The following is a 55368-nucleotide window of genomic DNA, read 5'->3' on the forward strand; positions in this document are numbered from 1 at the left end:
GGTGCCGGGCGCACCGGGCACAGGGCGATGACAGCGGGCCGAGCCGCGGTCGTCGTCCCACACTGGGAGGGGAAGAGGAACGGAGGCTCCCATGCGCTCACCCATGCCGACCTCGATCAGCACCCTCCCCGTGACGTACCGCAACCGGCTCCTGGAACTCGCCGAGAAGGTCAACCACCCCGAGGAGACAAGGCTGTTCACCGAAGGAGGGCGCGCGGACAAGTTCTGGATCGTGCGGTCCGGCGCCGTCTCCCTGCAGATCCGCGTCCCCGGCCGGCGCCCGGCGGACATCGACGACCTCGGCACCGGCGACCTCGTGGGCTGGTCCTGGCTCTACCCGCCGTTCCGCTGGCAGCTCGACGCGGTGGCCACCACTCCGGTACGGACGTACGAGTTCGACGCGCGGAACGTCCGCATGCTCATGGACGCCGACCTGGCCTTCGGCTGCGCCGTCGCGAACTGGGTCGGCCAGATCCTCGCCGGCCGCCTGCAGGCGACCCGCGTACGGCTGCTCGACCTGTACGCGCCGCACGGCAGCGGAAGCGCGGTCTGACGATGCGTACGCCGGACGGACCGGGCACCCGGGAGACGGGCGGGACGACCGTGGACCGCCCGCAGCGGTTCACCGTCAGCGACGTCATGTCGCACACCGCGGTCGCCGTCGGCCGTGACGCCTCGTACCGGGAGGCCGTCGAGCTGATGCAGCAGTGGAACGTCGGGGCGCTGCCCGTGCTCGAAGGGGAAGGGCGGGTCGTGGGCGTCGTGACCGAGGCGGACCTGCTGCCGAAGGAGGAGTTCCGGCAGGAGGACCCGCGCCTGCCGGAGCAGCTCCGCGAAGCGGTGAAGGCGGCCGCCGTGCTCGTCGAGGACCTCATGTCGAGCCCCGCCGTCACGATCCGCCCGCAGGCGCCCCTGCCGGAGGCGGCCCGCACGATGGCCCGCAACGCGGTCAAGCAGCTGCCGGTCGTGAACGACGTCGGCCTCCTGGAGGGGATCGTGAGCCGGAGCGACCTCCTCAAGGTGTTCCTCCGCCCCGACCAGGAGATCGAGGCGGAGGTCCACCGTGCCCTCGACGAACTCCGCCTCCCGCGCCGCATCGACGTCACGGTCCGCGACGGCATAGCGATCCTCCGCGGCCCCCTGCGCGACCGCTCCCTCGTCCCCCTCGTCGCGAGGGTGCTCCGCACGGTCGAGGGCGTGGTGGACGTACGGATGGAGCTGGGGGAGGGGTGAAGTCCGGTGCCCCACCGGGGCTCGGCGGGGCCTCGTAGGATGTGCCGTTCTGGGCGGACGCGAGGGGTCCGGGAGTGCGGCGGTGAGGAGGCCGGGGGTTGTTGGGGGTTGTCGCCGAAGGGCCGGGGCGGCTCGCGGACGTGTTGCGTCTGCGGGAGTCGGGAAGGCACGAGGCGCCCGGGCCGGGTGAGGTGGTCGTGCGGATGCTGGCCGCCACCGTGAACCCGTCCGACGCGGTGACCGTCTCCGGGGCGTACGGGTCGCGGACCACGTTCCCGATGGTCCCCGGGTTCGAGGGCGTCGGCGTGGTCGACGCCGCCGGGCCGGGAGTGCCGGCTGCTGCGGTCGGGCGGCGGGTGCTGCCGCTCGGGTCGGCGGGCGCCTGGCAGCAGTACAAGCGGCTCGACCACTCCTGGTGCGTGCCCGTGCCGGACGACCTGCCCGACGACGTCGCCTGCTTCGCGTACGTCAACCCGCTCACCGCCCACCTGATGGTCGACCGGTACTGCCGGCCCGGCGTGCGCACCGTCGTGATCACGGCGGCCACCTCGACCATCGCCGGGCACCTCGCCGAACTGCTCGCCGAGCGGGGCCTCGCGCCGGTCGGCGTCGTACGGGGAACGCCGGGGCGGGACGTGGCCGATCCGGCGCTGTGGCAGGCAATCGTGCGCACCGACACCCCGGGCTGGCGGGACGAGCTGCGGGCGTTCGGCGGGGCGCGGGGCGTCGACCTCGTCTTCGACTGCGTCGGCGGCCCGGTCGGCGGCGACGTGCTCGAACTCACCGGCGAGGACGGCGTGTTCGTGCACTACGGGCTGCTGTCCGGCACCCCGCTGCCCGCCGACGGCCCGCTCAGCAGAGTCGAGCTGTTCCGGCTGCGCGACATCGTCCAGCGGGACGGCGGACACCACGGCCGCCATCTGCCCGAGCTGTTCGCGCCCGTCTTCGAGCGGCTGCGGCGAGGTCGGCTGCGTACACCCGTGGAGACCAGCCTCGGACTCACCGAACTCGTCGACCACCTCAAGGGACCGCGGGCCGGCCACCCCGGGAAGCTGCTCATCGACCCGCAGCGGTGACCGCCCAGCTCCCTCAGCCGATCCGTTGGGCGAGGGCGACGATGATGCCCGCCGGGCCGCGCAGGTTGCACAGCCGGTAGACGTTCTCGTACTCCGCGACCTCGCCGAGGAGTTCGGCGCCGTGGCGGCGGAGGCGGGCGATCGTGTCGTCGATGTCGTCGACGGCGAACATGACGCGGTGCAGGCCGAGCGTGTGCGGCGGCGGGGCGAGCGGCACGGCCGTGATCGCCTCGGGGTGGTGGAACGTCGTCAGCTCCAGCTTTCCGTGCCCGTCCGGGGTGCGCATCATCGCGATGGCGCTGCGGACCCCGTCGAGGCCGAGCATCCGGTCCGGCACGACCCCTTCGAGCTCCGCCTCGCCCTCCAACTCCAGGCCGAGCTCGGTGAAGAAGGCCACGGCGGCCTCCAGGTCGTCGACGACGATGCCCACGTTGTCCATCCGCTGCACAGCCACAGGGGCCCCTTCCTCGTACGTTGCGTACCATGCTCCGTCCTTTGGACGACGTCAGCCCGCCGTCAGCCCTCCGCCCCCGGCAGTCGCCCCACCTCCGCGGGCCCGTCGGGGAACATCGACGCCAACTGCCGGTCCTGCACCCGCGCTCCGTGGCGTTCCAGGCGTCGGCGGCCGCCCGGCAGCAGTCCGAGGATCCGGTACCGCACCGTGTTCTCCGCGAGGGACAGCAGCAAAGCCCACGGCAGCCGGCTCCGCAACCCCAGCTCCCGCATGCCCGCGCGGCCCACGAAGACGGTGAGGAGGCTCGCCTGCCGGGCCCGCTCGTACCGCTGCCGGAGCCGCTGCACGGCCGGGCCGCGGTGCCCGAAGTCCCGTTCCGCCTGGGCGTCCAGGGTCTGCCGGGCCAGGTCGCGGCCGGCCTGCGTCTGCCCGGCCGCCGCGAGCAGGATGTGGTGGTTGAGGCGGTGCCGCGTGTTCTCGTCGTCCGTCAGCCACTCCGGCGCGACGCCCATCAGCCACCCCACGTACCGCCACAGATGCATCAGGTCGTCCCGCTGCCCGCGCGTCAGGCGCACGCCGAGGCCGAGGCAGCCGACGATCACCGTCGCGTCGAACAGGCCGAGCGTGCCCGCCTGGTCGGCCTGGTTGACGGGGTGGCCCCAGCGTGCCGTGTCCCAGCGGGGCGCGAAGCGGGCGTTCACCAGGGCGTGCATGGCCCGTACGTGCACCGTGAGCCGCCAGCCCTCCGCGCCGGGCCACAGGCCGCCGGGGCGGGTCACGGCGTTGGCCCACTTCGTCGTCTCGCCGAGGCGCCGCAGCGTCGAACCGCCGGTCAACCCGCCCGTGAGCACGAGGAGTTCGGGCGGCCCGCCGAACCGGTAGCCGCCGATCAGGGACAGCAGCGTCAGCACGTCGCCCGCGTTGCGGCCCAGATAGCGGTAGGCCGCCGCGCCCCGCTCGACGCGTGCCCGGTCCACCCACTCCGGCACGGTCAGGGCGGGCGCGAGGAAGTCCCGCAGCGCGGGCGGCAGGTCCGCGGGCACGTCCGGGGCCGCGGCCAGCGCCCCGGCGAGCTGCCCGTGCGTGACGCGCCCCGGGGCGCCGGGCGGCAGCCGCAGCGCCTCGGCGAGCGCGGCGCCCGCCTCGTCGCGTTCCATCAGCGCGCCGCCCACCCGCTCCATCAGCGCCTCGTCGACGTCCTTGTCGATGTCGGCGAACAGGAACAGCCCCCGCGCGATCCGGCGACCGCGCGCCTCCGCCTCCCGGAAGCGACGGGGAAAGCCGTGCGCGGTACCGGGGATGCCGTGTGCGGCACGGGGAGTGCCGTGTGCGGTACGGACGGGTTGTGGCCCGGAGCCGAGGGGTGTCGTGGGGTCCGTCATACGTTCCGTTGTAACGCGAATCCCGCCTCGCATACCATTCGCGTCATGCGGAAGGAGCCCCGGCAGGACCGGTCCCGCAGAATGGTCGAACGCATCGTCGCCGCAGGCGAGTCGGTGCTCTCCCGCGACGGGTACGCACGCTTCGCGACCACCCGCGTGGCCGACGCGGCGGGCATCAGCCCGGGCTCGCTCTACCAGTACTTCAGCAACAAGGACGAGCTGATCGCCGTACTGATGGAACGCTTCTGGGCGCGGACCGGCGACCGTGTGACGGCCTGCCTCGCCGACCACATCGCCGACCCGCCCGAGCGGCTGATCCCGCACACCGTGGAGGCGCTGCTCTCCGCGATGGAGCGGGACTCGCAACTGCTTCGCGTTGTCGTCGAGGAGGTCCCGCCCCGCTACAGCGAGGCCCACCTCCACGCCCTGCGCCGCCGCATCCAGGACCTCGCCTCCGCCTACCTCGCCGGCCGTGCCGGACCGGCCGGGCGCAGCGGCGCCGTCCGCTCGTGGGTGCTGGTCGCCGCGATGGAGGCGCTCGCCGTCCGCTGGGTCCTCGAACGGCCCGCTATACCAAGGGAGTTGCTGGTCGAGGAGCTGACGCTGCTGGCGAGCGGGTACGTGACGGGCGCCCCGGCGAGAGCCTGACCTGCCCGCGCGCCCGGGACCGCCTGCGCGCCCGCGGCACCGGCACCGGTTCCGTGCCGGGAACGACCGTGTTGGTGAGGGAGCCGAGCCCCTCGACGGTGAGCGTCACCGTGTCGCCGGACCGCAGCGGTGGCAGGGCGCTGCCGCGGCCCCAGAGCTCGGCGAGACAGCCGCCGCCGCACGTGCCGGAGCCGAGGACATCGCCGGGGACGACCCGGGTGCCGCGCGAGGCGTACGCGGTCAGCTCCTCGAAGGTCCAACTCGTGCGGGACAGAAGGTCGTTGCCGGTCACCTCGCCGGTCACCAGGCACGGGCCGAGGCTGGTGGCCGTGTCCTTGCCCTTGCAGGGGCCGAGCCCGGCCCACACTTCGACGGCTGGCGCGGCAGCGCGTCAACAGGGCCTCCGGCACGCCGAGTTGAGGGCGGACGGCCCTGCTATCGTGCGCCGAATGTCATCGATCAAGCAGTTCCAAGTCACCTTCGACTGCGCCGACCCCGGGCGCCTCGCCGCCTTCTGGTGCGAGGTCCTCGGATACGTGCTGCCGCCGGTCCCGGAGGGCTTCGCCACCTGGGAGGAGTACCACGGCTCACTTCCGCCCGAGAAGAAGGTGCAGTACTTCGCGTGCAGCGACCCGTCCGGTGTGGGGCCGCGGCTGCTCTTCCAGCGGGTGCCCGAGGGCAAGGTCGTCAAGAACCGGGTGCACCTCTGCGTACGGGCCGGCACCGGCCTCGTCGGCGACGAACGCCTCGCCACGCTGCAGGCCGAGTGCGACCGCCTGACCGCACTCGGCGCCGCACACCAGCGGACCCTGTACGCGGACGAGGAGAACGAGTCGTGCATCGTCATGCAGGACATCGAGGGCAACGAGTTCTGCCTCGACTGACCCGACCGGACGGCCTCCGCGGGACCGGGACTCAGTCCTCCGCCACGACCCGCACGCTCGCGACCTTCGTGTCCACCGCGTCCGGCACGACCATCCCCGCGTCCACACCCGTCCGCAGATAGCGCAGCACGTCCTTGTTGAGGCGCTCGCCGGGCAGCGCGGTGGGGATGCCCGGCGGGTACGGGGTGAGCATCTCCGCGGCGATCCGGCCGGACGCCTCCTCCGACGGCACCTGCTCGGTCCGCCCGAAGAACGCGTCCCGCGGCAGCAGCACCTGTTCCAGGCGCAGCCGGTCCGGGTCCGGGACCTCGACCCGCCCGGCCGGCCGCAGCTCGTCCGCGTGCGCCGCGACGTCGCGCAGAGCCGTGAGCAGGACGCGGGCGGTGTGCTCGTCATCGGCGTGCGTGAGCTGGGCGTTGAGCCGGCGGTGGTCGGCCAGGTGCAGGTTGACCTGGTGGTGCTCGCGGATCCAGTCGGTCGCGCGGTAGCCCGTCGTACCCAGCTCCGACACGTCGACGATGATCTGCAGCGGGTCCAGGTCGGCGGCCAGGCCCGGGCCGCAGAAGTCCTCCCGGCCGTGCACCCGCATCCCGTCGATCGCGTCGATCTCGGCCCGTACGGACGCGGCCAGCGCCAGCGCGTCGTCGTACAGCTCGCCGCCCCGCTCGACCATCTGGCGCCGCCAGCCGTCCATCGCGGCGTACAGGAGCACGGACGGGCTGGTCGTGCCGAGCAGGTCCTCGCGGTTCCGCAGCACCTCGGGCGCGAGAAGGTCGCCCTGGAGGTGGAACACCGAGCCCTGCTCCAGGCCCGAGCCCATCTTGTGCACCGACGTCACGCAGACGTCCGCGCCCGCGTCCATCGCCCACGTCGGCAGCGCGGGGTGGAACGGCAGGTGCGCGCCCCACGCCTCGTCGACGATCAGCGGCCTGCCGCGCTCGTGGCAGACCTCGGCGATCGCGGCCAGATCGGCGCAAGCCCCGTACGGCGTGGGCGAGGTGACGAGCGCGCCGCGCGCGTCCGGATGCGCGGCGAACGCCTCCGCGAACGCCGCCGCGGCGGGCGGATGCGCCAGGTGCAGCCGGGCGTCCCACTGCGGGTCGACCCACACGGGCCGGATGCCCGACAGGATCAGGCCGGACACCACCGACTTGTGCACGTCCCGGCCGACGAGCAGCTTCTCGTACGGTCCGGCGACCGCCAGCATCGCCGACTTCACCGACAGGGAGCTGCCGCACGTCGAGAAGAACGTGTGCTCGGCGCCGACCGCGTCCGCCATCAGGGCCTGCGCCTCGTCGAGCACGCCGTGCCCGGACCTCCGGTCGTCGAGGCCGCTGATCGCCAGCACGTCCGAACGGAACACGGCCTCCCCGAGCACGTCCCGCACCCGCGGATCGGCGCCCCGCCCCTGCTTGTGGCCGGGCGGCGTGAAGGGCGTCTGCCCCTCGGCGTGGTAGGCCGCCAGAGCTTCCAGTACGGGCGCTTTCGACTGATCCATGCGGTCCGATTGCCCTCGCCCCGGCACGGAGAAACGGCACGGCGGGCCGGGCGGGTGAACGCGGGCGCCGCCCCGCGCGCGCCTGCCGCTCATCGGCCCAGGCCGCGCCCCGCCCCGAGCTGCTCACTGCCCGTCCGGCTCGTAGTCCACGTACGGCTCGCAGGCCTCGCCGTCGTCGTCGCGGTCGAGATGCGGCGCGTATCCGGGCTCGCCCTGCTGGAGCGGCGCGACCCCGTCGGCCCGTGCTGCGTCGCAGTCCGGGTAGTACGGGGACGACGCACCCGGCGCCGGTTCCGTGCCCGGCGTCTCACGCACGTCGGCGCCGACGATCACCCCGCCCCGCACCTCGTACGTCCCCTCGAACACCTTCACCGAGCCGTCCGTCTGCGTGGCCACCAGCCGGACCGACACGGTCGGCCCGGCCACGCCGAGGATCCGGACGTCGTCGTGGGCGGTGGTGGCGAAGCCGTCGACGAACACCCGGAACGACCCGGCGAGGTTCCTGCCGCCGAGGTCCCAGGCACGCCGGTACTCCTGCGCGTTGATCGCGGCGAAGTACGCGCGCACGACACCCGCCGCGTCGGCCGTCGGCGCGGGCGCGGGCGCGGAAGGCGGCGGGGGAGCGGGGCGCTCGGGCGTCGAGGGCGCGGGGGCGGTCGGCTTCGGCACGGTCGGCTTCGGCGAGGCGGGCCGGGGCGTGGAGGGCTGCGCCTCGGGCGAGGCCGGCGCGGTCGTGACGGTCCGGGTCACGGTGGGCGGTGCGCCGCCCCCCCGACCCGTCGCCCCCGCAGCCGGAGAGGACGAGCACTCCACCGACCGCCCCGGCCGCCAGCAGGGCCGGGACCCCCGTGCGAACAGTACGGCGACTCACGGGTACCACCTCGAGACCTGGCACTTCTCCTCTCAGGTTGCGCCGGGGCCGAGCACCCGTCCAATCAGCAAGGAATCCCCGGGTTTCCGGAGCGGGCGCGGAGCGGGGGTGCGCGGAGCGGATGTGCGGGCTGCGGATGTACGCGATGCGTGGCTTGCGGAAAATTATGGTGTTCCGATGAGGTTCCTTCCCTGGTGGGCCGTCGTCTCGTCCGCGTGTGCCCCGTTGTTCCTGGTCGGCGGGTGGGCCGTGGCGGCGGTGCTCGAGGGGCCCGGGTACGACCCGGCCACGGAGACCATCAGCGTGCTCGCGGCCGACGGGGCCGCCGGGCGCGGGGTGTTGACCGTCGCCCTCGTCGCGCTGGGGGTGTGCCATGTGGTGACCGCGTACGGGCTGCGGCTCGCGGCGACGCCCGGGCGGGTGGCCCTCGGCTGCGGTGGGCTCGCGGTGATCGGGATGGCGCTCGCGCCGGTGCCGCGGAGCGGGGGCTCGCTGACGCACGGCTGGGTCGTGGGCGTCGGCTTCGCGCTCATGGCGGTGTGGCCCGTACTCGCCGCGAGCGCGAGCGCGAGCGCGAACACGGACGCGAGCGCGCGGGGGCGGGCCGTGCCGTGGGCGCTGCGCCTTTCGGTGTCGCTCGTGGTGTGCCTGTCGATGGGCGCCGGAGCGCTCTGGTTCCTCGGCGAGCTGCACCGGCACGGGGCCGACGGCGTGGCCGAACGCGTCCTCACCGCCGTGCAGACCGTCTGGCCGCTCGTGGTCGTGCTCTCCTGCCTGCGCCGCGAGCCGCCCGCCCGGCCGCGACGTTGGACCGGCCCGCGCGACGCCTCGCGGGACGACGCCTCGCGGGACGACGTCACCTGAATGGCACGTCGAAGGGACAGCCCCCGGGGCAGGACCTTCACTGAGAACATGTCCCGCCTCGACCCGGCGCCCCACCGGCGCCTCCGCCGCGCCGCTGCCCTCTCCCTGGCGGCCGCCCTCGCCGGAGCCGGCTGCTCGGGCCCCACCGACACCTCCACGGCCGCCCTCGCCGAACGGCCCGCCGCCGAGCCCACGCCGCTGCCGACCGTCCCGCCCGCCCAGCCGCCCCCGCGCCTCACGCGCGCGAAGGTCGACGCGGCCGTGGACAAGCTCGACGGGGTCGTACGGGACGCGATGCGCAGGACCGGCGTGCCCGGCGTCGCCGTCGGCGTGGTCCACGACGGGGAGGTGCTGTACGAGAAGGGGTTCGGCGTGCGGAAGGCCGGGGCGAAGGGCGAGGTCGGAGCCGACACCGTGTTCCAGCTCGCCTCGGTGTCCAAGCCGCTCGCGTCGACCGTCGTCGCGGGGGCCGTCGGGGACAAGACCGTCGCCTGGGACGACCCGGTCGTCAAGCACAGCCCGGGCTTCGCGCTCAAGGACCGCTGGGTCACCGAACACGTCACGCTCGCCGACCTGTTCGCGCACCGCAGCGGCCTGCCCGACCACGCCGGGGACCTCCTGGAGGACCTCGGCTACGACCGCTCGTACATCCTGGAACGCCTCCGCTACGAGCCGCTCTCGCCGTTCCGCGCCAGCTACGCGTACACCAACTTCGGGCTCACCGAAGCCGCCGTCGCCGTCGCGCGGGCGGCGGGCACGAGCTGGGAGAAGCTCTCCGCGGACCAGGTGTACCGGCCGCTCGGCATGGACGACACCAGCTCCTCGTTCGCCGACTACGAGAAGGCGGAGAACAAGGCCGTCGGGCATGTGAGGAACGGCGACACATGGCAGGCCCGGTACGTGCGGGACGCCGACGCCCAGAGCCCGGCCGGCGGGGCGAGCTCCACCGTCCGCGACATGACGAAGTGGCTCCGACTCCAGCTGGACAACGGCAAGTTCGACGGCGAGCAGGTCGTCGACGGCGCCGCCCTCGACGAGACGCACCTCCCGCACATCGTCTCCGAGCCGCCGCACGCCCCGGCCGGCCGCACCGGCTTCTACGGGCTCGGCTGGAACGTCGGCTACGACGACCAGGGCAGGCTCAAGCTCAGCCACTCCGGCGCGTTCGCCCTCGGCGCGGCCACCAACGTCACGCTGCTGCCCTCCGAGAAGCTCGGCATCGTCGTCCTCACCAACGGCTCACCCGTCGGCGTGCCCGAGGCGGTCGCCGGCACGTTCCTCGACACGGCGCAGACGGGCGGCCCCACCGTCGACTGGCTGAAGTTCATCGGCCCCCTCCTCCGACAGGCCGCCGAGGGCGAACGCTCCGAGACCGACTACGCCAAGCCCCCGGCCGAACCCGCCCCCGCACGGAAGTCCGACGCGTACACCGGCACGTACGAGAACGACTACTACGGCCCGATGACGGTCACCGCCAAGGGCGACGACCTGGTGATGCAACTCGGCCCGAAGAAACAGCGGTTCCCCCTCCGCCACTACGACGGCGACACGTTCAGCTACGCGACGACGGGCGAGAACGCGGTGGGCCGCTCCGGCGTGACCTTCGACGTGACGACGGAGGGCCGCGCGGCCGAGGTCGAGGTGGAAAACCTGAACATGAACGGGCTGGGGACGTTCACCAGGAAGTGAGCCCGGCCGTCACGTCCCGCTGCCCGCCCTCGGGGTTCTGCGGGCGCGCAGGGCCAGGGTGATCAGGGCCGCGTCCGTGGGGCGGCGGGGGTCGCGGCCGGTGAGGGTGTGGAAGCGGGTGAAGCGGTGCTGGATCGTGTTGCGGTGGCAGTAGAGGGCCTCGGCGGTCTCCGCGATGGAGCCGCTGCCCTCCAGATGTGTCCGTACCGTCTCCAGGAGGCGGTCGGCCTCCGCGCGTGAGACGGCCGGGTCGTCGAGGCCGCCGAGGACGTCGTCGGCGAGGTCGTGCGCGAAGTCGCCCGCGCGGTGCGCCAGTACGTCGAGCCAGCAGTCCTCCAGGAGCCGGGGCGCGTCCGCGTCCGGCGGCAGCACCTGGGCCGTCGCCACCGCGAGCCCTGTCGACCGCGGCACCCCGGCCAGCCCCGCCACCGGGGGAGCGATCCCCGAGGGTGATCCGGCGAGCAGCTCCCCCACCCGCTCGGGCGTGGTCTGCCGGCCCAGCTGTACGACGAGCACCGCGTCCCCGCCCACCATCTGCTGCTGCACCGGCGCCCCCGCCGCCCGCAGCGCCACCGCCGCCTGGTGCAGCCCCGGGCCCGCCGCCGCGGAGGACGCCGCGCACAGGAACCGGCCGTCCGCCGCGAACCCGAGGGCGAGCCCTGCGTCCCGTACGACCGTAGGGTTGCGGCCCTCGCTCTCCAGCAGGCGCGCGAACCACATGCGCCGCTCGTCCGCCTCGCGCCGCCCCATCTCCAGGACCGTGCGCTGATACGCCGTCATGATCCCTGTGACATGGCCCTCGACGGCTTCCCACACGTGGTAGGCGGAGCCCACGAGTTCGGTCATGTCGCCCGGGTCGGCCCGCTTCACGAGCGCCGCCCACACCACGCGGAAGTCGAGCCGCGCGGCGTCCAGGAGCGAGTCCAGCGGGACGCCCTGCAGTGCGCGGTCCTCGCCGACTCTGCGGGACACGTCGGCGATGTGCGGCGGCACCGGCAACTGCGCGACGGTGCGAAGCAGCAGCTCGAAGGCCTGCCACGCCGAGTCGCGGAACTGCGTGTCCGGCACCCGGTCCGCGTACGAGCTGCGCACCGGGCGGACCATGTCGAGCCAGTCCCCGATGAGCCCGTCGATGTTGTCCAGGCACTGGCCCGCGAGCTCCGCGATCCGGGCCGAGGGGGCGGGCAGTGTGGGGTCCTGGCCCCGGGCACTGTGCATGTGCCCAATTCTGGGCGCCGCACGGGCGATGTTTCAACGTTGGCTTCGCAGCCTCGGCCGCCCAAGCTGAGGCAGTCCCGCGGCCGTACGCCCGGGTCCCGCCGACCAGGAGGGCTGCTCGACCGTGCACGTGACCCCTCGCGAACAGGAACGGCTGCAGCTGTTCACCGTGGCCGAACTCGCGCGCCGCCGCCGCGCCCGCGGCCGCCGCCTCAACGCCCCCGAGGCCATCGCGCTGATCTGCGACGAGATCCTGGAGGCCGCCTGGGACGGGCTGAGTCTCGACGACGTGATCGAGGCGGCGGGCCGGGTCCTCACCACGGACGACGTGATGGAGGGGGTCGCCGGGATCGTGACGACCGTGCAGGTCGAGGCGCTGTTCCCGAGCGGCACGGCGCTGGTCGCGGTGGACCGACCCATCGGTCCGCCCCCGTCCGCCGAACCGCCCACGTCGCCGCCGCCCGGCGCCGTCCGCACCGCCGACGCCCCCGTCCCCATCAACGTGGGCCGCCCCCGTACCACCCTCACCGTCCGCAACACCGGCGACACCGTCGTCTACGTCTCCTCGCACTACCCGCTGCACGAGGCCAACCGCGCCCTCGACCTCGACCGGGAGGCCGCGCGCGGGCTGCGGCTCGACATCCCCGCCGGGACGGCCCTCGCGTTCGAGCCCGGCGAGGAACGCGACGTCGTCCTCGTCCCCGCCGACCGCAGGACCACCGGCACGGACCGCCCGGCCCACCCGACCCAGGAGCGCGCATGACCAGCGTCGACCGCCGCACGTACCAAGCGCTGTACGGGCCCACCACCGGGGACCGGATCCGGCTCGGCGACACCTGCCTGTGGGTGGAGGTCGAGGCCGACGACGGCACGCCGGGCGACGAACTCCTCGGCGGCTGCGGCAAGACGGTGCGCGACGGGCTGCTCGCCTCGCCCCGCTCGGACCGCGACTCGGCGCTCGACATGGTGGTCGCCGGGGTCGTCCTCATGGACCCGGCGCTGGGCGTGCGCAAGACCGACATCGGCGTCAAGGACGGGCGGATCGTCGCCGTCGGCGGGGTCGGCAACCCGGACGTGATGGACGTGTCGTACGCCATCGACTCGCACACCTCGGTCGTGCCGGGGGAGGGGCTGATCGCGACGCCCGGCGTGGTCGACAGCCATGTCCACCTGTCCTCGCCGGAGGTCGCCCCGGCCGCGCTGTCCGCCGGGGTCACCACCCTCGTCGGGATGGGCCTCGGCGGGGTATGGGAGATCGGCTGCAACCCCGCGCACAATCTGCACACCCTGATGAGCGCCTGGCAGGGCACGCCCCTCAACATCGCGTTCCTGGCCCGGGGTTCGTCGAGTTCGCGGGCGCTGCTCGACGAGATCACCTTCGCCGGGGCGGGCGGCTTCAAGATCCACGAGGACTTCGGGGCGACCCCGCGGATCATCGACACCTGCCTCGACACCGCCGAACAGGCCGATCTGCCGGTCGCGTTGCACACCGACTCGATGAACGAGTCCGGCTACCTCCGCGACACCGTCGGCGCCACGCGCGGCCGTACCGTGCACGCGTACCACGTCGAGGGCGGCGGCGGGCACCCCGACCTTCTGGAGATCCTCTCCGAGCCGCACATCCTGCCGTCGTCGACGACGCCCACGATCCCGTACACCCCGAACACGGTCGGCGAGCTGTTCCCGATGACGATGACCGTGCACCGGCAGAACCACCACTCCGCGTCCGACGTGGCGATCTCGCGCGGCCGGATCCGCGGGCACGCCATCGCCGCCGAGAACGCCCTGCACGACCTCGGCGCGATCTCCATCGTCAACTCCGACTCCATGGGCATGGGCCGCATCGCGGAGACGGTACGCAGGACCTGGCAGCTCGCCCACGTACAGGCCCTGGCGAACGGCGGCGGGGGAGTCGAACGGCCGGAGAACGCACGGGTGTTGCGCTACCTCGCCAAGATCACCCTCAACCCGGCGGTCGCCCATGGCCTCGCCCACGAGGTCGGCACCGTGCAGGCCGGGCGGATGGCGGACCTGGTGCTGTGGGATCCCAAGTGGTTCGGCAGCAAGCCCGAGCTGGTCATCAAGTCCGGATTCGTGGCCTGGGGCAACACCGGCTCCGGCTCCGGCTCCACCCGCCTCACGCAGCCGCGCCGCTACCGCCCGTACTACGGTGCGCTCGGCGCCGCGCCCGCACGGCTCGCCAAGGTGTTCGTCGCCGCGGCCGCCCTGCACGACCGGGCCGCCCGCGCCGCCCTCCCGCAAGGCCTCGACTACGCCCCGATCCAGGGGAGTCGGGGCCTGAACCGCGCGGACATGCTGCACAACACCGCCACCCCGCAGGTGGTCGTGCCCCGCGAACCCGCACCCGTCCTCGTCGACGGCGTGCCGACCGGAACCCCGCCCGCCACCGAGCTGCCGCTCGCGCAACTGCACCACTTCGCCTGAATCCGCTGAAACCGCTGAGACCGCTGAGACCGCTGAAGCCGCTGAAACCGCTGGGGCCGCTGAGGCCGCACCACTTCGCCTGAGGCGCCCGATCCTCCCGGCCCGACCTGCCCGAAAGCACCCGACCCGCCTGAGGGGCCCGCCGCCATGCGACTCGACCTGCTCGTCCGCAACGCCCGCATCCGCACCCTCGACCCCGAACGGCCCGCTGCATCAACTCTCGGTGTACTCAACGGAGTTGTCGTCGGCCTCGACGACGACGTGGCCGGGCTGCCCGCGCGCCGGGTCCTCGACGCGGGCGGCGCCGCCGTCCTGCCCGGCTTCAACGACGCCCACTGCCACACCGCCTGGTTCGGTCTGACGCTCACCCAGCTCGACGTGTCCGCGGCCCGCACCCTCGACGACGTGTACGCCGCCGTCGCCGCGCACGCCGATCAACTCGCCCCCGACGCCTGGGTGTTGGGCGCCGGACTCGACCACACCAAGCTCGGCGGACGGTTCCCGCACCGGGACGCCCTCGACCGGGCTGCGGGCGGCCGGCCCGTCTGGCTGAAGCACACCTCCGGGCACGCCTGCGTCGTCAACACCCCTGTCCTGCGCGCCGCCGGCGCCCTCGACGACGGGTTCCCCGACCCGGAGGGCGGCCACGTCTCCCGCGACCCGGACGGCCGCCCCGACGGACTGCTCGAAGAGACCGCGCAACGCCTCGTACAACAACAGGTCCTGCCGTACCCGGTGGAGACCGTCGCCGACGCCGTCGACGCGGCGACCCGGCACTACCTCACCGAAGGCGTCACCAGCTTCACCGAGGCCGGGATCGGCGGCGGCTGGATCGGCCACACCCCCGTCGAGCTCGGCGCCTACCAACTCGCCCGCGACACCGGCAGGTTGCACACCCGCGCCCAGCTCATGGCCGCCTCCGACACCCTCCACCCGCTCACCGCCCACGCCGACGACCCCGTCACCCTCGGCCTCGACCTCGGCATGCGCACCGGCTTCGGCGACGACCGCCTCTCCCTCGGCCCGGTCAAGATCTTCCTCGACGGGTCCCTGCTCGGTCGTACGGCGGCGATGACCGAGCCGTTCTGCGGATGTCCGCGACACGTCTCGGGCACAGCGCGGCCCACCGGCTACTTCCAGGGCGACGCCGACGCCATGACCGACCTGGTCGTCGGCGCCCACCGCTCCGGCTGGACCGTCGCCGCGCACGCCATCGGCGACCGTGCCGTGGACCTCGCGCTCGACGCGTTCGCCCGCGCCCACAAGGAACTCCCGCGCCCCGGCGTGCACCACCGCATCGAGCACGCCGGCATCGTCCGCCCCGACCAGCTGGCCCGCTTCGCCGCACTCGGCGTCGTACCCGTGCCGCAGCACAACTTCCTGCACACCTTCGGCGACGCCATGGCCGAACGGCTCGGCCCCGAGCGCACCACCTGGTCGTACCGCATGCGGTCCTTCCTCGACCTCGGGCTGCCCGTGCCCGGCAGCTCCGACCGGCCCGTCGCACCCGGCGCGCCCCTCCCGGCGATCCAGTCGATGGTGACGCGGCTGACCGAGACCGGGGCGCCGTACGGGCCGGACGAGAGCGTCCCCGTCCTCGCCGCGCTGCGCGCCTGGACCGAGGGCTCGGCCCGCGCCACCGGCTTCGGCGACCGCAAGGGCCGGCTCGCGCCCGGACTCCTCGCCGACCTCACGGTCCTGGACGGCGACCCCGTCCACACCGCACCCGACCGCATCGGCGCGATCCGCGTCCTCGCCACCGTCGTCGGCGGCCGTCCCGCCCACGACCCGCACGGCCTCGCCCGCGACGCCTGACCCCCGACTGCCGCCCCCCGCCCGTCCCCTCCCCAGGAGTTCGCGTGAGCACACCCGCCAAGCCGGACCTGAAGGACATCAGAAGACTCCTCACCGCGGCCTTCAGCGGCACCGCCCTGGAGTGGTACGACTACTTCCTCTACGGCACCGCCGCCGCCCTCGTGTTCAACAAGCTGTTCTTCCCCGAACTCGACCCGGCCGTCGGCACCATCGCCTCGTTCATCACGTTCGCCGTCGGCTTCGTCGCCCGCCCCATCGGCGCCGCCGTCTTCGGCCACATCGGCGACCGCTACGGCCGCAAGGTCTCCCTCATCATCACCGTCGTCATGATGGGCGCCACCACCGGCTGCATCGGCCTGCTGCCGACGTACGACACCATCGGCATCTGGGCGCCCGCGCTGCTCTCCGCGCTCCGCTTCCTGCAGGGCGTCTCCGTCGGCGGCGAATGGTCGGGGGCGATGCTGCTCACCCTGGAGCACACCCCGAAGGAGAAGCACGGAAGCTACTCGGCCGTGCCCCAACTCGGCTCACCCGTCGGCACGTTGCTCTCCTCCGGCGCCTTCGCCCTCGTCGGCATGCTCCCCGACGACGCCTTCTACGCCTGGGGCTGGCGCGTGCCGTTCCTCGTCGCCTTCCCGCTCCTCCTCGTCGCCCTCTACCTGCGCTTCCACATCGAGGAGTCCCCGGTCTTCCGCAAGATGCTCGCGGACGCCGAACGCGAAGGGCCCACCCCGGTCCCGCTCGTCGAGGCGTTCCGCCGCACCTGGGGCCGCATGATCATCGGCATCGGCGCCGCCCTCCTCGGCGTCGGCGGCTTCTTCCTGATGACCACCTTCGTCATCTCGTACGGCACCGACCGACTCGGCATCGACAAGCAGACGATGCTGAATGCGACCGTCATCGGCGCCGCCGTCGAGATCGTCGTCCTCGTCCTCGCCGGACGCCTCGCCGACCGGATCGGCGCCTGGCGGGTCTGCGCCCTCGGCGCCGCCGCCACCATGGCCGTCGCCTTCCCCGCGTTCTGGCTCGTCGACACGAAGGAGACCGGCCTCGTCTACCTCGGCGTCTCCCTCGGCATCGGCGCCCTGTCCATCCCGTACGCCCCGATCGGCGCCGTCGTCTCCGGGATGTTCCCGGACGAGTTCCGCTACAGCGCCGTCGCCATGTCGTACAACCTCGCCGGCGTACTCTCCGGCTTCGTGCCGCTCCTCGCGGCCACGCTCACCGGCGCCGCCGGCGGCGCGTCCTGGGGCGCAGCGCTGCTGCTCATCGCCATCGCCGCCTCCACCGTCGCCGGCTCCACCGCCGCGGGCAGCGTCCTGCGCCGCCGCGACACCGCACTCACCCGCCCGTCCGACACCGTCGAGGTCCCCGCATGAACCCGCCCCACCCTGCCCGCACAGGCGGACAGGTCCTGATCGACCAGCTCGTCGCGCACGGCGTCGACACCGTCTACGGCGTGCCCGGCGAGAGCTACCTCGCCGCGCTCGACGCCCTGCACGACGCCTCCGTACGCATGGTGGTGTGCCGCCACGAAGGGGGCGCCGCCTACATGGCGGAGGCGCACGGCAAGCTCACCGGGCGCCCCGGGATCTGCTTCACCACCCGGGGCCCCGGCGCCACCAACGCCCTGGTCGCCCTGCACACCGCCCACCAGGACGCGACCCCCCTCGTCCTGTTCATCGGCCTCGTCCCGCGCGCCCACACCGACCGGCACGCCTTCCAGGAGCTCGACCTGCGCGGCACGTTCGGCGCCACCGCCAAACTCGTCGAGACGATCGACGACGCCGCCCGCATCCCCGAGCACGTCGCCCGCGCCTTCGCCACCGCGGAGGCCGGACGGCCCGGCCCGGTCGTCCTCGGACTGCCCGAGGACATGCTCACCGACGTCGTACACGTCCCCGACCTGCGCCCAGCACCGCCCGCCGAAGGCGCCGTCTCCGCACCCGAACTCGCCCTCCTCGCCCAGCTGTTGGACACCGCCGAGCGGCCCCTCGTGCTGCTCGGCGGCAGCCGCTGGACCGCCGAGGCCCGCGCCGACGTCCGCGCCTGGGCCGAGGCCTGGCGCCTCCCCGTCGCCACCGACTTCCGCTGCCAGGACCTCATTGGCCACGACTCCCCGTCGTACGTCGGCGCCCTCGGCTACGGCCGCTCCGACCACCTCGCCCACCGCCTGCGCACCGCCGACCTGGTCATCGCCGTCGGCGCCGCCCCCAGCGACGTGCCCACCGACGGCTTCACCCTCCTGCCCGCCGACGGCGACGGCCCCCGGCTCGTCACCGCCCTGCCCGAACCGCTCCCGCCGGGCGCCCTCTACCGCCCGACCCTCGCCCTGCTCGCCGCCCCAGCCGCCGTCGGCCGCGCCGTCCGTACGCTGCGCCCCGCCGACACCCCGCCCTGGTCGGTCCGCACCAAGGAGGACCGGCACGCCCACCTCGCCTTCCGCGCCCCGCAGCACGACCCCGACCCCCTCGACCTCGGCGCCGTCTTCGCGGCCCTCGACGCCCGCCTCCCGGCCGACCGCGTCGTCACCTTCGGCGCCGGCAACCACGCCGTCTGGGCGCAGCGCTTCCTCGCCCTCGACGACGGGGCCCGCCAACTCGCCCCGCGCAACGGCTCGATGGGCTACGGCATCCCCGCCGCCGTCGCCGCGTCCCTCGCCCACCCCGACCGCACCGTCGTGTCGATCGCCGGGGACGGCTGCTTCCTCATGAACGGCCAGGAACTCGCCACCGCCGTCGCCGAAGGCGCCGCCCCGCTGATCCTCGTCCTCGACAACGGCCAGTACGGCACCATCCGCCAGCACCAGGAGCAGACCTACCCCGGCCGGGTCAGCGGCACCGCCCTCGGCAACCCGGACTTCGCCGCGTACGCCCGCGCGTTCGGCGCCCACGGCGAAACGGTCACCGCCACCGAGGAGTTCGAGCCCGCCCTGGAACGCGCCCTCACCTGCGGCCGCGCCGCCCTGATCGCCCTGCGCGTACCACAGGAACGGCTCGCGCCCGGGATCACGGTGACGGGGCTGCGCACAGCCCACGGCAAGGAGACCAGCCATGTCTGACCTGCACCTGCACAACATCGTCGACGGCCGGCCCGCCCCGGCCCCCGCCGCGGACCGCATGGAGCTGACAGACCCGGCCACCGAGGAGGTGTACGGCACCGCCCCGCGCTCGACCTCCGCCCAGGTCGACACGGCCGTCGCCGCCGCCCGCCGCGCCCTCCCCGGCTGGCGCCGGACCACTCCCGCCCGCCGAGCCGAGGCACTCCTCACCCTCGCCGACCTCGTGGTGACGCACGCCGACCGGCTCCTCGACGCCGAGATCCGCAGCACCGGCAAGCCCCGCGAGACCACCCGTACGCTTGAAATCCTGCGCGGCGCCGATCAGTTGAGGTTCTTCGCGGGCGCGGCACGGGTCCTCGAAGGGGTCGCGGCGGGGGAGTACGCGGAGGGCCACACGTCGTACGTACGGCGGGAGCCCGTCGGCGTCGTCGCGCAGGTCACGCCGTGGAACTACCCGTTCATGATGGCCGTGTGGAAGCTGGGGCCCGCGCTCGCGGCCGGGAACACGGTGGTGCTCAAGCCGGCCGACACCACGCCCTGGTCGACGGTGCTGCTCGCCGAACTCTCGCAACAGGCGTTCCCGCCGGGCGTCGTCAACGTCGTCTGCGGCGACCGCGACACGGGCCGCGCCCTCGTCGCCCACCCGGACGTCGACATGGTCGCCCTCACCGGCAGTACGCGCGCCGGCTCCGAGGTGATGGCCGAGGCGGCGCGCGACGTGAAGAACGTCCACCTGGAGCTGGGCGGCAAGGCCCCCGCACTCGTCTTCGCCGACGCGGACCTCGCACGGACCGCGCCCGCCCTTGCCGCCGCGGCGTTCTTCAACGCGGGCCAGGACTGCACGGCGCTCACCCGCGTCCTGGTCCAACGGGACGTCCACGACGAGCTGTTGGAGCTGTTGGTGAAGGCGGCCGAGGGCACGCGGACCGGCGGGCCCGCCGAACAGGGCGTGTTCTACGGCCCGTTGAACAGCGCGGCCCACGCCGGCCGGGTCGCTGACGTGTTGGCCGGGCTGCCCGCCCACGCCCGCGTCGAGACCGGCGGGCGCCGCCTCGCACGGCCCGGCTGGTTCTTCCCGCCGACGGTCGTCTCCGGCGTACGGCAGGACGACGACCTGGTCCAGCGGGAGATCTTCGGCCCGGTGGTCACCGTCCAGCCCTACGACACCGAGGACGAGGCCGTCGCCCTCGCCAACGGGGTCGACTTCGGCCTGGCGTCCAGCGTCTGGACGACCGACCTCGGCCGCGCGATGCGCCTCAGCGCCGACCTCGACTTCGGCTGCGTCTGGCTCAACTGCCACCAGGTGCTGCCCGCGGAGATGCCGCACGGGGGGTACGGGCAGTCCGGCACGGGGCGGGATCTGAGCCGGTACGGGGTGGACGACTACACGCGGGTCAAGCATGTGATGGCGGCGCACGGGGTGGTGGGGTAGGGGAGGGGCGACCCCTCCCCGCGCCCTGCGCCCCTCGGCTGCTGTCCCCGCCCGTTCCCGGAGCTCTGCGGACAGCTCTGGGGGCTTCGCCCCGTGCCCCGGCTGTCTTTCGGCTGTCGCGCCGTCGTGGCTGCTCGCGCAGTTCCCCGCGCCCCTGGGTCGGGGCTTCGCCCCGTGCCTCGGCTGTGTTTCGGCTGTCGCGCCGTCGTGGTTGCTCGCGCAGTTCCCCGCGCCCCTGTCGGGGCTCGGGGATTCCCCCCCGCCTCGCTGTGGGCAGGCGTTTCGCAGGGCGGAACGGGTGGGCACAGCGCCCACGTGCCGGGTGCCGTCTCATCGGGGCCGGGGGCCGGGGGCCGGGGGCCGGGGGCCGGTGCCTGGGTGGCGGTGCTAGTGTCCCGGGCCATGTCAGCCTCCACGCCCTCCGGAAACCCCCGACCGCCCGCCGCCGCGCCCCGTCGCACCACGGGGCGGGGCGTCGGCGGTGTCGTCCTGCTGCTCGTCGCGGCGGGGCTGCTGTACACCGGGGTCTCCGCGGTCGCCGATCCGTCCGCCGCCCTCGTCGGCACCTCGAACAGCGCGCGCAGCGCGGACACCGAGGCCGAGGCGCAGATCGGCGGGCTGCTGATGTGCGGCTTCGGGATCTCGGTGCTGTGCTTCGGCATCGGCCTGCTGAAGAAGAAGGCCGACAACGCCGACGGCCCGCGGCCCGGCGCCTGACCTAACTCGTCGGCGCCGCAGGCGTCCTGGCCGACGGCAGCGTGGCCGCCGAACCCGGCGTCTCCGCGGGCGGACTCGGCGCATCCGGTTGCTCCTGGGGCGGCGACGGCGCCGGGGTGTCCGGCGGCGGCGACTCGGGGGCCTCGCTCGTCGGAGGCTCGGACGGCGATGCCGGCGGTGTCTCCGTCGTGGGCGAATCCGTGGGCGAATCCGTGGGCGGGGTGGGGGAGTCCGACGTCGGCGGCGTGGTCGGCTCGTCCGAGTCCCCGTCCGAGTCGCCCTTGTCCCGCTTGAACCAGTCGCCGTTCTCCGGGTCGATCAGCACGAACTCGTTCACGACCTTCGGCGCCTCCTGCACGACGACCACCTTCGACGGCTGGTACGTCGGCCACCGCTCCCCGGTCTCCTTCGGCGTGGTCTTCACCGCGACCGGCGGCAGCAGCGGATTGCCGCACGCGCACCGCACCCGGGGCACGCCGCGCGAGTCGACGAGCACGGCGGTCCCGGACTGCAGCACCGCCTGGTAGCGGGTCGCCTTGCCGTCCGCGAAGCCGTGGTTGGTGACCCGGGTGTCGGCCCGCAGCTGTACGGGCGTCAACGACCGCAGGTAGGACGGGAGTTCACCCGCCTTGACGCCCTGCACTCCCGCGAACGCCTCCGCCTTCGCCGGTTCGCCCCCCAGGAACTTGATCTGCTTCTCCACGTCACAGCTCGCCGCCGACCGGCTGCCCCCGTACAGCCCAGGCGTCGCCCCGGAGTACGTGGCCCGGCCGCCCGTGTCCTCGGTCTCGCTCGGCGTGGGCGTGGGCGTGGCGGTCGGCGTGGGCGACTCGGCGGGCTTGCGCGCCGTCGACCCGGTGAACGGCGCCTCGCCCCGGGACGCGGCCGGTTCGAGGAAGATCTCCCCGGAGGCCGTGCCGCCGCCGCCCGCGCCGCCGTCCGGACGCGTGAGGTACACGACCAGCGCGACCGCCGCGACGATCACCGCGGTGATCGTCGCCACGCGCGGCGCCGACCGCCACCACGCCTTGCCGTTCCCGCCGTTGCCGCCCCCGCTGCTGCCGCCTTCGCCGTGCTCGCCCTCGCCGCCGCCTTCGTCTCCGCCCCTGCCTTCGCCTCCGCCTTCGCTCCCGCCTCCGTCACCGGAACCTCCGCCGCCAGAGCCGCCCCCGCCGCCCTCGCCGCCGGAATCCCCGCCCCCGGAACCGTCGTCCGCTCCTCCGCCCGGCGGAGGCGGCCCGGTGTCGACGACCTGCGTCGGCTCGTGCCCGGGACCCGAGGGCGTACTCGTCGTGGGCTGGGTGGACGGGTCCGAGGGGGGCTCCGGGGGCCGGCCGGAGAGCGGGCCCGAGGGCGGACCGGTCGGGCTGCTGTCAGGGGGTGGCTGGGAGGTCACGGGACACCTCGATCCGCATGGGCCGAAGGCCATGGGGCGGTCGGCACGGTTCGCCGCGTGTCCGGCGGCGCCGCCCGGACCGCCCGGCACCCGAACCCTGCCGATGGATACCTACTCCTGCCATTCTCTGCCCGGCGCCGCCCCCCGCCGCAAGCCGGGGAGACCCGCGCCCGCAAGGCGCCCCCGCGCCCCCGTACGTACCGTGGACTGAGGGGCAGCAGCGAGGGGGAGGGGGAGCCGCTAGGAGGCAGCGTGAGGCGGATGCGGGAAGCGCTCGCCGCCGCGGGCGCCGGCATCGCGACGATGATCGTGGTCGCCGCGCTCGGACTCTGGGCGGCAGGAGCCGCGGACCTGCCCGACGGGGCCTTCGTACGCGTCGTCGCCGCCGTCGTCGTCATCGCCGCGGGCGGCTCCGTCGAACTCTCCGGCGGCACCGGCGACCTCGCGCAGGCGGACGCCGCCGTCGACGTCGTGCCCCTCTCCGTCACCCTGGCCGGCGCTCTCGTCATCGCCGTGGTCTTCCTGCGGCCGCTGCGGCACCGCGCCGTCGCCACCACCGGTGAACTCCTCGGCCGCATGGCCGCCACGGCGGGCTGCTGGCTGGTGTTCCTGCTGGTCCTCGGCCTGATCGCGCGCCACACGTTCCGCCTGCCGACCGGCGGCGACGACGTCACCGAGGGCATCGGAGGGGACCTCGGCCCGAGCCCGGCTGTCGGGTTCCGCGCCGACCTGCCCGCGACCCTCGGCGTAGGGCTCGTCTGGTTTCTCGCCCTGCTCACCCTCGCGTTCGCCGTGTCCCGCAAGGCCCCGCTGCCGTCGTCGCTGCTGCCGTTCCAGCGCTCGGTGCGCCCGCCCGCCCACGCGATGCTGACGGTCCTCCTCGCGTACGTGGCCATCGGCCTCGTCGTCGGCGTGATCGTGCTGTTCACCCGCGGCCACCCCGCACAGACCCTCGCCGTCCTGCTGCTCGGCCTGCCCAACCTGGCCTGGACGGCGCTGGGCGTCGGCACCGGCGGCGCCTGGGAGGGGCACGTCGACCGGCCCATCGGACTGCCCATGCCCGGCGTCCTCGACCAGGTCCTGCGCACCCGCGGCGGCGACCGCACGCTCGACCTGAACGCGGTCGCCGAGTACGACGGGCGCGCCTGGCTGCTCGTCGCCGTGGCCGCCGTCGTCCTGATCGCGGCCGCTTTCCGCGCGGCCGTCCACTCACCGGCCCGCCTCCCGGCCTGGCGCAACGCCCTCGAACTGGCCGCTGCCCTCGCCCTCACCCTGTGCGTCGTCGGCCTGCTCACCCGGATCTCCGCCCGCTTCGGGCTGTCCCTCATGGGCATCGGCGACCTCGGCGACAGCTTCGGCGGCGAGGTCACCCTCGAACCGCACCTCCTGCGCCTCGTCGCGGCGGGCGCCGCGTGGGGTCTCGTCACCGGCTTCCTCGGCAGCCTCCTCGCCCGCCGGGCCCGGCATCCCGGAGACGTACGGGAGTCACGGGCCGCACGACGCGGAGGCCGAACCGCACAACGCGGCGGCTGAACCGCGCGGCGGTTCCAGGGGGTTTCCGCGCGGCGGTTCCAGGGGTTTTCCGCGTGGCGGTTCAAGGGGTTTGCGGGGGTTCCCCGCCGCGGAAGACCGGCGCGGCCCATCTCGGCGGCGGTGGCGGGGTCGCGTACCGGCCGGAGTCCGACACCGGCGCCGCGGCCCGTGCCCGCACGGGTGCGTCGGCCGCCGCCACCTGCTCCTCGGACGCGGCCTCCGCGCCCGCGGACCGTCCGGCCGCCCGCAGCGCGGTCACGAACTCCAGGCAGGTGTCGTACCGCTCGTCCGGCGTCTTCGCCAGCGCCCGCGCGAGCACCGGGTCGACGGCCGGCGGCAGGTCGGGCCGGAGCTCCGTGAGGGGCGGGGGCCGGTCGTGCTGGTGGGCCCAGAGCAGCGCGAGGTCCTCGTCGCGGCGGAACGGCGGGGCGCCCGTGAGCATCTCGAAGACGACGCACGCCAGGCTGTACACGTCGCACCGCCCGTCCACCGGCTTGCCCGCGATCTGCTCCGGCGCCACGTAGTCGAGCGTGCCGACGAACTGCCCGACCGTCGTGAACCCGGTGAGCGACAGGGACTTCTTCGTCAGGCCGAAGTCGGTGAGGTACAGATGCTCCGGGTGGTCGCTGTCCGTGCCCTCCGTCACCAGGATGTTGCCGGGCTTGACGTCCCGGTGCACCAGGTCGTGGGCGTGCGCGGCGTCCAGGGCCGAGGCCACCTGCAGCGCCATCCGGCAGGTCGGCGCCAGCGCAAGCGGCCCTTCCTGGTCGAGGAGCGCCCGCAGGTCCCGGCCCTTGACGTGCCGCATCGCGATGTACAGCACGCCCTCGGCCTCGCCCGCCTCGAAGACCGGCACGATGTGCGGATGGTCGATGGACGCCGCGACCCGCGACTCGTGCGCGAAGCGCTGCCGGAACGTGTCGTTGCGCGCCAGCTCGGGCGCGAGCAGCTTCACCGCGACGGTACGGCCGAGCCGCAGGTCCCGCGCCCGGTACACCACCGCCATCCCGCCCCGCCCCAGCTCGTCCTCCAGCAGATATCCGGCGAGGGTCCGGCCGCGCAGCCCGGTGGTGTCGGCGGCGGGCGGTACGCCCCGGTCCTCGCTCACCGTTCAGCCGCCCCGTCGTACGACTCCGCGTCGCCGGGGCCGCCATCGCCGGGACCGCTCCCGCCGGGGCCGCCTCCGCCGGGGCCGCCGTCGTCGCCTTCCGCACGGTCCGCGTCGGCCCGGCCCTGGTCGGTGGGGCCGCGGCCCACGGCGTACGGCTCCAGGGTGAAGCCGTCGCAGTAGAGCCAGCGCTCGTGCCGCGCGTCGTACAGCCAGGTCGCGTTGCCGTCGACGATCACGCCGACGCGCAGGCCGCGGGTCTGCTCGGCGAACTCCGCGCCGTCGATCCGGCCCGAGGTCAGCTCCTCGACCAGCCGCCGGTACCGGCTCACCTGGTCCTCGACCGTGCCGAGCAGCGGCCGCGGGTCGGCGGTGCGGGCGGCGGGCTGTCCCGCGGCCGGCGGGCCGTGCGGGACGGGCAGCAGCAGCCGCCCGTCGACCCACGCCGACCAGCCGTTGGAGCACAGGGCGCACGCCCAGTCGCCGCGCCGCTCCACGACCTGCACGGGAAGCAGCGGGTCGAGCGGCGCTGTCGGCCGGGTGGCGTCGGGGGACGACCAGGTCGGCAGCCCGTCCGGTGGGACGACATGCGTGGGAAGGAAGTCGGCGACGGTCACGGACGCCTCCTCGGCAACTCCGAACGGCACGAGTAAGGGACGGGCGGCGGGACGGGCGAGGGCGACGGCCCGTGCGCGAGCACTACTTGCGCATGATCTCGGGCTCGCGCCGCCGCAGCAGCTTGGCCACGAGGAAGGCGAGGACGAGCGAAAGCACGACCATCATCCCCATGTCGAGCAGCCACACCGGCGCCTCGTGCCGGAACAGCGGATCGTCGGTGATGTCCTGCGGCACGATCCGGTGCAGGTCGATCGTGCCCGCCATCGCCCCGAGCGCCCACCGCGACGGCACCAGCCACGCCAACTGCTCGAGGCCCGGCACGCCCTGCAGCTTGAGCAGCGCGCCGCAGAACACCACCTGCACGATCGCGAGGAGGACGAGCAGCGGCATCGTGACCTCCTCCTTCCGCACGAGCGCGGACACGAACAGGCCGAGCATCATCGCCGTGAACGCCAACAGCGCGACGGCCAGCGTGATTTCGACGAGCGGCGGCAGCAACACCCCTTCCCCGCCCGGCGCGTTGAGGTCCACGCCGACGAGCGCCACCATCGTCAGGACCACCGCCTGCACCACCGTGATCGCACCGAGCACCAGCACCTTCGACAGCACATACGCCGAACGCGACAGGCCGACGGCTCTCTCCCGCTGATAGATCACACGCTCCTTCACCAACTCGCGTACGGCGTTGGCGGCGCCGGTGAGGACCGCGCCGACGTTCAGGATCAGCAGCGCGTTCATCGCCGATTCCCGGTCCAGCTCGCCGCCGGCCAGGGCCCGCGCCATCGCGCCCATCACGAACGGCAGCGCCACCATGATCACCAGGAACGTCCGGTCGGCGCCCAGCGTCGCCGCGTACCTCCTGACCAGCGTCCGCAGTTGCGCGCCCCAGCTCTGCGCCTTCGGCGGGGCGACCGGGCCGGGCGGGGGTTCGGGCGTGCGCCGGGGCTGCCGGGTCTCGGCCGCGACATAGCTGCGGTGCTGCGGCGAGCTGCGGAACTGCCCCGCCCAGTCGCGGCCCCGCTCGTTCTCGAAGCTCTCGAACGCCTCCGGCCACTCCCCGAACCCGAAGTACGCGAGCGCCTCGCCCGGCGGCCCGTAGTACGCGATCGTGCCGCCCGGCGCGAGCACGAGCAGCCGGTCGCACACGTCCAGGCTGAGCACACTGTGCGTGACGACGATGACGGTGCGGCCGTCGTCCGCGAGGCCGCGCAGCATGTGCATCACCGAGCGGTCCATGCCCGGGTCGAGCCCGGAGGTCGGCTCGTCGAGAAACAGCAGCGACGGCTTCGTGAGCAGTTCCAGGGCGACGCTGACGCGCTTGCGCTGACCGCCGGAGAGGGAGTGGATCGGCTGGTCGACGCGCTGGTCCAGGCCCAGTTCGTGGATGACCTCGTCGACCCGCGCCTGCCGTTCCGCCGTCGCAGTGTCCTCGGGGAAGCGCAGCTGCGCGGCATAGCTCAGGGCCCGGCGCACGGTCAGCTGCGCGTGCAGGATGTCGTCCTGCGGCACGAGCCCGATGCGGTGCCGCAGCTCCGCGTAGTCCCGGTACAGGTCGCGGCCGTCGTAGAGCACGGTGCCCTCGTCGGCGGGGCGCAGCCCGGTCAGGGCGTTGAGCAGCGTCGACTTGCCCGCGCCGCTCGGGCCGACCACGGCGAGCAGCGTCTTCTCGCCCACCGGGAACGACACGTCCCCGAGCAGCGTCTTCCGCCCGGCGTCGACCCGTACGGCCAGGTCCTGCACGTCGAGCGAGACCTCGCCGGTGTCGATGAACTCCTGCAGCTCCTCGCCGACCAGCACGAACGCCGAGTGCCCGACGCCGATGACGTCCCCGGGGATCACCGGCGCCCGGCTCACCGGCCGGCCGTTGAGATACGTGCCGTTGTGGCTGCCGAGGTCGACGATCTCGTACCCCTGCGGCCCCGCGCGCAGCTCCGCGTGCCGGCGCGAGACGAGCAGGTCCTGCACGACCAGGTCGTTCTCCAGCGCCCGCCCGATCCGTGTGGTCCGCTCCGGCGGCAGCGGCCGTACGGAGCTGGGCGCGCGGAACGTACTGGTCGCGTCGGGCTGCGTGACGATGGTGACGGCGGACGGGCGCGCCCGTCCGGGCCCGGGCGGGGGCGGTTTCGGCGCCTCGGCGAGCACCGCGCACGGACCGTCGGCCGGGCTCCCGAACCGCAGGACCGTGCCGGGCCCGACGTCCTGCTGCCGCACCCGCCGGCCGTCGGAGAACGTGCCGTTGGTGCTCTGCTCGTCCTCGACGATCCAGTGCCCGGCCGTCGTCCGCAGCACGGCGTGGTGCCAGGAGACCCTGGCGTCGTCGAGGAACAGCTCGCTCGCGGGGTCCCGCCCCACGTGGTACGTCCGGAGCGGACTCAGCACCTGGGTGTGACCCTCGGCCTCGACGACGAGCTCAGGCGCCGCAGAGGCATCCGGCCGCTCGCCCATACCAGGATTTTACGGCCGCGCCCGGGGCCTCGCCTGTCCCACGGGCACGCCTGCCGACCTGTCCCGCCGACCTGTCCCGCCGGGGCCGGGCCCCGCGGTTCAGGACCGGGACCCGACGGCCTCGCGGATGCCGAGCACGAGTCCCCGCACCTCGACGTTCCCGCTCGCCCCGGCCTCGCCGAGGGGGCCGGGCAGCGACACGTACGGGGTGCGGCCGGGGCGGTCGGCGGGGTCGTGGGCGGCGGGCAGGCCGAGGCGGAGGCGGTCCACGGCGCCGGAGCGCTGACCGGACGCCACCTTGGACAGGGCCGCGCCGCACTCCCCGCACACCGGGTGCAGCCGGGCACGGGCCCCCGGGGTGGCGGAGAGGCGGGCCGTCATCGAGGCCGGGCCGTGCAGCGGGTTGAGGGTGCAGAGCCGCGTGTCGGGAGCGAAGCCCGCGCCGCCCGGACCGTCGCCCTGAGCTCCGCCCTGCGCCGGGACGGACGCCGAGTCGAGGGCCGCCCGTCCGGCCCGTATGAGCGCGAGGCCGGAGGCCAGGTCGACGGCCGTCACGTCACGGTTCAGGTGCTGGTCGCCGTCCGCGTCGAGCAGGAGACCGGCCGCCTCCAGGCAGTCCTGCGCCAGGGCGTACGCGTCGCCGCGCGGGCGGGTGGCGGCGAACTTCCGGCGCAGCGCGGCGAGTTCACGCCCCGCCGTGCTCCGCAGCCAGTCGAGGCTGGGCCGGGAGTCGGGGCTCCCGGGGTGCCGCTCGGCCCAGGCGCCGGACTGCTCGCGGCCACTGCTCCTCCGCACAGGGCGGGCGGGCTTGGCAGACTTGGAAGGCTTGGCCGACTTGGCAGGCTCCGGACGCGTCTCGCCCCGCACGCGCCGTACGACCCACACCGTGCCCGCGATCGCCGCGGGCACACCGCCGCCCCCGGCGAGGCCCGCGAGGAACGGGCCGGAGATGCCGAGTGGACCGTCCTCGTCGGTGAGCAGCGGCGGCAACGCGTCCTCGGCGACCGGGTCCTCGAGGTGCTCGTAGCTCACGTAGGGCTTGCCGGGCGGGCCCGCCGGGACCTTGGCGAGGTGCTGGGTGAGCTTGACGACGCGGCGGTGCAGCTGCGGGTCGACGTCGATGTCCTCCGGGCCGTAGGTCACCCAGTCGCTGTACTCGTGCAGCTCGAACTCGTCGAGTTTCATGCCGTAGTTGGAGACGTCGAGGTAGACGTTGTCGTACGTGTCGACGCCCGCCGTCACGTACAGGCCGTCCTTGCCGAGGGCGCGGTGCACCCGGTCGGCGAACAGCTCGGCCTCGCCCTCCGACTCGTCGGCGAAGTCGAGCGGCACGACCGTCAGGTACACCGGCATGCCGAGGCCCGCCAAGTGCCGCTGCAGGGACCGGAGTTCGGCCGACGTGAGGACGGGCGGCAGCTCGGCGTCCTGGTACACGGCGCCCCGGCGCAGGCCCGCGTCCCCGTGCACGGCGCCCTTGCGCAGGCCGGCCGCGAAGCGTTCGGCGCGCAGCTCCATGTCCCGGCCCGTGGGGTCGGGGTCGCCCGTGGAGCTCCGCTCGGGCATCATCGCCTGCGCGCTCAGCGGCACCGCCACCGCGCAGACGGCGGCGATGACGGCCGGGACGAGGAGGCGGCGGCGCGAGCCGCGGCGCAGCGCGATCGGCACGCCGACGGCGAGAACGAGCGCCGGCAGCAGACCGGTCAGCACACCGGTCGTGACCGACTGGGACGTCCGGTCGTCCGCCGTCGTGTAGTACGAGCTCGGCGCCGCGCCGCTGCCGCTCGCGTCGCCGTCGTTGCGCAGGCCGTCGACGAAGGCGGTGAAGTAGTCGAGCGCCGTGGCGTCGGACGGCAGCCACGCGTCGGCGGAGTCCAGGGACTCCTCGACCGGCAGCCCGCCCACCCCGTACGCCTCGGCGGAGGCGTCCGAGTAGCCGCCGCCCTGGGCGTTCAGCACCACGTACAGGCCCTTGCGGCCGAGCTCTTCCCTTACGGCGGTGACGAGTTCGTCCGAGTCGTACGTCGCGGGGAAGGGCAGCACCAGGACGTACGTGGGCACGCCCGTGCGCTGCGCCTGCTCCAGGAACGCGGGCCAGGCGGAGCGGGGCATCACCCGCGGGGTCTGGTCCGTCACGTAGACCGGGAACTTGCGGAGCTGGGCTGCGAAGTACGCGGCGCGCGCCTTCAGTCCGGCGGAGTCCTCGGGGCCCTCGGCGGCGGTCGCGCCCGGCACCGGCACCAGCACCAGGGCGAGTGCCATCACGAGCGCGCACAGCGCGCCCCGTCCTCGGGCACGGGCTGCCCCAACTCCTCGGCTCCGCACGGTCGTCGTCCCCCTGGGTTCCTGGTGCGTGTCTCGACGAGGAACCCTAGTCAACGGGTCTGACAATCGAACCGACGGGTCCGCCCGACTGCCCGTGTGACCTGCGCAAACCCCCGAATCAGCCGATCCCGCGGCCAGTTGGACGACCGTGCCCCTATGCCCCTATGCCCCTATGCCCCTATGCCCCGGACCCGGCCCCCGACTCGTACGTCGCGTACTCCGGGGCGCCCGTCCACGCGAAGGTGTGCACGGAGAGACCGGCGGGTGTCGTCTCGTGGCGGGTCAGCCGGAGTCCGGCGGGGGCGCCGCCGTCGGGGAACAGGCGCCTGCCCTGGCCGACCACGACCGGCGCGACCACGAGCCGCAACTCGTCGACGAGGCCCGCCGCAAGCAGCGACTGGGCCAGCTCGGCGCTGCCGTGCACCTGGATCTCCCGCCCGTCCTGTTCCTTCAGCCGCGCGACCTCGGCGGGCACGTCACCGGCGAGCACGGTCGTCGGGTTCCAGGAGGCGTCGGCGAGGTGGTGGGCGGCGACGTACTTCGGCAGCCCGTTCATCAGGTCGGCGAGCGGGTGCAGGCCGGCCATCGCGGGCCAGTCGCGGGCGAAGTTCTCGTACGTGCGGCGGCCGAGGAGGAGCGCGTCCGCGCGGTGCAGCCAGTCGGCGGCGAGCTGCTCGAACGTCTCGTCCAGATGCGGCACGAACCAGCCGCCGCGCGTGAACCCGCCACTGGTGTCCTCGTCCGGCGCCCCGGGCCCCTGCGACACCCCGTCGAGCGACAGGAACTCCTGCACGACCAGCTTCATCCCGAACTCCTCTCCGCCTCCGCCCATCGTGATGGCCGGTGCCCGGCCCGGCAATCGAGACCGGGCAAGGCGCCTACGCGTACGGGAGCTGTGCGGGTCTCACGGCCACCCCAGGTCGTCCCGGTACGTGGGCGGCGGGTGCGGCAGGCGGCTCACCGCCAGGCGGATCTGGGCCGCCGTGGCGTCGGGGACGCGGTCCGTGACCGCAAGCCGGGCGAAGGGGGCGGCGCCGGGGCGGAGGTCGACGCAGATCACCGGGCCGGAGCGGGGGCGGAGGGCGATGAAGTCCCGGGCGTCGTCGGAGACGTCCCGTACGCCGATGGAGAGCAGGTCGGGGATCCAGGTGCCCCGGCCCTGCGTGCCGCGCACCACCCGCCACCAGGACGGGTCCGTCGTCACCTGCTCGACCGCCTCGACCGGCACGTGCACGTCGCCGCGGCGCGCGGCGAGCTTCTCCCACCACGACAGCCGGACGATCAGCTCGCCCTTGCGGACCACCAAGCGGGCCATGGCAGCCACACCTTCCTCCGAGCAGTGCGAGCCCTCGTCGGCCCGTCCTCGCAGCCCGGGCCCTGGTCGGCCCGGCCTCGGCGTCAGCCCTCCCTGGCCAGGATATTCCGCGCCGCCCCACTCGGGTCGTTGTGTCGGGCTTCCTCCCATACGCTTGATCTGTCCCCCTTCCTTTTCCCCTTGCTGTGCCCGCGCCCGGCGCTTCGCCGCCGGGCGCGGTGGAACGGAGGAGAATCCCGTGGTTCTGGTGGCAGCGGATGTGATCGGCGCTCCCTGCTGGCTGAGTCTCGTGGCCCGCGACCGAGCGGCCGCGGAGCGCTTCTACGGCGAGGTGCTCGGCTGGACGTTCCGGCAGGGCACATGGGGGCGGGCCTTCTCGCTGGCGGAGGACGAGGGCGTCCCGGTGGCCGGCATCGGAGCGGTGGCGGGCGAGTTCGCCGTGCCCGTGGTGTGGACCCCGTACTTCGCCGTGGAAGAGGCCGACGACGCGGTCGCGCGGGTTCGCGAGCGCGGCGGCACCGTCGGCGTCGGCCCCGTCTCGTACCCGGCGGGCGGCCGCGCGGCCCTGGTGACCGACCGGGAGGGCGCCGTGTTCGGCGTCTGGGACGGGGACGTCCTGTCGGAGTGGACGATCGGCGCGGAACGCTCCCCGGCCTGGATCGAGCTGCACTCCCGCAACGCCTTCGACTCGGCGATCTTCTACGGCGAGGTCCTCGGCTGGGGCGAGGGCGACCGGGACGGCTGCTGCGACACCTCGTACGAGGAGGACCAGGTCGTGCTGCGGCGGCGCGGGCGGCCCGTGGCGAGGATGCGCAGCGGGCCCGTGGAGGAGGCGGCGCCGAAGCCGCAGCTCAGGCCCCGCTGGCTGGTCCACTTCCGGGTCGAGGACCTGGACGCGGCCGTGTCCCGCGCGCTGGAGAACGGCGGGAGCACGGTCACCGGCTCGGACTGGGGCACCGAGGGCCGGGTGGTGACGGTCCGAGATCCGGACGGCGCCCTGTTCACCCTCGACCAGCGGCAGCAGTCCGCCGACTGACCGCCCTCCCTCAGCCGGTCACGGCTCCAGCCCCAGCCCTGCCGCGATGCGCCTCCGATGCCAGGCGGGGCTGCCGAACAGCTGGGCGGCGGCGTGGGCCCGCTTGAAGTAGAGGTGGGCGTCGTGTTCCCAGGTGATGCCGATCCCGCCGTGCAGCTGGATCATCTCGCCCGCGACCGTCGAGAACGCCTCCGAGCAGGCGGACTTGGCGACCGCCGCCCGCCGCGCCGCCTCACCCTCCGCGGAGCCCTCCACCCCGGAGCCCGCCACCCCGGCGGTCCCCGCTCCGGAAGCCCCCGCCGCCGCGAACGCCGCCCCCAGCGCGGCCGTACGGGCCGACTCCACGAGCACGTACGCGTCCGCGAGCCGGTGCTTCACCGCCTGGAACGAGCCGATGGGACGCCCGAACTGCACCCGCTCCTTCGCGTACGCGACCGTCAGCTCCAAGCACCGCTCGGCAGCGCCCACCTGCTCGGCGGCGAGCGCCGTGCACGCCAGGTCGAGCACGTGCCGCAGCACCCGCCCGCCGTCTCCCGCCGCACCCACCAACCGCCCCTCCGCGCCGACGAGTTCGAGCCGCGCCAGGTCCCGTGTGCCGTCCATCGCGACGGTCGCCGAACGCCGCACCCCGGCGCCGTTCACCGGCACGCGGAACAGCGACACCCCCTCCGTCGTACGGGCCGCGACCAGCAGCAGGTCCGCCGTCGCCCCGTGCAGGATGTGCTCCTTGGACCCGGTGACACGCCACGTGCCGTCGCCCGCAGGGCCGGGGGTCGCCGTGGCCCGTATCGCGTCCGGGTCCCAGGTGCCGCCCTCGGCCCACGCGAGCGCGCCCACCGACGTGCCCTCGGCGAGCCCGGGCAGCAGCTCCGCGCACGCCGCCTTGTCGCCGGAGGCGAGCAGCGCCTGCACGGCGAGGACGGCGGAGCCGAGATACGGTACGGGGCTCAGCTCGCGGCCCAACTCCTCCATCACCACGTGCACTTCGAGCGCGCCGCAGCCCGCCCCGCCGTACTCCTCCGGGACGGCCAGCCCGGCCGCGCCGATCTGTTGGGTCAACGGCCGCCAGGCGTCGGCGCCTCGGTGCCGTTCGAGCAGTGACCGCACGGCGGACCGCAGCTCGTCCTGCTCCTCTGTCAGTCTCATGCGTCAACTCCCTTCTCGCGTACCGATGTTGAGGGCGCGTCCGCGAGCGGCGGTGACGAGAGGTCCTTGCCCCGGGTCTCGGCGATGCGCCAGATCGCCAGGACCGTCACGAGGCCGCAGACGATCGCCAGCAGCGACAGCGGCGCACTCCGCATGCCCTCAGGCCCGGACAGCAGCCCGCCGGCGATCAGCGGGGTGAAGCCGCTGCCGACGAGCGCGGCCAACTGGTAGCCCATGGACGCCCCGGTGTAGCGGATCTCGGTGCCGAACATCTCGGAGAGCAGCGGCCCGAGCGGCGCGTACATCGCCGACTGCACCAGTTGCCCGAGCAGCATCCCGGCGATCAGCAGCCCCGGCGAACCGCTGTCGACCAGGGCGAACATCGGGAACGCGGACACCACGACGCCCACGGCGCCGCCGAGCACGACCCCGCGGCGCCCGAGGCGGTCGGACAGCGCGGAGAACAGCGGGATCGCCACGAGCCCGAGGAACGAGGTGGCGATGAGCCCGTTCATCACGTCGGTGGTGGCGTAGCCGATGCCGGTGGCGTACGTGAGCATGAAGATGCTGATCAGGCCGGTGAGGGCGAACGGCCCGATGCCGACCGCGCAGGCCAGGACCAGGGCGCGCGGCCTGCGCAGCACTTCCATGAGCGGCAGCCGCGGCCGGTCGGAGGACTGCTGGTGCTGCGCGTCGACGGCCTGCCGGAACAGTGGGCTCTCGCTGACGCTGATCCGCACGTACAGGCCGATGGCGAGCAGCAGCGCGCTGAACAGGAACGGTACGCGCCAGCCCCAGGACAGGAACTGCTCGCGGGGGAGCAGGGTGGTGGCGGTGACGGCGAGCGTCGACATGAGGAAGCCGATGGGCGACCCCATCTGCATGACGCCGTTCCACAGCCCCCGGCGGCGCGCGTCGGCGTGCTCGACGACCATCAGCGTCGCGCCGCCCCACTCGCCGCCGATGGCGATGCCCTGGACGACGCGGAACAGGACGAGCAGCACGGGCGCGGCGATGCCGATCGAGTCGTACGTGGGCAGCAGGCCGATGAGGAAGCTCGCCGCGCCCATCAGCACCATGGTCAGGACGAGCATCTTCTTGCGGCCGAGCCGGTCGCCGAAGTGCCCGAACACCACGCCGCCGACCGGGCGTGCCACATACCCGGCGGCCAGCGTGCCGAACGCGGCGATCATGCCGACCGTGGGGTCGGACTCGGGGAAGAAGAGAGGGCCGAGGACGAGCGCGGCCATGGTGCCGTACAGCAGGAAGTCGTAGTACTCGATGACGGTGCCGAGCAGGCTCGACAACGCCACCTTGCGCAACAGCGCCCGATCGGGTGCGGACGTGCCGGGGGCAACGGGGGAAGCGGTGGATCTCGCGGGTTCCTTCGGGGACGGTGCGGCGGACATCGGGTACTCCTGTGAGCGGTGGGACGGAGCAACTGGCAGTTCCGTGCGGAGGGTTGAGGTTCAGGAGGCGAGCACGCGGGCGCGGCACTCCGACGGGGTGCCCCAGGCGGTGCGCAGGGCGCGTGCCTTGCGGATCCACAGGGACAGGTCGAGCTCCTCGGTGTAGCCGAGCGCGCCGTGCGACTGCAGTGCCGTGCGGGCGGCGGCGTACGCGGCCTCGCAGGCGGAGACCTTCGCGGCGGCGACGTCCCGGCGTGCGTCGGGGGAGTCGGCGGCGAGGGCGAGGGCGGCGGCGTGGAGCAGCGGCTCGGCGAACTCCAGGGCGATCAGCGTGTCCGCGAGCCGGTGTTTCACCGCCTGGAACGAGCCGACCGCGACCCCGAACTGCCTGCGCCCGCCCACGTATTCGACGGTCCGCGCGAGCAGTGCGCGCCCCACGCCGAGCGCCTGTGCCGCCACGGCGAGGGCCGCGACCTCGGCGGCGTGCGCGGCGGCCGCCGTCACCTCGGCGCCCCGCGCGAGCACGGCCCCGCCGACCGGCCGGGCGAGGCGTCGCGCCGGGTCGGACGACGGCTGCACGGGCCCGGCGGACTCCGCGAGCCGCAGCACACACCCGTCCCCGTCCGTATCGACCACGAACACCGCGTCCGCGGAGGCGGCGTCCAACGCGTACGGACTCCCGCCGGCCCCGTCGACCGAGGTCATGCACAACGTCGCCACCGTCTTCCCGGAAGCGATCCCCGGCAGCCAAGCCGCCGCCACCGCGCCGCCCAGCCGGTCGAGCAGTGCCGCAGCGGCCACCGTCTCCACCAGCGGACCCGGCACCGCATGCCGCCCCAACTCCCGGAAGGTGACGGCAAGTTCGACGGGCAGCGGCCCCACGCCCTCGTGCTCCTCCGGCACCGCGAGGGCGAACACCCCCGCCTCCGCGAGCCGTGCCCACAGGGCGCGGCCGGGGCCGGTGTCACCGGCGGACCAGGCGCGGATCGCGGCCGTCGGCCCGGCGGCCGACACCATGGCGTCGAGGGAGTGCGCGAACTCCCGCTGCTCGGCGTCGAGTCGGAACCGCATCAGCGACGTCCCTTCGGCAGGCCGAGCAGCCGCTCGGCGATGATGTCGCGCTGGATCTCGTTGGTGCCCGCGTAGATCGGCCCGGCGAGCGAGAACGTGTAGCCCTCGGCCCAACTTCCGTGCGCGGGCGCGTCGTTCGCCTCGTCGGACAGTTCGCCGTACGGGCCGAGCAGGTCGAGCGCCGTCTCGTGCAGGGCGATGTCCAGGTCCGACCAGAACACCTTGTTGAGGCTGGACTCGGCGCCGATCGACCCGCCCGCCCGTCGCCCACCACCACCCTTGCCCGAGGGTCCTGCGGGCCCGCCCCCCTCGTCCGCGATCCGGGAGGCGTTGGCGTACGTGAACAGCTGGTAGGCGCGGGCGCCGATCACCGCGTCCGCGACCCGGTCCCGCAGCGCCGTGTCGGCCGGATCGGCGTGGTCCCGCCACAGTTCGGTCAGCCGGCCGGCCGCCGCGGTGAACCGGCCCGGGCTGCGCAGCGTCAGGCCCCGCTCGTTCCCGGCCGTGCTCATGGCGACCTTCCAGCCCTCCCCGGGCGCGCCGATGACGTCCTCGTCCGGCACGAACACGTCGTCCAGGAACAGCTCCGCGAACGCCGGCTTGCCGTCGAGCCGCCCGATGGGACGCACCGTCACACCCTCCGCGTCCAGCGGGAACATCACATACGTCAGGCCCCGGTGCGGCTTGCCGGACTCCAGGCCCTCCCGGTCGCTGCGGAACAGGCCGAACGCGCGGTCCGCGAACGCCGCCCGCGACGACCAGGTCTTCTGGCCGCTCAACAGCCAACCTCCGTCGACCCGCCCCGCGGTGGAGCGCAGGGACGCGAGGTCGGAGCCGGACTCGGGCTCGGACCAGGCCTGCGCCCAGATCACCTCGCCGCTCGCCATCGGCGGCAGGACGCGGGCGCGCTGCTCGTCCGTGCCGTGCTCGAACAGGGTGGGCGCGAGGAGGTTGATGCCGTTCTGGCTGACCCGCCCGGGCGCCCCGGCCGCGTAGTACTCCTCCTCGAAGACCAGCCACTGAAGGATCGACGCGCCCCGCCCTCCGAACTCCTCGGGCCAGGACACCACCGACCAGCGGTCGGCGTGCAGTTCCCGCTCCCACTCCCGGTGCGCGGCGAACCCGTCGGCGGTCTCCAGGGAGGGCAGCGGCACGGCGGGCACATGCTCGGCGAGCCAGGCCCTTGCGTCGGCGCGGAAGGCGTCCTCCGCGGCGGTGAAGTCGAGGTCCATCAGCGCGAGTTCGCCTCCTTCATCGCCCGTACGTCCATGCCGCCGAGCGAGTCCTTCGCGGTCTCCGCGTTGTGCGCGTGCGCCAGGTGGTGCAGGCCGAACGCCGAGTCGACGCCGGTGTGCAGGCCCTGGAGGTCCTCCGCCTGGTTGACCGCCCGCTTCGTCAACGCGAGCCCCATGCGCGGCATCTCGGCGATCCGCTCCGCCAACTCCTCGGTCCGCTCGGCGAGTCGAGCACGCGGCACGACCCGGTTGACCATGCCGATCTCGTACGCGCGCTGCGCGCTCATCCGGTCGCCCGTGTACAGGAACTCCTTGGCGATCCGCGGCGGCATCACCCACGGGTGCGCGAAGTACTCGACACCGGGTATGCCCATCCGCACCACCGGGTCGGCGAAGAACGCGTCGTCGGCCGCCACGATCAGGTCGCAGACCCACGCGAGCATCAGCCCGCCCGCGACACACGCCCCCTGGACCGAGGCGATCACCGGCTTCGGAAGCTCCCGCCAGCGCCGGCACATCCCCAGATAGACCTCGGACTCGCGGGCGAAGCGGGACTCCGCGCCCGCCTTGTCCGAGTGGTCCCACCACAGCCCGGCCTTCCGGTCGAACGGCAGATGCGCGTCCCGCTCCGGGCTGCCGATGTCGTGCCCGGCGGAGAAGTGCTTCCCCGCCCCGGCGAGTACGACGACCTTCACGTCGCCGTCGTCCGCCGCGCGGTAGAAGGCCCGGTCGAGGGCGTAGGTCATCGCGGAATTCTGGGCGTTGCGGTACTCGGGCCGGTCCATGGTGACGAACGCGACGGGCCCTCGGCGTTCATAGCGAACGGGCTCCGAGGGCGCGGCGTCGGCGGACTCGGCGGTCCCCGCCTCGGCGGACGTGGGCTCGATGTTTCCGGGCGCAGTGTGGGCAGCGGACATCCGCCCTCCTTCCCTAACAAGTGTTTGGTAGGTTAGCGTACGAGCCTCCGGCCGTCGAGAAGTCGACCACCGGGACGCCCGTCCCCCGAGAGCCATTCGGAGCCGCCCGTGAGCAGCAGCGTCGAGGAGTTCCGCACCGAGGTCCGCAGCTGGCTGCGCGCCCACCTCACCGGCGAGTTCGCCGCCCTGCGCGGACGCGGCGGCCCCGGCCGCGAGCACGAGGCATTCGCCGAACGCCTCGCCTGGGAACGGCACTTGGCGGCCCACGGCTGGACCTGCGTCGGCTGGCCCGAGGAGCACGGCGGGCGCGGCGCCACCCTGGAGCAGCAGGTCGCGTTCCACGAGGAGTACGCCCTCGCGGACGCCCCCGCCCGTGTCAACCACATCGGGGAGCAGCTCCTCGGCCCCACCCTCATCGCCTTCGGCACCCCCGAACAGCGCGAGCGTTTCCTGCCGCGGATCGTCGCCGTGGACGAACTCTGGTGCCAGGGCTACAGCGAGCCCGACGCCGGCTCGGACCTCGCGAACGTCCGCACCCGCGCCGAACTCCGCGACGGCGCCTGGGTGATCGACGGGCAGAAGATCTGGACCTCGCTCGCCCACGAGTCCGACTGGTGCTTCGTCGTCGCCCGCACCGAACCCGGCTCGACCCGGCACCAGGGCCTCTCGTACCTCCTCGTGCCGCTCGACCGGCCCGGCGTCGACATCCGGCCGATCACCCAGCTCACCGGCACCTCCGAGTTCAACGAGGTGTTCTTCGACGGGGCCCGCACGGATGCCGCGCACATCGTCGGCGCACCCGGCGACGGCTGGAAGGTCGCCATGGCCACCCTCGGCTTCGAGCGCGGCGTGTCCACGCTCGGCCAACAGGTCGGATTCCGACGTGAGTTGGAGGCCATCATCGCCCTCGCCAAGCGCAACGGCGCGGCCGCCGACCCGCTGATCCGGGACCGCATCGCCCGCGCCTGGACCGGCCTGGAGATCATCCGCGGCAACGCCCTGCGCATGCTCGACGGCGTCGCCGCCGGAGCACCCGGCCCCGAGGCGTCCATCGGCAAGATCTACTGGGCGACCTGGCACCGCGAGCTCGGCGAACTCGCCATGGACGTGTGCGGCGCCGACGGACTCCTCGCCGCGGGCGAGCCGTACGACCTCACCGACTGGCAGCGGCTCTACCTGTTCTCCCGCTCCGACACCCTCTACGCCGGGTCGAACGAGATCCAGCGGAACATCATCGCCGAGCGCGTGCTCGGCCTCCCCAAGGAGGTACGCGGATGACCACGGCCCCGCCCCCGTACGTACCCGGCCACGGCCTGCTCGACGGGCGCGGCGCCGTCGTCACCGCCGCCGCCGGGGCGGGCATCGGCGGCGCGACCGCGCGGCGGCTCCTGGAGGAGGGCGCGCACGTCGTGATCTCCGACGCGCACACCCGCCGGCTCAAGGAGTCCGCAGCCGAACTGGCCGCCGAGTTCGGGGCCGACCGGGTCGCCGCACTGCCCTGCGACGTCACCGACGAGACACAGGTCGGCGCACTCCTCGACCTCGCGGTCGCACGCCACGGGCGGCTCGACATCGTCGTCAACAACGCCGGTCTCGGCGGCACTTCGGACCTCGTCGACATGACCGACGAGCAGTGGGACAAGGTCCTCGACGTCACCCTGGGCGGCACCATGCGCTGCACCCGCGCCGCGCTGCGCCGCATGAAGGCCGCGGGCGAGGGCGGCGTCGTCGTCAACAACGCGTCCGTCGTCGGCTGGCGCGCCCAGAAGGGACAGGCGCACTACGCCGCGGCCAAGGCCGGGGTGATGGCGCTGACCCGGTGCGCGGCCCTGGAGGCCGCCGAGTTCGACGTCCGCGTCAACGCCGTGTCGCCGAGCCTCGCCATGCACCCGCACCTGGTGAAGGTCACCACCCCGGAACTCCTCGACGAGCTCACCTCGCGGGAGGCGTTCGGGCGGTACGCGGAGCCCTGGGAGGTCGCCAACGTCATCGTGTTCCTCGCGAGCGGCTACTCCTCGTACCTCACCGGCGAGGTCCTGTCGGTCAGCAGCCAGCACGCGTGAGGCGACAATGACCTCGTGTCGAAAAGCAGCAAGAAGAACGCGATGACCGCCTCGCCCGAGCGGCGCGAAGAACTCCTCGCCACCGCCGCCGAGGTGTTCGCCGCCCAGGGCTACAACGCCACCACCGTCCGCAAGATCGCCGACGCCGCCGGGATGCTGGCCGGCAGCCTCTACTACCACTTCGACTCCAAGGAGTCGATGCTCGACGAGATCCTCTCCACCTTCCTGGACGAGCTGTGGGCCCGGTACGACGCCGTGCTCGAGGCCGGGCTCGGGCCCAGGGAGACCATCGAGGCGCTCGTCACCGAGTCCTTCCGGGAGATCGACCGGCACCGCGCCGCCGTCGCCATCTACCAGAAGGAGTCCAAGCACCTCCAGGCACAGCCGCGCTTCGGCTACCTCGCCGAGTCGCAGCAGAAGTACGAGAAGGCCTGGCTCGGCACCCTGGAGCGCGGCGTCGCCGCCGGGGTGTTCCGCGCCGACCTCGACGTCCGGCTCACGTACCGCTTCGTCCGCGACACCGTCTGGGTCGCCGCGTCCTGGTACCGGCCGGGCGGGCAGCACAGCCCGGAGGAGATCGCCCGCCAGTACCTGTCGATGGTCCTGGAGGGCATCGCCCTGCGCGCATAGCGGCACACCACACCTACGAACAGGACTCAGGGAGTTGACCATGGCCGAGGCCTACATAGTCGAGGCGCTGCGCACGCCGGTCGGCCGGCGGAACGGCGGGCTCGCCGCCGTCCACCCCGCCGATCTGGGCGCGCACGTCCTGAAGGCGCTCGTGGAACGCTCGGGCGTCGACCCCGCGGCCGTCGAGGACGTCGTCTTCGGCTGCCTCGACACGGTCGGACCGCAGGCCGGCGACATCGCCCGCACCGCGTGGCTGGCGGCCGGACTCCCCGAGGAAGTGCCCGGCGTGACCGTGGACCGGCAGTGCGGCTCGTCCCAGCAGGCCGTGCACTTCGCCGCCCAGGCCGTGCTGTCCGGCACGAGCGACCTGGTCGTCGCGGGCGGCGTGCAGAACATGTCGCAGGTGCCGATCGCGTTCGCCAGCCGCCAGGCCGTCGACCCCCTCGGCCTGCCCGAACCGAGCCCGTACGCGGGCGAGGGCTGGCGGGCCCGGTACGGGGACCGGCCCGTCAACCAGTTCCACGGCGCCGAACTCATCGCCGAGAAGTGGAACATCTCCCGCCGCGACATGGAGGAGTTCGCGCTCCGCTCCCACCAGCGCGCGATCCGCGCCGTCGACGAGGGCCGCTTCGACCGCGAGACCGTCGCGTACGGGACCGTCACCCGCGACGAGGGGCCCCGGCGCGACACCAGCCTGGAGAAGATGGCCGGGCTCCAACCCCTCGTCGAGGGCGGCCGGTTGACCGCCGCCGTCTCCTCCCAGGTCTCCGACGGCGCCTCCGCGATGCTCCTGGCGAGCGAACGCGCCGTACGGGAGCACGGGCTCACCCCGCGCGCCCGCGTGCACCACCTGTCGGTGCGCGGGGAGGACCCGATCCGGATGCTGTCGGCGCCCATCCCGGCGACCGCGTACGCCCTGAAGAAGGCCGGGATGTCGCTGGACGACATCGACCTGGTGGAGATCAACGAGGCGTTCGCGTCCGTCGTCCTCGCCTGGCTGAAGGAGACCGGCGCCGACCCGGAGAAGGTCAACGTCAACGGCGGCGCCATCGCCCTCGGCCACCCCCTCGGCGCGACCGGCACCAAGCTGATGACGACGCTCCTGCACGAACTGGAGCGCACCGGCGGCCGGTTCGGACTGCAGACGATGTGCGAGGGCGGCGGCCAGGCCAACGTGACGATCATCGAACGGCTCTGAGGACGCGTACGAGTGCTGCGCCCGCACCACGTACGGGCGCAGCACCCACGAGCCGGTCACGCGGGCCCACCAGCGGGTCACGCGGGCAGGGAGATCCGCCGTGCGACGAGCCCCGCCGCGGCCAGCCCGACCAGCGCCAGGCACCCGCTCGCGAGATACGGGTCGACACCGCCCAGGGCCGGGGCGAACCCGATGCCGACGTACAGCGTCACGCCCGCCGACCCGCCCAGCTGGTCGGCGGCCCGCTGCACGCCGGAGGCGATGCCCGCGTCCTCCTCGGTCACGCCGGACACGGCCACGTACTGCAGTCCGACGATCCCGAAGCCCATCCCGGCCGCGACCAGCACCATCGCCGGGACCAGCGCCGGGCCGGCCGCCCCGAGCAGCGCGACCAGCGCGATCGCCGCCATGGCGAGCGCGGTGCAGCCGACCCCCGCGAGCACGCAGGCCCGCGCACCCCACCGGCCGAGCAGCCGGGGCACGAGCACCGAGGCCGCGATCAGGGACACCGCGAGCGGCAGCGTCGTCAGCCCGGCCCGCAGCGGCCCGGCCCCCGCCCGGTTCTGCAGGTAGTACGAGAACAGCAGGAACGAGGTGGAGAGCGCCGCGCTCAGCAGCGCCGTCGCCAGGTTGGCGAGGACGCGCGGCCGGTTGCGGAAGAACCGCGGCGGTACGAGCGGGACCCGCGCCCGCCGCTCGACCCGCACGAACAGCGCCCCGGCGACCGCCGAACCCGCGAGCGCCGCCACGGCCGGCCACGGCACCGTGCCGCCGTCCGCCGCACCGGCCTCGACCACGCCGAGCGTGAACAGCAGCGGCGCGGCGACGAGCAGCAGCGCGCCGGGCACGTCGAGCGGGGTCCGCCCGTCGGGCCGGTCGCCCGGCACGAGCAGGGCCGTCGCGACGACCACGAGCAGGATGAACGGCACGGACACCAGGAAGATCCAGCGCCAGCCGAGCAGCTCCGTCACGACCCCGGAGACCACGAACCCGAGGACCAGACCGCAGCTCGCCACGGCCGCCCATACGCTCAACGCCCTTGACCTGCGGGGCCCTTCGGGGAACAGCAGCACGATCACGGCCATCGCCGCGGGCAGCGCGACCGCCTCACCCGCGCCCTGCAACAGCCGCGCCAGGACCAGCACGCCGAAGCTCGGCGCGAGCCCGGCCGCGAGGGACGCGGCGCCGAACAGCGACGTGCCGAGCAGCAGGACGCGCCGCCTGCCGAACACGTCGCCGAGCCGGCCGCCGAGCATCAGCAGCCCCCCGCCGGTGATCGTGTACCCGACGACGACCCAGGTCAGGGTGTGACCGCCGACCTCGAAGTCCGAACCGACCGACGGCAGGGCGACGTTGACCACGGTCACGTCGACCGCGATGAAGAACTGCAGCATGGCCATGCAGCACAGCACGAGCCACGCGCGCAGCGGGGACGCCTGCGCCCCGCGCGCGGAGAGAAGCCTTGAGAACACCGAGTGCTCCGTTTGCTCGGCGGAAGTCCGCAGGAGTGCCTGCGCGGCGCTCCTGCGGGCTTCCGAAGACGGTCCGAGCAGCACGAACGTGCCGCTCCGGTAGGACTCACGGAGCGGCGGGGCGGTCGACCGAAGAGGGACGGTCGACAGAGGAGAACAGAAGTGAGCCGTACGCCCCGCCGCTAGCGGAGCGTCCTCGTCACCGCGGCGCAGGCGGCCGCACTCGAAGAAGCAGACATGCCGCCGATGCTACCCGCTGTCCCTGGTGCGCGACCGGGCCCCGTCGACATAGACGCCGCCGTCGACCTCGACGCCGCTGTCGACCAGGACCGGCTCCCCGCTCCACCGGAACAGATGAGCCACCAGCGGCTCCACGACCCCGCCGCCCGGCACCTCGCCGTCGAACCAGCGGTCGACGCACGTCCAGTGGAAGGCATGCCCGAGATACTCCCCGGTCAGCCCCGCCACGTCGGCGAACTCCTGCTCCCACACGTGCGTCCAGCGCCCCGGCGTGCGCGTCCGGTCCACGCGGCTGAGCGCCCACGAGCGGATCGCGGCGATGTGGTCCGGCATGGCCAGCAGGTCCGCCTCCAGGCGCGCGACGAGCCCGGCCGGGGCGTCGGGCTTCACCGCGAGCAGCAGCGTCCGCTTCACGCGCGGCCCCGACCACGGCACGGCACGGGCGCGTACGGGCGTGAGGGCGAGGGTGTCGAGCGGGGCCGGCAGTCCGAGGGCGGCGGCGATCTCGGCGGGCGGGCGCTCGGACGTCAGGTCCCAGGTCGCGCCGGGGCCCCCGAAACTCCCGGGCAGATCGGGCGCGGCCCCGGACGCGAGCACACCCTCGACCGCCCCCTTCGCCCTGCCGTACGCCTCGCACCCCTCGGCCGGGACCAGGGCGACCCAGCGGGTCATGCGAGCACCTCCGCCGACTCGGCCCCGGGCAGCGGCTGGAGCACCTGCCGGTCGCGGGCGACGGCGAGCGCGTCGGTGCGGGCCCAGAAGGCGGCGACGCGCGGGTCGCGGTTGGCGGCGGACCGGGACGCGTAGAAGGCCCGGGTGTCCCGCAGCGACCACAGGACCCGCACGGCGACCGTGTCCGGTCCGGCCCAGCTGCGCCACATCTTCCGCACCGCGAGGCCACGTTCGCGGGCTGCGGGCAGGTAGTCGCTGCGCCAGCTCGCCAGCCACGGATCGACGTCGGCGGCGGCGAGCACGACGAGATCGAGCACGTCGACCCCGCCCTGCTCCTTGACCTGTCCCTCGCCGGTGGGCTCGGTGCTCATGACTGCTTCTCCCGTACGTCGGTGCGGTAAATGTCGATCCGTCGGCGCGTTCCGGTCACAGGCCCCGGCCACCGGAGGCGTACTCCTCGCCGGAAATGTGCGTGCAGCGCCCCACGCCCCGCCCGCTTCCGTCGCTCAATCGACCAGCTTCGCCCGGAGCTTGACCAGCGTCGTCCGGTCGAGCCCGAGTCCCTCGGTGACGTAGCCCGCAAGGCTGCCGTACTCCTCCTCGGCGGCGTCGAGCGCCGACTCCAGGTAGTCCTCGCGCACCTCCTGCAGCGGGATCAGCAGGTCCGGGTTCTCCATGTAGCCGGCCTGCTTCAGGGCCTCGCGGGTCTTCCGGTCGGACTCCGCGCGCAGCTCGTTGGAGAGCAGATAGTCCTTCTCGGCCGTGCCCGAGGACACGCCGACGGCCCGCAGCAGCAGGTAACTCGTCCAGCCCGTACGGTCCTTGCCCGAGGTGCAGTGGACGAGGAGCGGGGTCCGCTGCCGGTCGGCGAGGTCGCGGAGCGTCGCCCCGAACTGGCGGCGGTTGTCCGGGTCGGTGACGAACGTGCGGTAGATGCTCCGCATCAGCTCCTCGGCCTTGCCGTCGCCCAGCATCTCCTGCTGCTCGACCGGGTCCTTGGAGCCGATGGCCTCCATGGTCTTCGCGTACAGGCCGAGGTCGTTCACCGGCCGGGACGTCACCGCCAGGCCCTGCGGCAGTCGGTCGGCGCCGTCGCGCTGCACCTCGAACGGCACGCGGTAGTCGACGACCGTACGCAAACCCAGCTCGCCGATCCTCCCCACGTCCGCGTCGGTCAGTTTGCCGAGGGAGTCGGCGCGGAACACCCGGCCGGCGCGCACCCGCTCGCCGTCGACGGTGGGTTGGCCGCCGAGGTCGCGGACGTTGACGGCGCCCGTCAGCGGAATGTGCCCGCCGGTCGGCGTGTCGGTGCGGTGGGACACGCCCTCGGCCGGGGCGGCGGCGCGGGCCGGGGATCCGACCGCGGCGCAGGAGGTGAGCGCGCCGAGCAGCGCGACCGAGGCGAGCCCGGCCGTCGTACGACGGATTCTGGTGGTACGCGTACGCATGGAGATCAACTCCTGGGCGTGAAAGGGAAGGTGAGGGTGAGTCAGGACGTCGGCGTCGGCAGGGCGCGCAGGGCGCGCAGGGTCGCCTCCGCCTCGGCCATGACGCGGTCGACGAGCTCCGCGCACGACGGCAGGTCGTCGATGAGGCCCGCGACCTGGCCCGCGGCCATCACGCCGAGGTCGGTGCGGCCCTCGACCATGGAGGCCTTCAGGAGCATGGGGGTGTTGGCGGAGAGCAGGATCTGACTCCAGGTCAGGTCCTTGCCGTGCTTCATCGCCATTCCGTCGCGCACGAGTTGAGGCCAGCTCAGACCGCTCTCGCGCCGGAACGCGGAGGCGTGCCGGGCCGCGCGCCACAGTGACGTGACCCGCCCGGCGCGTTCCAGTTCGTCGACGAGTTCGGTGCGCAGCATCCGGTGCGGCAGGCCGTCGACCTGCGTGGTGAGCGTGACGTCCTTGACGGTCGCCGCGAGATAGCGGGCCTTGACGGCGTCCGGGACGGTCGAGTCCGAGGTGAGCAGGAACCGGGTGCCCATGGCGACGCCGGCCGCCCCGTACGCCAGGGCGGCGACGAGTCCGCGCCCGTCGTGGAAGCCGCCCGCCGCGATCACCGGGATGTCGACGGCGTCCACGACCTGCGGCAACAGCACGCTCGTCGCCACGTCCCCGGTGTGTCCGCCGCCCTCGCCGCCCTGCACGACCACCGCGTCCGCGCCCCACGCGGCGACCTTCTCCGCGTGCCGCCGCGCGCCGACCGACGGGATGACGACGACCCCGGCGTCCTTCAGCCGGGCGATCAGCTCGCGCGACGGGGCGAGCGCGAACGACGCCACCTTCACGCCCTCGTCCACGATCACCCGCACCCGCTCGGCCGCGTCACCCGCGTCCGCCCGCAGATTCACCCCGAACGGCGCGTCCGTACGGGACTTCACCTCCCTTACGGCGGACCGGAGTTGATCGACCGTCATCGTCGCCGAGGCGAGAATGCCGAGCGCCCCCGCGTCGGCCGACGCGGACACCAGGCGCGGCCCGGCCACCCAGCCCATGCCGGTCTGCACGATCGGATGCCGTACGCCGACGAGTTCGGTCAGCCGCGTCGGCAGGGTGAGGTCGCTCATGCCGACGGCACCTCGCGCTCCCGCAGCCCCTTCGGGTCGATCACCTCGCGGATCAGCCGCAACTCCTCCGCCTCGGGCGCGCGGGTGTACGGCACCTCGTCCGGTACGACGAGGTCGAATCCGGTGGCCTCGCGGACCTGCTCGACGGTGACGCCGGGGTGCAGGGAGCGCAGCCGCATCGTCCGCTCGGGGGTCTCGAAGTCGAACACGCCCAGATCGGTGACGACTTCGGGGATGCGGTGGTAGCGGCTCGCGGACGGCCCGGCCGCGGCGGCCCGGTCGTAGCCGACGCCGGACACCATGTCGACGCGCTCCACGAACACCCGCGTCGAGTGCTTCGGAACCCAGTAACTCGTCGGATTGTTCAGGGTGTTGACGGGTGCGCCGCGCACGCCGAGCAGCTGTCGCTTCGGGCGGGCCCAGTCGCCGATGCACGAGATGTTCTGGTTGCCGTGCCGGTCGAGCTGCGACGCGCCCATCATCACGTGCCGCCGCCCGCTCGCCACAAGCGCCAGATGCTGCCGGTACGGCAGCCAGCCCTCGACGACCTCCGCCCTGCCGCCGACCGCCGGCACGTCGCCGATCAGCAGCGCCTCGCCGTCGGTGAGCAGCAGGTCGGGGGAGAAGGTGAGCTTGGCGAGCCGCGCCCCGATCGTCGGAACCGTGCCCATCGGGGAGGCGAGCACCTCGCCCGCGCCGCGCCAGGCCTCCGCGCAGGCCACCACGCAGATCTCGGCCCGGGTCGCTGTGCCGGTCGCCGTGGTCATCCCTGTGCCTCCTCGTGGAACGCCGCCACCGCGGCCTGGTAGCCGTCCTCGTCGCCCGACAGGAACCGCTCGGCGAACGCCCGCCACGCCTCCGGGTCGCGGGCCGCCTTCGCGTAGGCGCGCTGGAACGCCTCGTCGCGGTCGTAGTCGGGCGCGCAGGACGTGAAGTGCGCGCCGTGCGGCGTCTCCACGACCCCGGTCACGAACGCCCGCTTCACGAGCAGCGTCTGCGGCCCCGCGTCCTTCAGCAGGTCCGCGCTGTCCACGATCCGCTCGCACGACACGTACGCGGCGTCCGCGGCTTCGCAGAACAGGTCGTCGAAGTACGGGTCGGGGCCCAGATACTGGCCGTTGCCGTGCACGTCCGCGCGGTTCAGGTGGACGAGCGCCGCGTCGAGCCGCAGCGCGGGCGCGGCGACCAGCTCCTCCCCGTCGTCGTAGGGCGAAGTCACCGTGCGCAGAGCGGGGTTGACCGTCATCACGTCCGAGCCGAGGCCCGCCCTGATCGGCATGAACGGCAACCGGTGCGCGGCCGCGGTCAGGCCCCACATGAACATGGCCTCGTCCAGCTCCGTCAGCTGGAACTCGGCGCGCTGCCGGGCCGCCCCGAAGTGCGGTTCGAGCGGCACCGAGTCGAGGGTCGCGAAGGCCGCGACGACCTTGCGGACCTTGCCCGCAGCGGCGAGCAGACCGAGGTCGGGGCCGCCGTAGGAGACGACGGTGAGATCGGTGATCTCGGATCGGAGCAGTGCTCTCACCAGGGCCATCGGCTTGCGCCGGGAGCCCCAGCCGCCGATGCCGATCGTCATGCCGCTCCGCAGCCGCCCCACCACCTCCTCGGCGGTCATCGTCTTGTCGCTGCTCATGACCGGTGCTCCTTTCCGGTGCCTGCGTTCCGCGTGCCGGACCCGCCGAAGGTGCCGCGCACCCGGTCGGCGACGCCGCTGAGGTTGGCCTCGAAGGTGAAGCCCTGCTCGAAGCGGTAGCTGCGCCGTACGTCGACGGGGTCGATGCCGTTGATCGCGGCCTTCGCGAGCCGGATCAGATACCCGTCCTTCGCGGCGATCTCCCGCGCCAACTCCAGGGCAGAGCCGAGGAGTTGCTCTCTCGGCACGACCGCCCACACCGAGCCGTGCCGGTGCAGCTCCGCCGCCGTCGCCGTACGCGAGGTGTAGTACAGGGCGCGCATCAGGTGCTGCGGCACCAGGCGCGCGAGGTGCGTGGCGGCGCCGAGCGCGCCCCGGTCCAGCTCGGGCAGCCCGAACGTGGCGTCCTCGCTCGCGACGATCGCGTCCGCGTTGCCGACGAGCCCGATCCCGCCGCCCAGGCAGAAGCCGTGCACCGCCGCGACGACCGGCACCTCGCAGTCGTACACCGCCGCGAACGCCTCGTAGCAGCCGCGGTTGGCGCCGATCAGCGCGTCGTGCCCCTGCGTGCGCTGGACCTCCTTGATGTCGACGCCCGCGTTGAACCCCCGCCCCGCGGCGGTGAGCACCACGCAGCGCACCTTCGGGTCGGCCCCCGCGGCGCGCACGGCCGCCGCCAGGTCGTACCAGCCCTGCACGGGAAGGGCGTTGACGGGCGGGAAGTCCACGGTGACGACCGCGACGCCCTCTTCCGGGGCGGAGGTGGAGACACCCATGAGCAGATCAGCTACCTTTCCACCAAACGTTTGTTAGGCGGAAGATAGCAGCGGTTCGCCCGCTGCGGGAGGTGTCCTTTGCCAGCGATCATCGATCTGTCCGGAACGGTCGCCGTCGTCACCGGCGGCACCCGGGGCGTCGGCGCGGGCATCACCCGCGCCCTCCTCGAAGCGGGCGCGGACGTCGTGACCTGCGCCCGCCGCCCACCGGACCGGCCGGTCGAGGCGGCCGGCCGCACCGCCGCGTTCCACGCCGTCGACCTCCGCGACGCGGACGCCGTCACCGCCTTCTTCACCCGGGTCCGGGAGGAGTACGGGCGGGTGGACACCCTCATCAACAACGCGGGCGGCGCGCCCTTCCGGATGCTCGGCGAGGGCGGACCTCAAAGGCACGCCAGGGTCGTCGAGTTGAACCTGCTCGCCCCGCTCACCGCGTCGCTCGCCGCGTACGAGGTGATGCGCGGGCAGGAGGGCGGCGGCTCGGTCGTGATGGTCGGCAGCGTCAGCGGCACCCGGCCCTCGCCGGGCACGGCGGCCTACGGGGCGGCCAAGGCGGGCCTCGCCAACCTCGCGTCCTCCATGGCCGTGGAGTGGGCGCCCGAGGTGCGGGTCAACACGCTCGTGCTCGGCCCGGTCCGCACCGAGCTGTCCCACCTGCACTACGGGGACGAGGACGGGGTCGCCGCCGTCGGCCGCACGGTGCCGCTCGGCCGCCTCGCCGAACCCGCCGACGTGGGCGACGCCTGCGTCTTCCTCGCCTCCGACCGGGCCGCGTACATCAGCGGGGCGAGCCTGCACGTGCACGGGGGCGGGGAACGGCCGGCGTTCCTGGACGCGGCGAACGTCAACAAGTGACCGTACGGCGATCAGCGTCGCCGAATGACCGTACCGGCGCGGGAGTTGAGCTCGTGCCGGAGTTCTGCACCGGGAGGAACAGCATGACCGACACCACCGGAATCTGCGCCGGGCGCGTCGCCGTCGTCACGGGGGCGGGGCGCGGGCTCGGGCGGGCGCACGCCCTCGCGCTCGCCGCCGAGGGGGCGAAGGTCGTCGTGAACGATATCGGCGCCGCCCTCGACGGCAGCGGTACGGCCACCGGGCCCGCCGAGCAGGTCGTCGCCGAGATCCGCGAGTCGGGCGGTGAGGCGGTCGCGCACGGTGGGGACATCGCCACGTCCGACGGCGCGGCCTCACTCGTCGCCACCGCCCTGGACACGTACGGGCGGCTCGACACCCTGGTCAACAACGCGGGGTTCCTGCGCGACCGGATGCTGGTCAACCTCGACGAGGAGGACTGGGACGCCGTGATGCGGGTCCACCTCAAGGGGCACTTCCTGCCCCTCAAGCACGCCGCCGCGCACTGGCGCGCCGAGGCCAAGGCGGGCCGTACGCCCGAGGCGCGGGTCGTCAACACCAGCTCCGGAGCAGGGCTGTCGGGCAGCGTCGGGCAGGGCAACTACTCGGCGGCGAAGGCGGGCATCCTCGGGCTGACGCTGGTCGCGGCGGCGGAGATGGGGCGGTACGGGGTGCAGGTGAACGCGATCGCGCCGGCGGCGCGGACGCGGATGACGGAGCAGACGTTCGCCGACGCGATGGCCGCCCCCGAGGGGGACGCGTTCGACGCGATGGCGCCCGAGAACGTGTCGCCGCTCGTCGTCTGGCTCGGCTCGTCGGCCTCCGCCGGGGTGACGGGCCGTGTCTTCGAGGCGGAGGCGGGCCGCATCACCGTCATGCAGGGCTGGCACCCGGGCCCGACGGCGGACAAGGGCGCCCGCTGGACGCCGAGCGAGGCGGGGGAGACGGCCCTCAAGCTGCTCGCGGAGTCCCGGGCGCCGGAGGGGGTGTACGGGGCGAAGTAGGTGCCCCGATAGGGGCGCGGGGAACTGCGCGGGCAACCACGACGCGCTGCAACGGGGGCAGCGCACCGGCACCGCAACGAACGTGCCCCGATAGGGGCGCGGGGAACTGCGCGAGCAACCACGACGCACCGCAACAGGGGCAGCGCACCGGCACCGCAACGAACGTGCCCTGATAGGGGCGCGGGGAACTGCGCAAGAGCGAGCCACGTCCGACCCGCACCCGGACTCCGCACCGAACAACGCCCCTCCCTTTCCCAGTGAGCGGGAAATCGGCCTCCCCCCGACCTCGACCCGGCCCCTAACGTCCCCTGCACCCCGACTCACCGCAGAGGACTCGCCTTGCTTACCGACTCCCAGAGGCGCCACGCCGCCGAGATCCTGCGTTCCGCGGAACAGCACCGTGCTCCCGTCGCGCCCCTCGTCGAGACGTACCCGGAGATCGACGCCGAGGACGCGTACGAGATCCAGCTGATCAACATCCGGCGCAGGGTCGACGCGGGCGCCGAGGTGCGGGGGCACAAGGTGGGCCTGTCGTCGCCGGTCATGCAGCGGATGATGGGCGTGGACGAGCCCGACTACGGGCACCTCCTCGCCGACATGGAGTTGGCCCAGGACCACCCGGTGGCCATCGGCGCGTACTGCTTCCCGCGCGTCGAGGTGGAAGTCGGCTTCGTGCTCGGCGACGACCTGCCCGGCGAGGGCTGCACCGAGGCCGACGTGCTCGCGGCGACCGAACGCGTCGTCCCTGCACTGGAGTTGATCGACAGCCGGATCCGCGACTGGCGCATCACCATCGCCGACACCATCGCGGACAACGCCTCCTCCGCCGGCTACGTCATCGGCGAGGGCCGCGATCCCCGCGAGCTCGACCTGAAGGCGATCGACGCCCGTCTCACCAGCGACGGCGCACTCCTCGCCGAGGGCCGCAGCGACGCCGTGCTCGGCGACCCGGCCACCTCCGTCGCCTGGCTCGCCCGCACCGTGGCCCGCTTCGGGGTGCCCCTGAAGAAGGGGCACCTGGTGCTGCCCGGCTCCTGCACCCGGGCCGTGGACGTGGCCGCCGGACAGACCTGCACCGCCGACTTCTCCGGGCTCGGCCCGGTCTCCGTCTCGTTCATCTGAGGTGATGCATGACCCCCCGCAGTACGAAGAAGGCCTCAGCCGCCATCGTCGGCTCCGGCAACATCGGCACCGACCTGCTGTACAAACTGCAGCGCTCCGACCTCGTCGAACCCCGCTGGATGATCGGCGTCGACCCGGACAGCGAGGGCCTCGCCCGGGCCCGCGCCGCCGGACTCGAAGCCAGCCACGAAGGCGTCGACTGGCTGCTCGCCCAGGACGAGCTGCCCGACCTCGTCTTCGAGGCGACCTCCGCGTACGTGCACCGCGCCAACGCCCCGCGCTACGCCGAACTCGGCATCAAGGCCGTCGACTTGACCCCCGCCGCCGTCGGCCCGGCCGTCGTCCCGCCCGCCAACCTGCGCGAGCACCTGGACGCCCCCAACGTCAACATGATCACCTGCGGCGGCCAGGCCACCATCCCCATGGTGTACGCGGTCTCCCGCGTCGTGCCCGTCGCGTACGCGGAGATCGTCGCCTCGGTCGCGTCCGTCTCCGCCGGGCCCGGAACCCGCGCCAACATCGACGAGTTCACCGGCACCACCTCGTGCGGCATCGAGACCATCGGCGGCGCCGCGCGCGGCAAGGCCATCATCATCCTCAACCCGGCCGAACCTCCCGTCATCATGCGCGACACGGTCTTCTGCGCGATCCCCGAGGACGCCGACCGGGAGGCGATCACGCAGTCCGTGAAGGAGGTCGCCGAGCAGGTCGCCGCGTACGTACCCGGCTACCGGCTGCGCAGCGAGCCGCAGTTCGACGACCCGCGGCCCGAGAACGGCGGGATGGCGCGCGTCGCCCTCTTCCTGGAGGTGGCGGGCGCGGGCGACTATCTGCCGCCGTACGCAGGCAACTTGGACATCATGACGGCCGCCGCCACCAAGGTCGGCGAGGAGTTCGCGAAGGGCATGCAGGCATGAGCACCCAATCCGGCCACTCGGCGACTCTGGACATCCGTGTCACCGACTCCTCCCTCCGCGACGGCTCGCACGCCAAGCGGCACCAGTTCACCGGCGAGGACGTACGCAACGTCGTCGCCGCACTCGACGACGCCGGTGTGCCGGTGATCGAGGTGACGCACGGCGACGGCCTCGGCGGCTCGTCGTTCAACTACGGCTTCTCGAAGACGCCCGAGCAGGAACTCATCAGGATCGCCGTGGACACGGCACGGCAGGCGAGGATCGCCTTCCTGATGCTGCCCGGCCTCGGCGTGAAGGACGACATCCGCGCCGCGCACGCGAACGGCGCGAGCGTCTGCCGGATCGCCACGCACTGCACCGAGGCCGACGTCGCCGTCCAACACTTCGGCCTGGCACGGGAGATGGGCCTGGAGACCGTCGGCTTCCTGATGATGGCCCACTCCACGACCCCGGAGAAGCTCGCCGAGCAGGGCCGCATCATGGCCGACGCGGGCTGCCAGTGCGTGTACGTCGTCGACTCGGCCGGCGCGATGGTCATGGACGACGTCACCGACCGCGTCGCCGCGCTCAAGGCCGAGCTGGGCGACGACGTGCAGATCGGCTTCCACGGCCACGAGAACCTCGCCCTGGGCGTCGGCAACTCCGTCGCCGCGATCCGCGCGGGCGCCGTGCAGATCGACGGTTCGACCCGCCGCCTCGGCGCGGGCGCGGGCAACACCGCTGTCGAGGCGCTCGTCGCGGTCTGCGCCAAGATGGGCATCCGTACCGGCATCGACGTACTGAAGATCATCGACGCGGCCGAGGACGTGGTCCGGCCCGTCATGGACGCGGAGTGCCGGCTCGACCGACTCGCGCTCCTGATGGGGCACGCCGGGGTCTACTCCAGCTTTCTCAAGCACGCCTACCGGCAGGCCGAGCGCTACGGCGTCTCCGGCGCCGAGATCCTCCTCGCCGCGGGCCAGCGGCGCCTCGTCGGCGGCCAGGAAGACCAGCTCATCGACATCGCCGTCGAACTCGCCGCACAGAACTGAGCCACCAGCCGAAACCGGAGGACGAGATGACTGCTCTCAACGAAGAGGTCCGGGTCATCGACGCGGGCAAGCCGCCGACGCGCTTCGCCCGCGGCTGGCACTGCCTCGGCCTCGCCGAGGACTTCAAGGACGGCGAGCCGCACGAGATCGAGGCGTTCGGCACGAAACTCGTCGTCTTCCAGGGGCAGGACGACGGCGAGCTGCACGTCCTGAACGCGTACTGCCCGCACATGGGCGGCAACCTCGCCCACGGCACCGTCAAGGGCGACGCCGTGGCCTGCCCGTTCCACGACTGGCGCTGGTCCGGCGACGGCCGCTGCGCCGGCATCCCGTACGCCCGCCGCATCCCGC

Annotated in this window: 51 protein-coding genes and 1 pseudogene (1 of these 52 only partly in view); 26 read left to right on the forward strand and 26 right to left on the reverse strand. The window is 73.6% G+C overall.

Features of this window, described 5'->3' with window-relative positions:
* Window positions 1–91 precede the first annotated feature (91 nt).
* The 3 genes from ACIDOF_RS19960 to ACIDOF_RS19970 all read left to right on the forward strand — a co-directional run bounded on the left by ACIDOF_RS19960 (window position 92) and on the right by ACIDOF_RS19970 (window position 2309).
* Window positions 92–553, forward strand: a complete 462-nt coding sequence (locus ACIDOF_RS19960) for a Crp/Fnr family transcriptional regulator (protein ID WP_409007299.1) — start codon at window positions 92–94, stop codon at window positions 551–553.
* A gap of 86 nt (window positions 554–639) precedes the next feature.
* On the forward strand, window positions 640–1233 hold the full coding sequence (locus ACIDOF_RS19965; RefSeq protein ID WP_409007509.1) for a CBS domain-containing protein: 594 nt from the start codon (window positions 640–642) through the stop codon (window positions 1231–1233).
* Between the two features lie 101 nt (window positions 1234–1334).
* Complete coding sequence (locus tag ACIDOF_RS19970; RefSeq protein ID WP_409007300.1) at window positions 1335–2309, forward strand: zinc-dependent alcohol dehydrogenase family protein; 975 nt, start codon at window positions 1335–1337, stop codon at window positions 2307–2309.
* Window positions 2310–2322: 13 nt separating this feature from the next.
* On the opposite strand, the gene ACIDOF_RS19975 is transcribed toward ACIDOF_RS19970, so the two are convergent.
* Together ACIDOF_RS19975 and ACIDOF_RS19980 are read right to left on the reverse strand one after the other, a co-directional pair.
* Window positions 2323–2748 carry a VOC family protein gene (locus ACIDOF_RS19975; RefSeq protein ID WP_409007510.1) on the reverse strand — a complete coding sequence of 142 codons (426 nt, stop codon included), beginning with the start codon at window positions 2746–2748 and terminating at the stop codon, window positions 2323–2325.
* A 77-nt stretch (window positions 2749–2825) separates the two neighbouring features.
* The gene (locus ACIDOF_RS19980) at window positions 2826–4145 is read right to left on the reverse strand and encodes an oxygenase MpaB family protein (protein ID WP_409007301.1); all 1320 of its coding nucleotides are present in this window, start codon (window positions 4143–4145) and stop codon (window positions 2826–2828) included.
* A 45-nt stretch (window positions 4146–4190) separates the two neighbouring features.
* On the opposite strand from ACIDOF_RS19980, the gene ACIDOF_RS19985 reads away from it, so the two are divergent.
* On the forward strand, window positions 4191–4793 hold the full coding sequence (locus ACIDOF_RS19985; protein WP_409007302.1) for a TetR/AcrR family transcriptional regulator: 603 nt from the start codon (window positions 4191–4193) through the stop codon (window positions 4791–4793).
* Between the two features lie 7 nt (window positions 4794–4800).
* On the opposite strand, the pseudogene ACIDOF_RS19990 reads toward ACIDOF_RS19985, so the two are convergent.
* Window positions 4801–5169 (reverse strand): annotated as a pseudogene (locus ACIDOF_RS19990) (fumarylacetoacetate hydrolase family protein); the annotation flags it as partial.
* A gap of 73 nt (window positions 5170–5242) precedes the next feature.
* Here ACIDOF_RS19990 and ACIDOF_RS19995 point away from each other — a divergent pair.
* Window positions 5243–5677 carry a VOC family protein gene (locus ACIDOF_RS19995; RefSeq protein WP_409007303.1) on the forward strand — a complete coding sequence of 145 codons (435 nt, stop codon included), beginning with the start codon at window positions 5243–5245 and terminating at the stop codon, window positions 5675–5677.
* Window positions 5678–5708: 31 nt separating this feature from the next.
* Here ACIDOF_RS19995 and ACIDOF_RS20000 read toward each other — a convergent pair whose 3' ends face one another.
* Window positions 5709–7175, reverse strand: a complete 1467-nt coding sequence (locus ACIDOF_RS20000; RefSeq protein WP_409007304.1) for an aminotransferase class I/II-fold pyridoxal phosphate-dependent enzyme — start codon at window positions 7173–7175, stop codon at window positions 5709–5711.
* A gap of 123 nt (window positions 7176–7298) precedes the next feature.
* Entirely contained in the window at window positions 7299–7925 is a 627-nt protein-coding gene (locus ACIDOF_RS20005) for an excalibur calcium-binding domain-containing protein (RefSeq protein ID WP_409007305.1), read from the reverse strand.
* A gap of 298 nt (window positions 7926–8223) precedes the next feature.
* On the opposite strand from ACIDOF_RS20005, the gene ACIDOF_RS20010 reads away from it, so the two are divergent.
* Both ACIDOF_RS20010 and ACIDOF_RS20015 read left to right on the forward strand, forming a co-directional pair.
* Entirely contained in the window at window positions 8224–8910 is a 687-nt protein-coding gene (locus tag ACIDOF_RS20010) for a DUF998 domain-containing protein (RefSeq protein WP_409007306.1), read from the forward strand.
* Between the two features lie 48 nt (window positions 8911–8958).
* Entirely contained in the window at window positions 8959–10599 is a 1641-nt protein-coding gene (locus tag ACIDOF_RS20015; protein WP_409007307.1) for a serine hydrolase, read from the forward strand.
* A 9-nt stretch (window positions 10600–10608) separates the two neighbouring features.
* On the opposite strand, the gene ACIDOF_RS20020 is transcribed toward ACIDOF_RS20015, so the two are convergent.
* Complete coding sequence (locus ACIDOF_RS20020; RefSeq protein WP_409007308.1) at window positions 10609–11817, reverse strand: PucR family transcriptional regulator; 1209 nt, start codon at window positions 11815–11817, stop codon at window positions 10609–10611.
* A 124-nt stretch (window positions 11818–11941) separates the two neighbouring features.
* Here ACIDOF_RS20020 and ureA point away from each other — a divergent pair, with 124 nt between their 5' ends.
* From ureA to ACIDOF_RS20055, 7 genes are all read left to right on the forward strand, one after another.
* Window positions 11942–12580, forward strand: coding sequence for an urease subunit gamma (gene ureA, locus ACIDOF_RS20025; protein WP_409007309.1), 639 nt, complete (start codon window positions 11942–11944; stop codon window positions 12578–12580).
* Complete coding sequence (locus tag ACIDOF_RS20030) at window positions 12577–14262, forward strand: urease subunit alpha (protein WP_409007310.1); 1686 nt, start codon at window positions 12577–12579, stop codon at window positions 14260–14262. The genes ureA and ACIDOF_RS20030 overlap by 4 nt, the downstream gene beginning before the upstream one ends.
* Before the next feature lie 147 nt (window positions 14263–14409).
* The gene (locus tag ACIDOF_RS20035; RefSeq protein WP_409007311.1) at window positions 14410–16077 is read left to right on the forward strand and encodes an amidohydrolase; all 1668 of its coding nucleotides are present in this window, start codon (window positions 14410–14412) and stop codon (window positions 16075–16077) included.
* A gap of 44 nt (window positions 16078–16121) precedes the next feature.
* Window positions 16122–17456, forward strand: a complete 1335-nt coding sequence (locus ACIDOF_RS20040) for an MFS transporter (protein ID WP_409007312.1) — start codon at window positions 16122–16124, stop codon at window positions 17454–17456.
* Window positions 17453–19138 carry a thiamine pyrophosphate-dependent enzyme gene (locus ACIDOF_RS20045; RefSeq protein WP_409007313.1) on the forward strand — a complete coding sequence of 562 codons (1686 nt, stop codon included), beginning with the start codon at window positions 17453–17455 and terminating at the stop codon, window positions 19136–19138. Before ACIDOF_RS20040 ends, ACIDOF_RS20045 begins: the two co-directional genes overlap by 4 nt.
* Window positions 19131–20570, forward strand: coding sequence for a gamma-aminobutyraldehyde dehydrogenase (locus ACIDOF_RS20050; protein ID WP_409007314.1), 1440 nt, complete (start codon window positions 19131–19133; stop codon window positions 20568–20570). Before ACIDOF_RS20045 ends, ACIDOF_RS20050 begins: the two co-directional genes overlap by 8 nt.
* Before the next feature lie 402 nt (window positions 20571–20972).
* Complete coding sequence (locus ACIDOF_RS20055; RefSeq protein ID WP_409007315.1) at window positions 20973–21287, forward strand: hypothetical protein; 315 nt, start codon at window positions 20973–20975, stop codon at window positions 21285–21287.
* Window position 21288: 1 nt separating this feature from the next.
* Here ACIDOF_RS20055 and ACIDOF_RS20060 read toward each other — a convergent pair whose 3' ends face one another.
* Window positions 21289–22290, reverse strand: a complete 1002-nt coding sequence (locus ACIDOF_RS20060) for a DUF6777 domain-containing protein (RefSeq protein WP_409007316.1) — start codon at window positions 22288–22290, stop codon at window positions 21289–21291.
* A 654-nt stretch (window positions 22291–22944) separates the two neighbouring features.
* Here ACIDOF_RS20060 and ACIDOF_RS20065 point away from each other — a divergent pair.
* On the forward strand, window positions 22945–24216 hold the full coding sequence (locus ACIDOF_RS20065) for a streptophobe family protein (RefSeq protein WP_409007511.1): 1272 nt from the start codon (window positions 22945–22947) through the stop codon (window positions 24214–24216).
* A 61-nt stretch (window positions 24217–24277) separates the two neighbouring features.
* On the opposite strand, the gene ACIDOF_RS20070 is transcribed toward ACIDOF_RS20065, so the two are convergent.
* The 6 genes from ACIDOF_RS20070 to ACIDOF_RS20095 all read right to left on the reverse strand — a co-directional run bounded on the left by ACIDOF_RS20070 (window position 24278) and on the right by ACIDOF_RS20095 (window position 32024).
* Complete coding sequence (locus ACIDOF_RS20070) at window positions 24278–25324, reverse strand: serine/threonine-protein kinase (RefSeq protein WP_409007317.1); 1047 nt, start codon at window positions 25322–25324, stop codon at window positions 24278–24280.
* Window positions 25321–25941 carry a hypothetical protein gene (locus ACIDOF_RS20075; protein WP_409007318.1) on the reverse strand — a complete coding sequence of 207 codons (621 nt, stop codon included), beginning with the start codon at window positions 25939–25941 and terminating at the stop codon, window positions 25321–25323. The genes ACIDOF_RS20070 and ACIDOF_RS20075 overlap by 4 nt, the downstream gene beginning before the upstream one ends.
* Window positions 25942–26023: 82 nt before the next feature.
* Window positions 26024–28387, reverse strand: coding sequence for an ATP-binding cassette domain-containing protein (locus ACIDOF_RS20080; RefSeq protein ID WP_409007319.1), 2364 nt, complete (start codon window positions 28385–28387; stop codon window positions 26024–26026).
* A 99-nt stretch (window positions 28388–28486) separates the two neighbouring features.
* Window positions 28487–30646, reverse strand: coding sequence for a hypothetical protein (locus ACIDOF_RS20085; protein ID WP_409007320.1), 2160 nt, complete (start codon window positions 30644–30646; stop codon window positions 28487–28489).
* A gap of 241 nt (window positions 30647–30887) precedes the next feature.
* A complete protein-coding gene (locus ACIDOF_RS20090) occupies window positions 30888–31514 on the reverse strand; it encodes a dihydrofolate reductase family protein (RefSeq protein WP_409007321.1) in 627 nt (208 codons plus the stop codon).
* A 99-nt stretch (window positions 31515–31613) separates the two neighbouring features.
* Window positions 31614–32024, reverse strand: a complete 411-nt coding sequence (locus ACIDOF_RS20095) for a hypothetical protein (RefSeq protein WP_409007322.1) — start codon at window positions 32022–32024, stop codon at window positions 31614–31616.
* Window positions 32025–32262: 238 nt separating this feature from the next.
* Here ACIDOF_RS20095 and ACIDOF_RS20100 point away from each other — a divergent pair, with 238 nt between their 5' ends.
* Window positions 32263–33060 carry a VOC family protein gene (locus tag ACIDOF_RS20100; protein WP_409007323.1) on the forward strand — a complete coding sequence of 266 codons (798 nt, stop codon included), beginning with the start codon at window positions 32263–32265 and terminating at the stop codon, window positions 33058–33060.
* Window positions 33061–33078: 18 nt separating this feature from the next.
* Here ACIDOF_RS20100 and ACIDOF_RS20105 read toward each other — a convergent pair whose 3' ends face one another.
* Genes ACIDOF_RS20105 through ACIDOF_RS20125 form a run of 5 tightly spaced genes read right to left on the reverse strand, consistent with a single transcriptional unit; the run spans window position 33079 to window position 38838 of the window.
* Window positions 33079–34206, reverse strand: coding sequence for an acyl-CoA dehydrogenase family protein (locus tag ACIDOF_RS20105; RefSeq protein ID WP_409007324.1), 1128 nt, complete (start codon window positions 34204–34206; stop codon window positions 33079–33081).
* A complete protein-coding gene (locus tag ACIDOF_RS20110) occupies window positions 34203–35615 on the reverse strand; it encodes an MFS transporter (RefSeq protein ID WP_409007325.1) in 1413 nt (470 codons plus the stop codon). Before ACIDOF_RS20110 ends, ACIDOF_RS20105 begins: the two co-directional genes overlap by 4 nt.
* 60 nt (window positions 35616–35675) lie before the next feature.
* A complete protein-coding gene (locus ACIDOF_RS20115; RefSeq protein ID WP_409007326.1) occupies window positions 35676–36686 on the reverse strand; it encodes an acyl-CoA dehydrogenase family protein in 1011 nt (336 codons plus the stop codon).
* Window positions 36686–37918, reverse strand: a complete 1233-nt coding sequence (locus ACIDOF_RS20120; protein ID WP_409007327.1) for an acyl-CoA dehydrogenase family protein — start codon at window positions 37916–37918, stop codon at window positions 36686–36688. Before ACIDOF_RS20120 ends, ACIDOF_RS20115 begins: the two co-directional genes overlap by 1 nt.
* The gene (locus tag ACIDOF_RS20125; RefSeq protein ID WP_409007328.1) at window positions 37918–38838 is read right to left on the reverse strand and encodes an enoyl-CoA hydratase; all 921 of its coding nucleotides are present in this window, start codon (window positions 38836–38838) and stop codon (window positions 37918–37920) included. The genes ACIDOF_RS20120 and ACIDOF_RS20125 overlap by 1 nt, the downstream gene beginning before the upstream one ends.
* Window positions 38839–38946: 108 nt before the next feature.
* Between ACIDOF_RS20125 and ACIDOF_RS20130 the strand changes: the two genes are divergently transcribed.
* The 4 genes from ACIDOF_RS20130 to ACIDOF_RS20145 are packed head-to-tail and all read left to right on the forward strand — an operon-like array spanning window position 38947 to window position 42729.
* Window positions 38947–40116, forward strand: coding sequence for an acyl-CoA dehydrogenase family protein (locus tag ACIDOF_RS20130; RefSeq protein WP_409007329.1), 1170 nt, complete (start codon window positions 38947–38949; stop codon window positions 40114–40116).
* Window positions 40113–40901 carry an SDR family oxidoreductase gene (locus tag ACIDOF_RS20135; protein ID WP_409007330.1) on the forward strand — a complete coding sequence of 263 codons (789 nt, stop codon included), beginning with the start codon at window positions 40113–40115 and terminating at the stop codon, window positions 40899–40901. Before ACIDOF_RS20130 ends, ACIDOF_RS20135 begins: the two co-directional genes overlap by 4 nt.
* A 42-nt stretch (window positions 40902–40943) precedes the next feature.
* Window positions 40944–41531, forward strand: coding sequence for a TetR/AcrR family transcriptional regulator (locus tag ACIDOF_RS20140; RefSeq protein WP_409007512.1), 588 nt, complete (start codon window positions 40944–40946; stop codon window positions 41529–41531).
* A gap of 40 nt (window positions 41532–41571) precedes the next feature.
* Window positions 41572–42729 (forward strand): acetyl-CoA C-acetyltransferase, encoded by a 1158-nt coding sequence (locus tag ACIDOF_RS20145; RefSeq protein ID WP_409007331.1) that lies wholly within the window; start codon window positions 41572–41574, stop codon window positions 42727–42729.
* A gap of 77 nt (window positions 42730–42806) precedes the next feature.
* On the opposite strand, the gene ACIDOF_RS20150 is transcribed toward ACIDOF_RS20145, so the two are convergent.
* From ACIDOF_RS20150 to ACIDOF_RS20185, 8 genes are all read right to left on the reverse strand, one after another.
* Window positions 42807–44129 carry an MFS transporter gene (locus ACIDOF_RS20150; RefSeq protein WP_409007513.1) on the reverse strand — a complete coding sequence of 441 codons (1323 nt, stop codon included), beginning with the start codon at window positions 44127–44129 and terminating at the stop codon, window positions 42807–42809.
* 321 nt (window positions 44130–44450) lie between these two features.
* Window positions 44451–45113 carry a Dabb family protein gene (locus ACIDOF_RS20155; protein WP_409007332.1) on the reverse strand — a complete coding sequence of 221 codons (663 nt, stop codon included), beginning with the start codon at window positions 45111–45113 and terminating at the stop codon, window positions 44451–44453.
* Window positions 45110–45484, reverse strand: coding sequence for an NIPSNAP family protein (locus ACIDOF_RS20160; RefSeq protein ID WP_409007333.1), 375 nt, complete (start codon window positions 45482–45484; stop codon window positions 45110–45112). Before ACIDOF_RS20160 ends, ACIDOF_RS20155 begins: the two co-directional genes overlap by 4 nt.
* A 135-nt stretch (window positions 45485–45619) precedes the next feature.
* On the reverse strand, window positions 45620–46561 hold the full coding sequence (locus ACIDOF_RS20165) for a tyrosine-protein phosphatase (protein WP_409007334.1): 942 nt from the start codon (window positions 46559–46561) through the stop codon (window positions 45620–45622).
* Window positions 46562–46602: 41 nt separating this feature from the next.
* A complete protein-coding gene (locus tag ACIDOF_RS20170; protein ID WP_409007335.1) occupies window positions 46603–47679 on the reverse strand; it encodes an NAD(P)H-dependent flavin oxidoreductase in 1077 nt (358 codons plus the stop codon).
* Window positions 47676–48446, reverse strand: a complete 771-nt coding sequence (locus ACIDOF_RS20175; protein ID WP_409007336.1) for a CoA-transferase subunit beta — start codon at window positions 48444–48446, stop codon at window positions 47676–47678. The genes ACIDOF_RS20170 and ACIDOF_RS20175 overlap by 4 nt, the downstream gene beginning before the upstream one ends.
* Window positions 48443–49312, reverse strand: coding sequence for a CoA transferase subunit A (locus ACIDOF_RS20180; RefSeq protein ID WP_409007337.1), 870 nt, complete (start codon window positions 49310–49312; stop codon window positions 48443–48445). The genes ACIDOF_RS20175 and ACIDOF_RS20180 overlap by 4 nt, the downstream gene beginning before the upstream one ends.
* Window positions 49309–50088 carry an enoyl-CoA hydratase family protein gene (locus tag ACIDOF_RS20185; RefSeq protein ID WP_409007339.1) on the reverse strand — a complete coding sequence of 260 codons (780 nt, stop codon included), beginning with the start codon at window positions 50086–50088 and terminating at the stop codon, window positions 49309–49311. The genes ACIDOF_RS20180 and ACIDOF_RS20185 overlap by 4 nt, the downstream gene beginning before the upstream one ends.
* Before the next feature lie 78 nt (window positions 50089–50166).
* Here ACIDOF_RS20185 and ACIDOF_RS20190 point away from each other — a divergent pair, with 78 nt between their 5' ends.
* From ACIDOF_RS20190 to ACIDOF_RS20215, 6 genes are all read left to right on the forward strand, one after another.
* Entirely contained in the window at window positions 50167–50943 is a 777-nt protein-coding gene (locus tag ACIDOF_RS20190; protein WP_409007340.1) for an SDR family oxidoreductase, read from the forward strand.
* Between the two features lie 83 nt (window positions 50944–51026).
* Entirely contained in the window at window positions 51027–51947 is a 921-nt protein-coding gene (locus ACIDOF_RS20195) for an SDR family oxidoreductase (RefSeq protein WP_409007341.1), read from the forward strand.
* Window positions 51948–52286: 339 nt separating this feature from the next.
* A complete protein-coding gene (locus tag ACIDOF_RS20200; protein ID WP_409007342.1) occupies window positions 52287–53069 on the forward strand; it encodes a 2-keto-4-pentenoate hydratase in 783 nt (260 codons plus the stop codon).
* Window positions 53070–53077: 8 nt separating this feature from the next.
* A complete protein-coding gene (locus tag ACIDOF_RS20205) occupies window positions 53078–53986 on the forward strand; it encodes an acetaldehyde dehydrogenase (acetylating) (protein WP_409007343.1) in 909 nt (302 codons plus the stop codon).
* Window positions 53983–55017 (forward strand): 4-hydroxy-2-oxovalerate aldolase, encoded by a 1035-nt coding sequence (gene dmpG, locus ACIDOF_RS20210; protein ID WP_409007344.1) that lies wholly within the window; start codon window positions 53983–53985, stop codon window positions 55015–55017. The genes ACIDOF_RS20205 and dmpG overlap by 4 nt, the downstream gene beginning before the upstream one ends.
* Window positions 55018–55043: 26 nt before the next feature.
* Window positions 55044–55368: the 5' end (the start) of a Rieske 2Fe-2S domain-containing protein gene (locus ACIDOF_RS20215; protein WP_409007345.1), read on the forward strand. The gene runs 851 nt beyond the window's last position; 325 of the gene's 1176 nt are visible here — the first part of the coding sequence; it begins with the start codon at window positions 55044–55046; its stop codon lies beyond the right edge, outside the window.

This window comes from Streptomyces sp. Da 82-17 (assembly GCF_046098215.1).
GTDB lineage: Bacteria > Actinomycetota > Actinomycetes > Streptomycetales > Streptomycetaceae > Streptomyces.

What these genes read in the sequence shown, in the direction of transcription:
- ACIDOF_RS19960 (WP_409007299.1), top strand. Translation starts at nt 92, where the DNA reads ATGCGCTCACCCATGCCGACCTCGATCAGCACCCTCCCCGTGACGTAC.
- ACIDOF_RS19965 (WP_409007509.1), top strand. Translation starts at nt 640, where the DNA reads ATGTCGCACACCGCGGTCGCCGTCGGCCGTGACGCCTCGTACCGGGAG.
- ACIDOF_RS19975 (WP_409007510.1), bottom strand. Translation starts at nt 2,748, where the DNA reads ATGGACAACGTGGGCATCGTCGTCGACGACCTGGAGGCCGCCGTGGCC.
- ACIDOF_RS19980 (WP_409007301.1), bottom strand. Translation starts at nt 4,145, where the DNA reads ATGACGGACCCCACGACACCCCTCGGCTCCGGGCCACAACCCGTCCGT.
- ACIDOF_RS19985 (WP_409007302.1), top strand. Translation starts at nt 4,191, where the DNA reads ATGCGGAAGGAGCCCCGGCAGGACCGGTCCCGCAGAATGGTCGAACGC.
- ACIDOF_RS19995 (WP_409007303.1), top strand. Translation starts at nt 5,243, where the DNA reads ATGTCATCGATCAAGCAGTTCCAAGTCACCTTCGACTGCGCCGACCCC.
- ACIDOF_RS20000 (WP_409007304.1), bottom strand. Translation starts at nt 7,175, where the DNA reads ATGGATCAGTCGAAAGCGCCCGTACTGGAAGCTCTGGCGGCCTACCAC.
- ACIDOF_RS20010 (WP_409007306.1), top strand. Translation starts at nt 8,224, where the DNA reads ATGAGGTTCCTTCCCTGGTGGGCCGTCGTCTCGTCCGCGTGTGCCCCG.
- ACIDOF_RS20015 (WP_409007307.1), top strand. Translation starts at nt 8,959, where the DNA reads ATGTCCCGCCTCGACCCGGCGCCCCACCGGCGCCTCCGCCGCGCCGCT.
- ACIDOF_RS20020 (WP_409007308.1), bottom strand. Translation starts at nt 11,817, where the DNA reads ATGCACAGTGCCCGGGGCCAGGACCCCACACTGCCCGCCCCCTCGGCC.
- ACIDOF_RS20030 (WP_409007310.1), top strand. Translation starts at nt 12,577, where the DNA reads ATGACCAGCGTCGACCGCCGCACGTACCAAGCGCTGTACGGGCCCACC.
- ACIDOF_RS20035 (WP_409007311.1), top strand. Translation starts at nt 14,410, where the DNA reads ATGCGACTCGACCTGCTCGTCCGCAACGCCCGCATCCGCACCCTCGAC.
- ACIDOF_RS20045 (WP_409007313.1), top strand. Translation starts at nt 17,453, where the DNA reads ATGAACCCGCCCCACCCTGCCCGCACAGGCGGACAGGTCCTGATCGAC.
- ACIDOF_RS20050 (WP_409007314.1), top strand. Translation starts at nt 19,131, where the DNA reads ATGTCTGACCTGCACCTGCACAACATCGTCGACGGCCGGCCCGCCCCG.
- ACIDOF_RS20055 (WP_409007315.1), top strand. Translation starts at nt 20,973, where the DNA reads ATGTCAGCCTCCACGCCCTCCGGAAACCCCCGACCGCCCGCCGCCGCG.
- ACIDOF_RS20065 (WP_409007511.1), top strand. Translation starts at nt 22,945, where the DNA reads ATGCGGGAAGCGCTCGCCGCCGCGGGCGCCGGCATCGCGACGATGATC.
- ACIDOF_RS20080 (WP_409007319.1), bottom strand. Translation starts at nt 28,387, where the DNA reads ATGGGCGAGCGGCCGGATGCCTCTGCGGCGCCTGAGCTCGTCGTCGAG.
- ACIDOF_RS20085 (WP_409007320.1), bottom strand. Translation starts at nt 30,646, where the DNA reads ATGGCACTCGCCCTGGTGCTGGTGCCGGTGCCGGGCGCGACCGCCGCC.
- ACIDOF_RS20090 (WP_409007321.1), bottom strand. Translation starts at nt 31,514, where the DNA reads ATGAAGCTGGTCGTGCAGGAGTTCCTGTCGCTCGACGGGGTGTCGCAG.
- ACIDOF_RS20095 (WP_409007322.1), bottom strand. Translation starts at nt 32,024, where the DNA reads ATGGCCCGCTTGGTGGTCCGCAAGGGCGAGCTGATCGTCCGGCTGTCG.
- ACIDOF_RS20105 (WP_409007324.1), bottom strand. Translation starts at nt 34,206, where the DNA reads ATGAGACTGACAGAGGAGCAGGACGAGCTGCGGTCCGCCGTGCGGTCA.
- ACIDOF_RS20110 (WP_409007325.1), bottom strand. Translation starts at nt 35,615, where the DNA reads ATGTCCGCCGCACCGTCCCCGAAGGAACCCGCGAGATCCACCGCTTCC.
- ACIDOF_RS20115 (WP_409007326.1), bottom strand. Translation starts at nt 36,686, where the DNA reads ATGCGGTTCCGACTCGACGCCGAGCAGCGGGAGTTCGCGCACTCCCTC.
- ACIDOF_RS20120 (WP_409007327.1), bottom strand. Translation starts at nt 37,918, where the DNA reads ATGGACCTCGACTTCACCGCCGCGGAGGACGCCTTCCGCGCCGACGCA.
- ACIDOF_RS20125 (WP_409007328.1), bottom strand. Translation starts at nt 38,838, where the DNA reads ATGTCCGCTGCCCACACTGCGCCCGGAAACATCGAGCCCACGTCCGCC.
- ACIDOF_RS20135 (WP_409007330.1), top strand. Translation starts at nt 40,113, where the DNA reads ATGACCACGGCCCCGCCCCCGTACGTACCCGGCCACGGCCTGCTCGAC.
- ACIDOF_RS20140 (WP_409007512.1), top strand. Translation starts at nt 40,944, where the DNA reads ATGACCGCCTCGCCCGAGCGGCGCGAAGAACTCCTCGCCACCGCCGCC.
- ACIDOF_RS20145 (WP_409007331.1), top strand. Translation starts at nt 41,572, where the DNA reads ATGGCCGAGGCCTACATAGTCGAGGCGCTGCGCACGCCGGTCGGCCGG.
- ACIDOF_RS20150 (WP_409007513.1), bottom strand. Translation starts at nt 44,129, where the DNA reads ATGGCCATGCTGCAGTTCTTCATCGCGGTCGACGTGACCGTGGTCAAC.
- ACIDOF_RS20155 (WP_409007332.1), bottom strand. Translation starts at nt 45,113, where the DNA reads ATGACCCGCTGGGTCGCCCTGGTCCCGGCCGAGGGGTGCGAGGCGTAC.
- ACIDOF_RS20160 (WP_409007333.1), bottom strand. Translation starts at nt 45,484, where the DNA reads ATGAGCACCGAGCCCACCGGCGAGGGACAGGTCAAGGAGCAGGGCGGG.
- ACIDOF_RS20165 (WP_409007334.1), bottom strand. Translation starts at nt 46,561, where the DNA reads ATGCGTACGCGTACCACCAGAATCCGTCGTACGACGGCCGGGCTCGCC.
- ACIDOF_RS20170 (WP_409007335.1), bottom strand. Translation starts at nt 47,679, where the DNA reads ATGAGCGACCTCACCCTGCCGACGCGGCTGACCGAACTCGTCGGCGTA.
- ACIDOF_RS20175 (WP_409007336.1), bottom strand. Translation starts at nt 48,446, where the DNA reads ATGACCACGGCGACCGGCACAGCGACCCGGGCCGAGATCTGCGTGGTG.
- ACIDOF_RS20180 (WP_409007337.1), bottom strand. Translation starts at nt 49,312, where the DNA reads ATGAGCAGCGACAAGACGATGACCGCCGAGGAGGTGGTGGGGCGGCTG.
- ACIDOF_RS20185 (WP_409007339.1), bottom strand. Translation starts at nt 50,088, where the DNA reads ATGGGTGTCTCCACCTCCGCCCCGGAAGAGGGCGTCGCGGTCGTCACC.
- ACIDOF_RS20195 (WP_409007341.1), top strand. Translation starts at nt 51,027, where the DNA reads ATGACCGACACCACCGGAATCTGCGCCGGGCGCGTCGCCGTCGTCACG.
- ACIDOF_RS20205 (WP_409007343.1), top strand. Translation starts at nt 53,078, where the DNA reads ATGACCCCCCGCAGTACGAAGAAGGCCTCAGCCGCCATCGTCGGCTCC.
- dmpG (WP_409007344.1), top strand. Translation starts at nt 53,983, where the DNA reads ATGAGCACCCAATCCGGCCACTCGGCGACTCTGGACATCCGTGTCACC.